This window comes from Brevundimonas sp. KH_058 (assembly GCF_057838505.1).
The window spans coordinates 1,958,975-2,014,788 of record NZ_CM174469.1; the positions used below are offsets into that span (position 1 = coordinate 1,958,975).

A 55,814-nucleotide genomic window follows, 5' to 3' on the forward strand; every position below is an offset into this window, starting at 1 on the left:
TCTGTTCCGACTGCGGCGCCGAGACCAGCGGCAACTTCTGCGCCAACTGCGGCCAGCCGACCCATGTCCACCGCACCCTGCTGCATTTGGGCGAAGAGCTGCTGCACGGCGTGATGCATTTCGACGCCCGCATCTGGCGCACCCTGCCGCTGCTGTGGCTGAACCCCGGGCGGCTGACGCGCGAATGGGTTCAGGGCAAGCGGTCGCGCTATGTCTCGCCGCTGGCGATCTTCCTGTTCACCCTGTTCGTGATGTTCTTCGCGCTCAGCTTCATGCCGCACCCGGAATCCAAGACCGGCGAGGGGGCGGACATGAGCGAGCGGATCGCCGCCCAGCGCGAAAACCTGGCGGAGGCCGAAACGGCCCTGGCCCAGGTGCGCGCCGACAGCGGCGCCCGGCCGGATTCAGCGACGCAGATGGCGCTGAGTGCGGGTCAGAAACTGGTTCAGGATCGGCGCGCGGCGCTGACGCGGCTGGAGGCTGAAGCGCGTGACGGCCGCGCCGACGGGCTGAAGCCCGGCAGCTGGCAGGCCAGCATCAAGGATATGGCGACCGGCCAGGGTGGCGAGACCAAGCTGAAGGTCGTCGGCCAGGATGCGAACAAGGAAGGCCACGGCGTCGGGGCCACGGTGCTGAAGAAGCTGCAGAACCCGGACCTGGCGCTCTACAAGTTGCAGCAGACGATGTACAAGTTCGCCTTCCTGCTGGTGCCGCTGTCGATCCCGTTCGTGGCCCTGCTGTTCCTGTGGAAGCGCGGGTTCACCCTGTATGACCACGGGGTCTATGTCCTGTATTCGCTGACCTTCATGGCCATGCTGTTGATGTTGATGGTGCTGTCGGCGACGCTGGCGGGGTGGCTGGGGCGGATCGTGATCACGGTCGGGGTGCTGGCGGTGCCAGTGCATATGTTCGCCCAGATGAAGGGCGCCTATTCGCTGTCCTGGTTCTCGGCCCTGTGGCGGACGACGGCGTTGCTGGTGTTCTGCAACATCGTTGTGGGCCTGTTCGTCACGGCCATCGTCTATCTGGGCCTGGGACACTGAGACCGGCCTTGCGGCGGCCCCAAATCGGTGAAAGCTAGACGAATGACCAAGCTCTCGATCTCTCGTGTTCACCTTCTCGCCGCCGCAGCCCTCGGGGTGGTCCTGATCGGCGGCGCCGCCGTCGCGCAACAGGCCCAGCCCAACATCATGGAGCGGACCGAGTGGGACAATCGCCGCCTGGACCAGCTGGACCGCAATGTGCGCCGGCTGGAGCGCGCCCTGACCCAGAGGAACGCCGCCGGTCAGCCCGTGCTGGTCGAGCCGGACCCGGAGGTGGTGACCCTGCAAGGACAGTTCGCCCTGATGGATCGTCGGCTGGGCGACCTGGAGGCCACGGTGCGCCGGATCAACGGCGACAACGAACGGCTGACCTTCCAACTGGACGAGGCGACGCGCGACAACCAGGCCCTGCAGACCCGTCTGAGAGACGCCGAGACCCGGATGCAGAAGCTGGAGACGGCGGCCGAGCTGAATGCGCCGATCGAAGCGACCTCGCCGACCGGGGATGCGACCCGGGATCTGGCGGCGGCGGTGGCCCTATTGTCCAGCGACCGGCCGCGTGGCGAGCGGGCGCTGGAGACGGTGATCGCGGCCTGGCCCGATACGCCGCAATCGCGCGAGGCGAACTCTCGCCTGGGCGACCTGCGGGTCGCGGCCAACGACAAGGCGGGGGCGGTGCCCTATTACGCCGCCGCGCTGAAGGATTGGCCGCGTATCGGCTGGGCGGCGGACACGACATTGAAACTGGCCGACGCCCTGTTCGCGACGCAGAGGAAGCCGCAGGGCTGTGCGGCCCTGGGTGAGTTCACGCGCCGCTATGCGCCCGCCGCCTCGGACCCGCAGAAGGCGCGCGCGGCGCAGTTGAAGACCACGGGCGGGTGCGCCTGAAGCCCGACAATGATCTGACGGCGCGGGCGTTCGCGCGGCTGGATGCACGACTGACGCGGGATACGGGGCGGCCGGTGGCGCTGGCCCTGTCGGGGGGAGGAGATTCCATCGCCCTGTTGCGACTGGCGACCGACTGGGCGCGGGCGCGCGGTCGGTCGGTGCTGGCCCTGACCGTGGATCATCGACTGAACCCCGACAGCGGCGGCTGGACTGCGTTCGCCGCCCAGGCTGCGCGGAGGGCGGGGGCGGACTGGTGCGGGCTGAGCTGGGACGGGGACAAGCCGCAGACCGGGCTGACGGCGGCGGCGCGGGCGGCGCGGCATGGGCTGATCGCGCAGGCGGCGCGCGAGGCGGGGGCGCGGGTCGTGCTGTTCGCCCAGACTGCCGACGATATCGCCGAGGCCGACTTGATGCGAAGCGAAGGCTCGACGCTGGGGCGGGTGCGCGAATGGTCGCCATCGCCGGCCTGGCCGCAGGGGCGGGGGCTGATGCTGTTGCGACCCCTGCTGGGCGAGCGGCGGGCGGTGTTGCGGGACTGGCTGGCCGGGCAGGGAGCGGACTGGATCGAGGATCCCGCCAACGCCGATCCGAGGTTTGGGCGCAGCCGGGCGCGACAGGCGCTGGCGGGGGCGGTCCCTGAAACGCCGGATGGGGTGCGGGTCGGCGCGGGCGGACGTCCGACGATGGACCGCGAGGCGATGGCAAGGGTGGACCGCGACATCGGGGCGCGGGCGCTGGCGGCGGTGTTGGTCTGCGTCGGCGGAGGGGCGACGCCGCCGCGTGGGGCGCGGTTGCAGGCTCTGACGGCGCGGCTGAGGGCGGGCGAAAATTTCGCCGCGACCCTGTGCGGCGCGCGGATCGAGGCGGCCGGCGACGCGGTGCGGGTCATGCGCGAGGCGGGCGAGCTGGGAAGGCGAGAGACCGCGCCGCTGGTGCTGACGTCGGGCGTCGAGGCGGTGTGGGACGGGCGGTTCACCTTTCGCGCCGAATACCCCGGCTGGTCGGTCGAGGCGGCGCGGGGGCGGTTGGCGAGCCTGTCGGACGCCGACAGGGCCGAGATCAATCGGCTGCCGGCGGCGACGCGCGGGGCCTGGCCTGTGTTGATCAGGGACGGGGGGTTGGCGCCGGTTCTTGCAGGCGAAGGGGTCGAACGGCGCGCGCTTGTCGCGGAACGGCTCAGGCTGGCGCTGGACGAAACGACGCACGAAGACGACCTGATTTCCGCCACCCGATAGCGTAACGCTGATTAAGCTCCTATTTTCCCAGACAGACAAATCCAGACCGTCGACCCACCCGGGTTCGCGGACGACCGAGGACCTCAATGAACCTGCGTAATCTGGCGATCACCGGCGTGATCATCCTGGCGCTTCTGGCGGGCTATGCGGCCCTGTCCCAGGGCGGGGCCATGAACGGCGTGGCGGGCCAGCCCGCCGGCGGCAAACCCGAAGTCATGAGCTATTCCACATTGGTGCAGCGGGTGAACGCCGGCGACGTCAAACAGGTCACCATTCGCCTGGACAAGGTGACCGGCGAACTGAAGAGCGGCGAACGCTTCACCTCCACCACCGTCTATCCCAACGAGCAGCTGGTGGCCCAGATGCTGGCGGCCAACGTCGAGATCGACGCCAAGTCGGGCGGCCAGTCGATCTGGATGAGCCTGCTGCTGGGCATCCTGCCCATCGCCCTGCTGATCGGGGTGTGGATCTTCTTCATGCGCCAGATGCAGGGCGGGGCGAAGGGCGCCATGGGCTTCGGCAAGTCCAAGGCCAAGCTGCTGACCGAGCACAAGGGTAGGAAGACCTTTGACGACGTCGCCGGCGTTGACGAGGCCAAGGACGAACTGCAGGAGGTCGTCGACTTCCTGAAGGATCCGGGCAAGTTCCAGCGTCTGGGCGGCAAGATCCCCAAGGGCGCGCTTCTGGTGGGCCCTCCCGGCACCGGCAAGACGCTGCTGGCCCGCGCGGTCGCAGGCGAGGCCGGCGTGCCCTTCTTCTCGATCTCGGGCTCGGACTTCGTCGAGATGTTCGTGGGCGTCGGCGCCAGCCGCGTGCGCGACATGTTCGAACAGGCCAAGAAAAACGCGCCCTGCATCATCTTCATCGATGAAATCGACGCCGTGGGTCGCCATCGCGGCGCCGGCCTGGGCGGCGGCAATGACGAGCGCGAACAGACGCTGAACCAGCTGCTGGTCGAGATGGACGGCTTTGAAGCGTCCGAAAACATCATCCTGATCGCCGCCACCAACCGTCCCGACGTGCTGGACCCGGCTCTGCTGCGTCCCGGCCGTTTCGACCGCCAGGTGGTGGTGCCGAACCCCGATGTCTCAGGCCGCGAACGCATCCTGCGCGTCCACATGAAGGATGTGCCGCTCGCCGCCGACGTCAACACCAAGACCATTGCGCGCGGCACGCCCGGTTTCTCGGGCGCCGACCTGGCCAATCTGGTCAACGAAGCGGCCCTGACGGCGGCCCGCAAGGACCGTCGCATGGTCACGCAGCGCGACTTCGAGGACGCCAAGGACAAGGTGCTGATGGGCGCCGAGCGTCGCTCCATGGCCATGAACGAGGAAGAAAAGCGCCTGACCGCCTATCACGAGGCCGGTCACGCCATCGTCGCCATGAACGTCAAGATGACCGACCCCGTCCACAAGGCGACCATCGTCCCGCGCGGCCGGGCGCTGGGCATGGTGATGCAGTTGCCGGAAGGCGACCGCTATTCGATGAAATACCAGCAGATGATCGACCGGATCGCCATCATGGCCGGCGGCCGCGTCGCCGAGGAGCTGATCTTCGGCAAGGAGAACATCACCTCGGGCGCCTCGTCGGACATCGAACAGGCGACCAAGCTGGCGCGCGCCATGGTCACGCGCTGGGGCTTCTCCGAGAAGCTGGGCACGGTGGCCTACGGCGAGAACCAGGAAGAGGTCTTCCTGGGCCACTCGGTCGCGCGCAGCCAGAACGTCTCGGAAGAGACCGCCCGCACCATCGACGAGGAAGTGCGTCGCCTGGTGTCCGCAGGTTGGGACGATGCGCGTCACATCCTGACCACCAAGTCCGAGGACCACGAGAAGCTGTCCCAGGCCCTGCTGGAATACGAGACCCTGTCGGGCGAGGAGATCAAGGACCTGCTGGAGAAGGGCGTCGCGCCGAACCGCGACGAGAACAACTTCCCCAACGCCGGACCTTCGGTCTCGGTGCCGGTGACGCCGGTGTCGGACGGAACCGACATCGAGGTCCCGGTCGCCGCGCCGGCCGCGACGAGCGTGCCGACGGTTCACTGAGCCGAAGCCTGATCTGAAGATGGACCCGCCGGGAGAGCGATCTCCCGGCGGGTTTTTCGTTGGGGTGGAGAGCCGGTGCGTGGCGGCGACGTCGGGACGAGGCTCTGCTCCCCACGCCGTCATCCTAGGCCTTGTGCCTAGGATCCAGAGACTCAGGCGGTGGTGATGACTGCACGTCGCCGCCCCTGCCTCACTTCACGCACCGGGAGTCTGGATCCTAGGCACAAGGCCTAGGATGAGGGCTGTGTGGTGATGTAGCGAACAAGTTTGCATTACAGACTAGTCTATGAGATATGGCGGCTTTCATAGTGGGAGGGGTCGTCATGTCGGCATTTGAAACGGGGCAATCCGAGCGCCTGCACGGGCTCGATGCGCTGAGGGGTGGGGCGCTGCTGCTGGGGGTGGTGCTGCATGGCGCCCTGTCGTTCTTTCCGACGCAGATCTGGATCGTCGCGGACGACCAGAGGTCCGTCTGGGCCAGTGGTCTGTTTTTCGCCATCCACCTGTTTCGGATGACGACCTTCTTCGTGATCGCGGGCCTGTTCGCGCACATGATGGTGGGGCGAATGGGCGTCTGGGGCTTCGTCAGGAACCGCATGATCCGCATCGCCGGGCCGCTGAGCGTCTTCTGGGGCGTGACCCTGGCCGCCATCATCGCCGTGGTGATCTGGAATGCGTCGCTGAACGGTCTGACGGCCGCCGATGCGCCGCCGCCGCCCAAATATGACTGGACCAACATGCCGCTGACCCACCTGTGGTTCCTGTGGATGCTGCTGATCCTCTATGCCGGCATGCTGATCCTGCGCGCGTCGTTCAAGGCGCTGGATCGGGCGACGGCGGGCCTGATCGGGCCGTTGGGACCGTTCGTTCTGGGCGCGCCCCTGGCCGTGGCGCTGTGGCTGCATCCGAAGTGGCTCGCCTTCTTCGGCGTGCCGACGCCGGATGCGGGGCTGGTTCCCAATCCGGCGGCCCTGGTCGCGTTCGGCCTGGCGTTCGGGCTCGGCGCCCTGCTGGATCGTCGGCGCGATCTGCTGGAGCGGATCAAGCGCCTGTGGGCGCTCCATCTGGGGCTTGCGGTCGCAGCCGGGGTTGCGGCCCTGATGCTAGCGGGCGGGCCGAACCCGGTGCTGACGCCGATGACCGATCCCACGACCAAGGCCCTGACGGCGGCGGCGTTCGGCGTGGCGACATTCGCCTCGGCCCTTGCGGCGATGGGGCTGGCCCTGCGGTTCTGCTCGGGTCACAGCGCGGCGCGGCGCTATGTCGCCGACGCCTCCTACTGGATCTACATCGTCCACCTGCCGCTGGTGATGGTCGGGCAGGTTATGGTGCAGGACTGGACCCTGCCATGGGTGGTCAAGCTGGTGGTCGTGGTCGGGGGCGCGCTGGCCGTATCCGTCGCCAGCTATGAACTGCTGATCCGCCACAGTTTCATGGGGCGCTGGCTGAACGGGCGACGCGTGCCGTGGCGCAGAAAGCCGACGCCCGCCCTGGTCCCCGCCGAATAGCTTGCCAACCCCGACGGCGGCGTTCATCCGAGAACGTGCGCCGGTCGCACAGGAATCACCCGATGTCCGACAACTCTCGCAGCACGCCCGAAGCCGACCTGGCCTTCCTGAAGGCCATCGTCCAGGGCGGGAACAATCCCAAGGCGACCCTGACGCTGGGTGTGGCCTATTTGGCCGGCGGCCTGCTGTATGGGCTTCAGTGCCTGTTCCATGTCGGCCAGATGTGGGGCGTCGTGCGCTGGCCCGACCTGGCCAACCTGGCCTTCATCATCGCGATCACCGTGGTCTTCTTCATCGTGCTGATGTGGGCCGTGCGCGAGGACCGCAAGGCGGGCACGGCGGGGCCGATCGTGACGCGGACGCTGAACGCGGCCTTCAGCGGCGCGGGCATGGCCAATCTGGCCATCGTCATCGTCTTCGGCTTCGGCGCGCGGCGGGACGGGGACTTCGCCATCTGGCTCTATTATCCCGCCATGATCTTCGCCCTGCAGTCGGCGGCCTGGTTCGTGGCCTGGAACCTGAAGAAGAAGCCCTGGATGCTGGCGGCGTCGATCGGCGGCTGGATCACGGCGGTGGCGCTGGGTCTGCTGGTGCGGCATGGCGAAATCTACCTCTATGTCTGCACCGCCGCCCTGTTCCTGCTCTTCGCCGGGCCGGGCTGGATCATGACGCGCGCGGCCTTGCAGACGCGCGCCGTCGATGCGGACGCCGGCTGATCCATGGGGCTGAACGATCTCGGCAAGATCGACGAGGTCATCCACGGCCGCATGCGGCTGGGGATCATGGTCTATCTGGCCGACGCCGAGGCCGCCGACTTCACCGAGCTGAAGACGGTGCTGGAGGCGACGCAGGGCAATCTGTCGGTCCATATCAAGAAGCTGGAGGAGGCGGGCTATGTCGCCGTGGCCAAGAGCTTCGTGAACAACAAGCCCCTGACCCGCGTGTCGATCACGGCTGCGGGGCGCAAGGCCTTCGCGGCTTATCTGGAGGCGCTGGGCGGACTGATCGGGAGGCCGAGATGACGGTTCAGGTGATGGGCATCGTCAATGTGACGCCCGACAGTTTCTCGGACGGCGGGCGGTGGGCCTCGACGCAAGGCGCGGTGGATCGGGCGATGCGGCTGGTCGCCGAGGGGGCGGACGTGCTGGACATCGGCGGCGAGAGCACGCGGCCGGGCGCCGAGCCGGTGGGCGAGGGCGAGGAGATCGACCGGGTCGCGCCGGTCATCGCCGGCGTTCGCGCGCGGTGGGATGGGATGATCAGCGTCGACACGATGAAGCCGGCCGTGGCCCGCGCCGCCGTCGCGGCCGGGGCGACGATGTGGAACGATGTGACGGCTCTGAGCCATGCGCCCGACAGTGCGGCGGTCGCGGCCGAACTGGGCTGCGACGTGGTGCTGATGCACATGAAGGGCGAGCCGCGGACGATGCAGGCGGACCCGCGATACGACGACGTGGTGGGCGAGGTGCAGGATTATCTGCGCGCGCGGGCTGAGGCGGCGATGGCGGCGGGGGTGGCGCGCGAGCGGATCTGGCTCGATCCCGGCATCGGGTTCGGCAAGACCCTGGCGCACAATATGGCGTTGACGGCGCGGTTGGGGGCGCTGGTCGATCTGGGGTTTCCGGTGCTGTATGCGGCCAGCCGCAAGCGCACGATCCAGGCCATAGATCCGACGGCGGTCGAGGCGACCGATCGGCTGGGCGGGTCGCTGGCGCTCGCGCTGGAAGGCGCGCGGCGCGGGGCGCGGATGGTGCGGGTCCATGACGTGCGCGAGACGGTGCAGGCGTTGAAGGTTCAGGCGGCGGTCAGGGCGGCGGGTTGAAGCCCCGCGACGGACGGTCGCAGCCGGTGTAGAGGCGACGACAGCAACAATCTCGGTCTGCCGCCATGAACCTCGGTTCCTATATCGCCCCCGTCGTCATGCTGGCCCTGTCGAACGTCTTCATGACCTTCGCCTGGTACGGGCATCTGAAGTTCGAGCACAAGCCGCTGTGGCTGCTGGTCATGGCCAGCTGGGGGATCGCCTTCTTCGAATACTGGCTGGCGGTGCCGGCCAACCGGATCGGCATCCAGGTCTATTCGCCGGCCGAGCTGAAGACGATGCAGGAGGTGATCACCCTGCTGGTCTTCGCCGGGTTCTCGGTGCTGTATCTGGGCGAGAAGCTGACGGTGAACCATCTGGTCGGGTTCGCCTTCATCGGCCTGGGCGCCTTCTTCATCTTTAAGGGGCCGTTGGGCGGTTGATTGCAGGCGCGGCCTGTTCCATCTGGTCGCCATGTCCTGGGTGATGTCGATCAATCCATGGGCGACGCTGGTCGTCGCCGGTCTGCTGGAGGTCCTGTGGGCCTCGGGTCTCAAGAACGTGGGCGTCAGCCGGCCGTGGACCTCGCTGGGGGTGTTGGTCGCGCTGGCGGGCAGCATGGTCCTGTTGTGGGTCGCCACGCAGAAGCTGCCGATCGGCACGGCCTATGCGGTCTGGACCGGCATCGGCGCAGTGGGCGCGGCCGTGGTGGGCATCCTGGTCTATGGCGAGCCGGCGACGGCGGTGCGGGCGGTGTGCATCCTGCTGATCGTGGCGGGTATCGTCGGGCTGAAACTGTATTCGGGAGCGGCGGCATGAGTGCGCTTCATCAGGGACGCGTCTTGATCCTGGCCGGGTCAGACTCGGGCGGCGGCGCGGGCATCCAGGCCGACATCAAGGCCGTGACGATGATGGGCGGTTTCGCCGCCACCGCCATCACCGCGATCACGGTGCAGAACACATTGGGGGTCCACGGGGTCTATCCGTTGCCGCTGGACCTGATCGCGGCCCAGGCGCGGGCGGTGCTGGAGGACATCGGGACCGACGCCTTCAAGACCGGCATGCTGGGCTCGGTCGAGGTGGTCGAGACTGTCGCCGCCCTGCTGGACGAGGCCGACGCCCCGGCGGTGGTCGATCCCGTCATGGTGGCCAAGGGCGGTCATCCCCTGCTGCCCGATGCGGCGGTGTCGGCGGTCAAGGCGCTGATGATCCCGCGCGCGGCCCTGCTCACGCCCAATGCGCCCGAGGCCGAGGCCCTGACCGGGTTTTCCGTACACGATCTGGACGGCCAGAGGCGGGCGGGCGAGGCCCTGCTGGCCATGGGCGCGCGGGCGGTGCTGATGAAGGGCGGCCATGTGTCGGGGCCGACGGTGATCGACCTGTTGATGACGGTCGATGGCGAGACGGTGCTTGAGGCCGAACGGGTGGACACCCGCCACACCCACGGCACCGGCTGCACCCTGGCCAGCGCCTGCGCGGCCGGGCTGGCGCTGGGCCGGCCGCTGGAGGTCGCCGTGGCGGAGGCCTGGGCCTATGTCGGCGAGGCGATCCGCCGCGCGCCGGGCCTGGGCGGCGGACACGGCCCGCTGGACCACGGCTGGCCGGTGCGGGGATGAGCGTTCTGGAGGGGCGGCTGGCCGACATCATCCGCGCCGACGCCGGGCTGATGCATGTGCTGACGACGGTGCGGGCGCTGGACCTGCCGGATTGGCGGCTGGTGTCGGGGGCGGTGTATCAGGCGGTTTGGAATGTGAAGACGGGGCGGTCGGCGGGGTACGGGATCAAGGACTACGACCTGGCCTATTTCGACGGATCGGACCTGTCCTACGACGCCGAGGACGTCGTCATCAAACGGGTCGCCGCCGCCTTCGACGAACCGTTCCGCAGCCAGGTCGAGGTGCGCAACCAGGCGCGGGTGCACCTGTGGTTCCAGGATCGGTTCGGCGAACCCTATGAGGCGCTGGAATCGACGGATGAGGCCTTGGGGCGGTTCGTGGCGCCGACCTTCGCGGTCGGGGTGCGGCTGGAAGGGGACGATACGATCAGCGTCGCCGCGCCGTTCGGGCTGGACGACGTTTTTTCGATGACCATCCGGCCCAATCCGAACAGGCCGCTGGCCAAGGGGTGGGCGAAGACCGTCAAGAATGCCCGAGGGCGCTGGCCCGAGCTGACGGTGATCGAACCCTAGAAGGGGCCGTGCTTGCCGTTCGAGGAGAACTCGGGCGGGGCGGCCTTGTGGATGTATTGTTCGGCGACCAGCCAGGCCTTGAAGGGGCGCAGGCAGCCCAGGCACATGGCGATCAGGATCGGCAGGGTGACGACCAGATGCACCCAGATGGGCGGGTGGACGGTGAAGTCGAACACCATCAGCAGGATCATGCCCACGATCCCCACCGCCGACATGACGAAGAAGGCCGGGCCGTCCGCCGGATCGGCGAAGGCGTAGCTGAGACCGCACGTGGGGCAGTCGGTCTGGAGCGTCAGATAGCCCTTGAACAGCGGACCCTTGCCGCAGCGGGGGCAACGACAGGCCAGGCCGGTCTTGAGAGTGCTGAGGCGAGGGTAATCGGTCATGGGGTCAATATGGGCGTTTGAGATGACGTTGTCGCGTGGACCGGTTGTCCTATTGAACCAGGGTTTCCTTTTCTTTCGTCATCCTCCGGCGAGCGCAGCGAGACCGGGGGAGCCAGCGGCGCGCGGGAGCGCGAAGTTGTCGCGGTGCGATCTTTCAAAAGTGCGGCGGACGCATCGCCTTCGGCGCCGCTGGCTCCCCCGGTCTGCGCCGCGAAGACGCGGCTTGCCGGAGGATGACGAAAGGAAAAAAGCGGTCAGATCCGTAGAACTACGGTGAACGGCGGTTAACCGCGATTAAAGGCCTTGTGGGGCATGGGTCGGGAGATATGTCCGGGGCCTCGCCGACCAAGCGCATGCTGAAGACGACTGTGGCCGCCGCCACGGCGGGCGCCGTCGTGTTCGCGCCCATGGCGCCGCTGGCCCAGGAAGTCGGGCGGTCGCGCGATCCGCTGTCGATCAGCATCGGCCAGAACGAAACCTTCACCCGCGTCGAATTCGGCGGCGTCATCGGGGTGCGCTCGCGCGTCAGCCGCGAGGGCGACAGGGTCGTGGTGCGGATGGGCACGACCGCCGCGCCCGACGTGTCGCGCCTGAGGGTCGATCCGCCCGCCGGGGTGAAGTCGGTCGAAACGCGCATGGCGCGGGCGGGCGGCACGGACCTGATCCTGACGCTGGAGGAGGGGGCGGACGCCCGTTCCGGCGTCGCGGACGGGGCGGTTTGGCTGAACCTCTATGCGCCGGGCAAGGCGCCGCAGGGGCCGGATGCGGCCAAGCCCGAAACCACCAAGGCCGTGGTGCCGGTGCGGGCCGAGTCCGGCGAACAGAAGACCGTCCTGACCTTCGACTGGGGCGCGCCCGTGGGGGCCGCCGTCTTCCGCCGGGGCGATGCGGTATGGATCGTGTTCGACACGGCCGCGCGAATGGACATGGCCGGGGCCAAGGCCCTGGGGCCGGCCAAGGACGCGCACTGGGCGGCGGGGCCGGGCTATACCGCCATGCGGATCGCGGCGCCGGAAGGTCTGGGCGTTTCGGCCCAGGGCCAGGGCGGGACCTGGACCGTGACCATCGGCGGGGTCCAGGCGGCGGTCGAGGGCGTCGATGTCGGCCGATCCGACGACGGCGCGCCGGTGCTGGTGGCGCAGATGGCCGGGGCGACCAAGGCGATCTGGCTGACCGATCCTCTGGTCGGGGACCGATTCGCGGCGGTGACGGCGCTGGCGCCCGGCAAGGGGTATGCCGGGGGACGCCGCACGGTCGATCTGACGTTGATCCCGACGGCCCAGGGTCTGGCGGTCGAAACGGGCGCCGACGATCTGAAGATCGAGGCGGCGGGCGATCTGGTGACGCTGAGCCGGCCCAAGGGGCTGACGCTGTCGGCGCCGACAGCGGGGCTGGAGACCGGCGACCATGCGGCCGACGCGCCCAAGCGGGCGGCCCATCCGGCCCTGATCGACGAGACCTGGGCGACGACGGGCGAGGCGGGGTTCTCGGATCGCTATCGCCGGCTGCAGGACGCGGCGGGGCTGGAGACGATCGCGGCGAGCGACAATCCGCGCGCGCCGATCGAGGCGCGGATGGCGCTGGCGCGGTTCCTGGTCGGGTCGGGCCTGAACTATGAGGCCATCGGGGTTCTGAACGCCCTGATCGCCAAGGCGCCGAACCTTCAGGGCGAGCCCGAGGTGCGGGGCCTGCGCGGCGTGGCGCGCGTCGGCATCGGGCGGCTGGAAGAGGCCCAGGTCGATTTCTCGGGCGCCGCCCTGACCAACGACCCGGCGACCAAGGTCTGGCTGGGCTATATCGCCTCGGAGATGGGCGACTGGGAGGGCGCGCGCAGGAACTTCGCCGCCGGGGCCTCGGTCATCGACGACTTCCCCAAAGAATGGCGCGCGCGTTTCGGCGCCGCCCACGCCATGGCGGCGATCCAGTTGAACGACCTGCCCGCCGCCCAACAGTTGCTGGCCTATGTGTTCAGCCAGGATGCGCCGGCCGTCGATCAGTTGACGGCGCGGCTGGTGCAGGCGCGGATGTTCGACCTGAACGGCGACAAGGACCGGGCGCTGGCGATCTACAAGGCCGTGGCGCGCGCGCCGCTGGACGGGATCGCCACGCCGGCCAAACTGGGCGCCATCAGCCTGGAGCTGGACAAGGGCGCGATCACGCCGGATCAGGCGACGGCGCAGCTGGAACAGTTGAAGTGGCGCTGGCGCGGGGATGCGACCGAGATGGCGGTCGTGCGCAAGCTATCGGGCATCTATCTGCAACAGGGCCGATACCGCGAGGCGCTGGATGCGTTGCGCGGGGCGGGCAAGCGGATGGCGGGCGTGCCGGGCGCGGCCGAGGTCCAGGCCGACCAATCCAACGCCTTCCGCGCCCTGTTTCTGGAAGGGGCGGCGGACGGGTTGCAGCCGGTGCAGGCGCTGGCCCTGTTCTATGATTTCCGCGAACTGACGCCCATCGGGGCCGACGGCGACGAGATGGTGCGCCGCCTGTCGCGCCGCCTGATCGACGTCGACCTGCTGGGCCAGGCCGCCGAACTGCTGAAACACCAGGTGGACGAGCGGTTGGACGGGGTGGCCAAGGCCCAGGTCGCCACCAACCTGGCTACCGTCTATCTGATGGACCGTCAGCCCGAGAAGGCGTTGCAGGCCATCTGGGGCTCGCGCACGACCTTGTTGCCCGCCGCGATGAACAGCGAGCGCCGTGCGCTGGAGGCGCGCGCCCTGATGGACCTGGGCCGGTTCGATCATGCGCTGGAGGTGCTGGACCGCGACCAGTCGAACCCGGCGCGCGAGGTGCGGGCCGACATCTTCTGGAAGCAGCAGAAGTGGGCCGACGCGGCGCCGGTCTATGAGGCGCGACTGGGCGAACGCTACAAGACGGCGGGGGCTCTGACGCCGGCCGAGGAAAGCTGGCTGATCCGGGCGGGCGTGGGCTATTCGTTGAGCGGCGACCGGGCGGCCCTGCAAAGGCTGAACGCGCGCTATGGGCCCTTTGTCGCCGGAGCGCGGTCGGCCGCGGCGCTTCGCGTGGCCCTGGACGACAATCTGTCTGGCGTGGCGGGTGCGGGCGATTTCGCCAACCTGTCCAGTCAGGCGGACACCTTCGTCGGCTGGGTCAACAGCGCCAAACAGGCGTTCCGCAAGGAAGCCGACGCCAAGGCCGCCGCCTGAAATTGAAACGGGCGGAGATCGCATCGCGACCCCCGCCCGTCTTGCATCGCCGATCCCGCCTGGCGGGACCGAAAAGGCTTAGCCGTTGACGGCGTCCTTCAGCGGCTTGGAGACGCGGAAGCGCACGGCCTTGGAGGCGGCGATCTTGATGGTCGCGCCGGTGGCCGGGTTGCGGCCTTCGCGCTCGGCGCGGGCGGCGGTGTCGAAGACGCCCAGGTTCGAGATGCGGATGTCGCCGCCCGACTTCAGGGTCGAGTGGATGTTTTCGACGATGGCGGTCAGCACCTTGCCGGCGTCGGCCTGCGAGACACCGGCGTCTTTGGCGACGGCGGCGATCAGTTCGGCTTGAGTGGTCATAAGAAGCGTTTCCAGTGTTAGTCGCCCGATTCAGGGCGAGGACCGGGGGATCAACACGGATTTTGATTAGCTTTGCAAGCGCCTATGACGCGGAAAGCCATATGGGGCGGGGGATTATCCGGTACCGGACGCCCGCTGGAAGCTCTCGACCAGGCTTCCGGCGACCAGTCGCCAGCCGTCCACCAGCACGAAGAAGATCAACTTGAACGGTAGGGAGACCACCACCGGAGGCAGCATCATCATGCCCATGGACATCAGCACGCTGGCCACCACCAGATCGATCACAAGGAACGGAACGAAAAGAAGAAATCCGATTTCGAACGCCTTCTTCAGCTCGCTGATCATGAAGGCCGGCGTGACCACGCGCAGCGGCAGTTCCTGAACGTTCTGGGGCGGCTCGATCTTGCTGAGGCGGGTGAACAGGGCGAGGTCGCCGCGGTCCACCTGGGCCAGCATGAAGGTTTTCACAGGTTCGGACGCCTGATCGAAGGCCTGGGGCAGTTCGATCTGCTGATCCAGCAGCGGACGGATGCCCGAATCATAGGCGTCCTGCCAGGTCGGGGCCATGACGATGGCGCTGAGAAACAGCGACAGGGACACCAGGACGGCGTTCGGCGGCGACTGCTGAAGGCCGAGCGCCGTGCGCAGCAGCGACAGGACCACGATGATCCGCACGAAGCTGGTGGTCATTATGACGATGGACGGGGCCAGCGACAGTACGGTCATCAGGCCGACCAGCTGGACCACGCGCTGGGTCAGGCCGGCGCCGGTGCCCAGGTCGATGTTGAGCGCCGAACCGGACTGGGCCGCCTGCTGGGCCAGGGCCGCGACGGGCCAGGCAAGGCAGACCAGGGTGGTGAACAGCGACAGCAGGGCCGCGCGTTTCAGCTCGGCGCCGGTGGGGGTGTTGAAGATGCTCTCCCTCCCCCGACGGGGGAGGGTGGCCGAGCGGAGCGAGGTCGGGTGGGGGCGGCAGGGCGACGCCCCACCGACCTGTCCGGCATCTGGCAGTGCGGCCTTGCCAGGCCGCCCCCACCCCGTCGCTGCGCGACGACCCTCCCCGGAGCGGGGAGGGAGAGGGGTGTTGCGGCGGCTCATTTTTCTGACCCCTGCTGGCGCGGCTCGATCAACTCGCGGCCTTCGCCCAGCAGGATCAGCCGTTCCTCGTCATCGACGCGGACCAGGACCAGGCGGCGGGCGGGGTCCAGCACCAGGGTCTCGACGACCTGAAGCCGGCGGGCGCCGCGTTCGGCGCTGAGCTTGGCCATGAGCTGGGGCGCATAGCGGCGCGCGGCCCAGGCCACGATCCCGATCAGGCCGAGGGTGAAGGCCAGGCCGAAGACCGCCCGGACGAGATCGAGGAAATTCATGACGCTTTGAGGCCCCGCGCAGTCGGCGCTTAGGCGGCGAATGTTAACCACCACGGTTAACGAGGCGTTGAGATAAGGGGTTATTAACCATGGAGGCGGCATTTTCTGCCCATCGCACGCATCCGCGTCGCACGGGAGATCGCTATGGGCGTCGCCGACATTTCCCTGATCAGCCAGATCAAGGGCCGGCTGAACTGGCTGGACGAGCGCCAGCGGGTGATCGCCGAGAACGTGGCCAACGCCGACACGCCCGGCTTCGTCGGCCGCGACCTGAAGCAGCCGACCGACTTCGCCGCCGCCATGCGGTCGGGCGGGGGGCTGCAGATGGTTCGCACCAACGCCGCCCACATCGCGCCCGCGGGGTCGCCGGTGCGATTCGATCCGACCAAGTCGCCCGATTCGGAAACCACGCTGGACGGCAACTCGGTCGTGGTCGAAGAGCAGATGCTGAAGATGGCCGAAAGCCGCTCGTCCTATGACGCCGCCATCGGCTTCTACCAGAAATCCATGTCCATGATCCGCATGGCCGCCAAGCGGCCCGGCGGCTGAGGAGGATTGATCAATGCCCGATCGCGTCGTTTCACCGAACGCCGGCGCCATGGCCGTCGCCGCCTCGGCCCTGAAGGCCCAGCAGTCGCGGATGCGCGTCATCGCCGAGAACATCGCCAACGCCCAGTCGACGGCTCGCACGCCCGGCGGCGAGCCTTATCGCCGCCAGATTCCGGTATTCCAGGCACGCGATATCGACGGCGCGACCGGCGTGGCCCTGGCCGAGGTGCGGCCCGACCAGGGCGACTTCAAAATGGACTACGACCCGTCGCATCCTGCGGCCAACGCCCAGGGCTACGTCATGCGGCCCAATGTCGACACCCTGGTCGAGGCCATGGACATGCGCGAGGCCCAGCGCGCCTACGAGGCCAATCTGAACGTCATCGAGACGGCGGGGGTGATGGAGAGCCGCACTCTCGACATCATCAAGCGCTGAGGATTAGGCCATGAACCCGATGATGGCCGCCAAGGCCTATGCCGCCGTCCAGGGCGGCGCCATGCCGACAGCCGCGCAGGCGCCCGGCGCCGGAGACGGCGGCTTCGCCGACCTGGTCAAGAACGCCATGACCGACATGACCCAGCAGTCGCGCGCGGCCGAGACCCAGATGACGAAGTCGGTCCAGGGCCAGGGCAATCTGATCGACGTGGTGACGGCCCTGAGCTCGGCCGAGGCGTCGTTGGAGACGGTGATCTCGGTCCGGGACCAGGTGATTTCCGCCTACAAGGAAATCATGGCGATGCCGATCTGAGGGCGGCTTCTTCCAGTCCGTCATCCTAGGCCTTGTGCCCAGGTCCATAGACTCAGACATGGACGTGGACAGACGAACGGCGCCGTCCGTGTTCCATAACCACCGACCGGGATTCTGGATCCTTAGGCACAAGGCCTAGGATGACGGCTATTGGGGGAAAGGCGCGCGCAACACCCTCAGAAATATCGCTCCCCGATCCGCAGGGTGTCGCCGGGCGAGACGCGGGTGTCGGCGGTCAGGGGCTGGGGCTCTTCGGTCTGCGAGCCTGCGCGGCGCACGAAGATGCGGCGGGTGTTGGCGCGGTAGGTGAAGCCCTGGGCCGTGGCCACGGCGTTCAGCGCCGTCAGGTCGGGGACGTAGGGGTATTCGCCCGGCCGATTGACCTCGCCCAGGATGTAGATGGGCCGATAGGTCAGGACCTGGGCCCTCACGCGCGGCTGGTTCAGATAGCCCTGGCGCAAAGACTGGGCGACGGCGTCCTGAAGCTGGGCGACCGTCAGGCCGGCGGCTTGGACGTCGCCGATCAGGGGCAGGGCGATCCGGCCGTTGGCGTCGATCACGAACTCGCCGCCCAGTGCCGCCTCGCCGAACACATCGATCCGCACCTTGTCGGCGGAGGCTAGGCGATGGTCCGACACGCTCTGAGGCGCAAAGGCCGTCAGACCCAGCGACAGGATCGCGACCAGCAGGCCGATGCCTCTTCTTGCCCCCATGTCATCGCCCCTGAATCTTTCCCAGTGTGGAGGCTAAACGCGTCGGTTGTTCGGGTCTAGGGCCGGTCCACGAGGATGCGTGCGGCCAGGTCGCGGGCCTGGCCGCGCAGGTCGGGCACGGCGGTCATCTCCCAAAAGGCGCCGCGCGTCAGGGGGCCGATGGCGTGAAGGCCACGCGCCGGGGCGCCTGCGCCGTCCAGCAGACCGCCCTCGTCATCGACCTGCAGGCCAAGGCCCAAGGGATCGGGGCGGCCGTAACCCTTGTCCAGGATGTCGCGGATCATCGGCTCGGTGCTCTTTGAGATCACGCCCAGTGGCCCGGTGCAGTTCACGACCAGGTCGAACCGCTCCTTGATGGCGCGCTTTTTTCCGCGCGGACGCCAGGAGACCTCGATCACGTCGGTGGTCTTCAACTCGGTCAGCTTGCCCGCCAGAATGGTCAGTTCGCCGCCGGCCAGCATGGAGTGGATGTCGCGCGCCGGGCCGGGCGACAGCCGGTGGCGATGGACGTCCCACAGGGGTCGAAGGTGTCGCAGGAAGCGGCTGCGTTCCACTTGTGACCACCCGCGCCAGATATCGCGGGCCGAGTGGCGCAGCGTATCGAAGACGGCGCGCCAGTCGGCCTGCGCCGTCGCGGCGCGGACCTGTTTCAGGATTTGGGCGGGGCTGCCGGCAAAGGTCCCGGCATAGGCGCCGGGCGGGACGCTGGCGTGGGCGCGGGGCAAGAGGCCGTGACGCGACAGGGCGGTCAGCCGTCGTCCCGGCCGGCGCAGCGTCAGGGCCGCATCCACCATCGTCAGGCCCGAACCGATCAACAGGACGTTGCGCGCGTCACCGGCCGACTGGGGGTCGAATCGCCAAGGGTTCTCGACATAGGCGGCAGAGTTCCGAACCTCGGCCTCGACGCCGGGGGGCGAGGCGGGTTCCAGATTACCCAGGGCCAGCACGACCTGATCGGCCGTGACCTCGCCGTCGGTGGTGAGGATATGCCAGCCGTCGTCCTGGCGGTCGATGGAGCGGGCCTCGCCGCCGATGAGGGTCAGCCGGTCGGGTGCGTCGTCCAGCGCCTCGTCCAGCAGGTATCGGAGGTATTCGCCATAGACGCCGCGCGTGATGAAGCCGTCCTGGGCGCGCCATGACGGCTGTTCCGCCAGCCAGTCGGCGAGGTGGCCCGGCTGGTCCGGAAAGGCGCTCATATTGTCCAGACGGACGTTCAGCAGGTGGTTGGGATTGCCGGTGTCATAGGCGGTGCCGGGACCGAAGACGCCGCGCCGTTCGATCAGGGTGACGCGCACGTCTGGCGAGGCCTTCAGCAGATTGACGGCGGTCAGCAGGCCGCTGAATCCAGCGCCGACGATGGCGACGTGCGGTCCATTCTGCTGTGCCACTCACGTCCCCGTTTCCGTTTCCGTCCGTGTCGATAACACACGACGAGCGGGGCGGATCATGGCGATAAATAACTATCTGGCCAGTAGGAATAACGTGATCAGGCGGACGGAGACCGGCGGCGTCGGGCGTCGCGGATGTCACGCAAAGCCAGGGGCAGCAGGGTCCAGGGCTCGACGCAGTAGCGGACGAACAGGCGTTTCGGATCGTGAACCAGACGATAGGCCCATTCGATTCCGGCCCGCCCCATCCAGCGCGGGGCCGCGCTCTGAACGCCCGCCTCATAGTCGAAGGCGGCGCCGACCGACAGGATGACGCAATCGGGCAGGGCGTCGAAGTTGGCGTCGATCCACAGCTCCTGGCGCGGCATGCCCATGCCGACGAACAGGATGTGGGGCTGGAAGGCGGTGATCTGAGCGAGGACGGCCGCGTTCTCGGGCCCATCGCGATGGGCGTCGAAGAAGCCGTGATGGATGGCGATGTCGGCGCCGGGATAGCGGGCCTTCAGCCTGCGGGCCGCCTCGTCGCCGACGCCGGGCGCGCCGCCGATGGACATGACGCGCCAGCCCTCGCGGTTCGCCACGCTCCAGAAATGGTCGCGCCAGTCCAGATAGGTGCAGCGGTGAAAGCCCCGGCTGTGCAGGCCCAGGGCGCGCGAGAACCACAGCAGGGGGGTGGAATCGACCTCGACCAGGTCGGCGCGGTCATAGAAGGCCGCCAGCTCGGGGCGTTTCTGAATCAGATACAGGCTGTGCAGATTGTGATTGGCGATCAGGCTCTTTGCGCCCTGCAGCACCGCCTGCTGCACATGGTGCAGAACCTCTTCCGGCTTTACCAGATCGACCGGCTGGCCGAGCATGGACACGCGTTCGTGGGCGCGGCGACGCTGACGGAACGGCGCGCGCGGCTTGAGGCGGCGTTCGGGCGTGTGGGGGCTGAAGGAGGGGTCCGCCATGGCGCGCTTCTAGGCGGTCGGCTCTCAAGACGGGGTTAGAAAAGAGGCTTAGCGCACGTTAAGTCCCAGCCGAACGCGGGTCCGAAAGGCCGTGCGGCAAGGCTTGAAGCGCCGCTTGCGGAATAAAACGACATGGGCGAGAAAAATCCTTGTTGACCCCGCCCGGAGCCTCCCTTAGAGGTCCGCGCCTTCCCGATGGAAACGCCGCAAGGCGCTGCCGACGGGGCCCAGATGGCGGAATTGGTAGACGCGCTGGCTTCAGGTGCCAGTGGCTTAACGGCCGTGGAGGTTCGAGTCCTCTTCTGGGCACCATATTATTGAAAGCGTCGCGCCGAACGGTGCGGCGCTTTCATTCTTTTGGCCTATCGCATCGCGCACGGCGGCATTTTTTGTGGCCTATCGTCTCGCGCGCGGCGCTCGACTGCTTGAGGCCGTTCTGTGAAGGCGTGAAGCGTGTTGCGCTGTAAGGCTGTAGCCCGTTTCGCGCGCCGCGTTCGCCGTGTAAGAGCCAGAGCATGACCGTTTACCTGCACGAGGGCGACCTGCCAGACGACCTGGACCTGGGGTCCGAGGTCGCCATCGATTCCGAGACCATGGGCCTGCGCTTTCGCCGCGATCCGCTGTGCGTGGTGCAACTGTCGTCCGGCGACGGCGACGCCCATGTCGTGCGGCTGAACCGGCCCGCCTACGACTGTCCGAACCTGAAGCGGGTGCTGACCGATCCGGCGGTGACCAAGATCTTCCACTTCGGCCGGTTCGATATCGGCATGTTCCTGCTGCACCTGGGGGTCGAGACGCGGCCTGTCTATTGCACCAAGATCGCCTCCAAGCTGGCGCGGACCTATACCGACCGGCACGGCCTGAAGGACGTGGTGCGCGAGACGGTGGGCGTGGACCTGTCCAAGGCCCAGCAGTCGTCGGACTGGGGCGCCGAGACCTTGACCCAGGCGCAGCTGGATTACGCCGCGTCGGACGTTCTCTATCTTCACGCGGCCAAGGCCAAGCTGGACCTGATGCTGGCGCGCGAGGGGCGCGCCGAACTGGCCGCCAGATGTTTCGACTTCCTGCCGACGCGGTCGGCGCTCGATCTCGCCGGCTGGGACGAGATCGACATCTTCGCCCATAGCTGAGGCGCGCTTGACCGAACCCGGCGAACAGTCCCGCATCGAGGCCGACGAGGCCAGGGTCGCCCTGGCCGGCGCCCGCTGGCGTGCGCGCTCGCGGCGGGTCAAGCTGCTGCGTCGGGTGCTGCCGATCGTCATTCTGGTGCTGGCGGGCGGCGCCCTGACCTGGACCGTGTTCCGCACCGTCATGTCGGGGGTGGAGCGCAAGGCCAGCCAGAGCCAGGAGGTCCGTCTGGACAGCCCCCTGTTCCACGGCCAGGACGCGCAGGGCCGCGCCTTCACCGTCGGCGCCCAGGGGGCGGTGCGCGATCCGGCTACTGGCCATTTCCGTCTGATCGGCCCGGCGCTGAAGCTGAACCTGGGCGGACGCAAGGTAACGGAGCTGACCGCCGATGGCGGCACCTACAACGAGCAGGCCAAGACGGTGACCATCGGCCCCAACGTGCGGATCTCGGACGGCGGCACCGGCTTTGTTCTGACCACGCCCGAGGCGGTGGTCGACACCTCGACCGGAAACATCACCGGTTCAAAGGGCGTTCAGGGTTCCGGCCCTATTGGAACCATCAACGCATCGTCCTATGCGATCTATGATCAGGGACAGCGGGTCGTCTTCGACGGCGCGGGCGACAACAAGGTGAAGGGCGTGCTGACGCCCAAGGGGTCTGGCGGATGATCGTGACGAAGATTTCAAAGGCGCTGGCGACGGTTGCGGCCATGACCGTCGTGGCCCTGCCCGCCGTCGGCGACGCGCAATCCCAGTCCGGGGCCCAGTCCGGGGCCCAGTCCGGGCCCCAGTCCGGGCCCCAGTCCGGGGTCCAAACGACCAATCAGCCCGTGGCCTATGGCGCGGACTCGGTCGAATATGGCCCCAACCGCATCATCCTGAGAGGCCGCGCCGAGGCGACGCAGGGCGCCAACCGCTTTCGCGCCGACACCCTGACTCTGGTCAGCGGCTCGGGCGGCGACCTGCAACGGGCCGAGGCGGCCGGGACCGTCTATTTCGTGACCCCGGACCAGTCGATGCGCGGCGACCGCGCCGTCTATAATCTGGGCAATGGCGAGATCGTTGTGACGGGCAATGTGGTTCTGACCCAGGGCAAGAACGTCCTGACCGGCTCGCGCCTGGTCTACAACATCAACACCGAGTCCGCTCGCATGGAAGGCGCGCCCCGCGGCGCCGCCGCAAGCCGCGTGCAGGGCGTCTTCTACCCCAACGCTAACTGAGGCCGTCGGCCTTTACGGACCTGAGCATTTGGCGCGCAAGGAACTGTCAGCCCTGAACCTGGACGATCGGCCCCAGCTGGCGCCCGTCGTTTCGCCTGCGGAAAAGGGTCTGCGGGTGCTGAATCTCGCCCGCTCATTCGGGCCGCGTCAGGTGGTGCGCGACGTGTCCCTGACGGTGCAGCGGGGCGAGGTCGCCGGCCTGTTGGGCCCCAACGGCGCCGGCAAGACCACCTGTTTCTATATGATCACCGGCCTGATCCCGCCGGACTCGGGCACGATCTGGCTGGACGGCGAGGACATCACCGGCCAGCCGATGTACCAGCGCAGCCGCATGGGGCTGGGCTATCTGGCGCAGGAAGCCTCGATCTTCCGTGGCATGACCGTCGAGCAGAACGTCAAGGCGGTGGTCGAGCTGAACTATCCGCGCGACCAGATCCGCGCCGAGACCGACCGGCTGCTGAACGAACTGCATATCGACCATCTGCGGCACGCGCCCGCCACCGGCCTGTCGGGCGGCGAGCGGCGTCGGGTCGAGATCGCGCGCGCGCTGGCGGGCCGGCCGTCCTTCATGCTGCTGGACGAACCGTTCGCCGGCATCGATCCCTTGGCCATCGCCGACATCCGCACCGTGATCCGCTACCTGGCCAGCCAGGGCATCGGCGTGCTGATCACCGACCACAATGTGCGCGAGACCCTGGACATCACCGACCGCGTCTCGATCATTTCGAACGGCGCCGTGCTGTTCGAAGGCACGTCGGACGAGGCGGTCCACGACGCCGAAGTGCGCAGGGTGTATCTGGGCGAAAACTACGTTTGATCTACGTCGTCTCCTCCCTGCGAAGCGGGGAGGGGGACCACGAAGTGGTGGAGGGGCTCTTGAAGTCCCACGGGCACCTGTGATGCGGTGAAGAACCCCTCCGTCACGGCGCGAAGAGCGCCGCGCCACCTCCCCATCGCTACGCGACAGGGAGGAGACGATGTGACGTTCGTCTCACGTTAACCGGTTAGGCGACATTCTGCTCCAGCAAGTTCCGGGCCACTCGGCGGACGGGCGGGAAGATTTCGAACGTGATCGGGCAAAGGTTAGAGGTCAGGCAGGGGCAGGGGCTGGTCATCACGCCCCAGCTGCAGCAGGCGATCAAGCTGCTGCAACTGTCGAACCTTGAGCTGGACGACTTCGTCGAGGCCGAGCTGGAACGCAATCCGCTGCTGCAACGCGAGGAGCCGGAGGGCGAGACGCCCGAGCCGGTCGAGCGCGTCGAGGCGACGGCGGACGGCGAGATGTCTTTCGGCGACGGGGTCGGGCATGAGTCCGTCGCCTCGATGGATGCCGGCTCGGACGATGTCTATGGCGACGCCGCTCCGGGCGAGCGCACCAGCGACCGGATGACCGACGAGGCCCAGCCGGGCCTGTCGGACTGGTCCAGCGCCGGCAAGGGCGGTCAGTTGTTCGAGGGCGACGGCGAACGGCCCGACGCGCACGAGCCGACCCTGTGGGAACATCTGCAAGCCCAGGCCTCCTCGGCCGGGTTCAGTTTCGCCGACCACGGCGTCGCCATGACCCTGATCGATGCGACGGACGAGGGCGGCTATCTGCGCGGCGAGTTGACCGAATTCGCCGACCGGCTGGGCGTGTCGCTGGAGCGGATCGAGGCGGTGCTGATGGTCTGCCACGGATTCGAGCCGACGGGGATCATGGCGAGGTCGGTGCCGGAATGTCTGAAGCTGCAGCTGATCGAGCGCAATCGCTTCGATCCGGCCATGGCGGCCTTGCTGGACAATCTGGACCTGTTGGCAAGGCGCGACCTGGCGGGGCTGAAGAAGGTCTGCGACGTCGACGGCGAGGACCTGACCGACATGATCGCCGAGTTGAAGGCGCTGACGCCGCGCCCGGGCGCGGGGTTCGGCGGCGAGCCGGCCCAGACGGTGGTGCCCGACGTTCATGTGCGGCCCGACCCGGCCGGGGGATGGCGGGTCGAGTTGAACGCCGACACCCTGCCGCGCCTGCTGGTGGACAAGCGCTATCACGGCCTGGTCCAGGCGGGCGCGCGGTCCGATACGGAAAAGACCTTCGTCGCCGACTGCGCCGCCCAGGCCAACTGGCTGGTCAAGTCGCTGGACCAGCGGGCCAAGACCATCCTGAAGGTGTCGTCCGAAATCGTGCGCCAGCAGGACGCCTTCCTGGCCTTCGGCGTCGAGTTTCTGAGGCCGCTCAATCTGAAGACCGTCGCCGACGCCATCGGCATGCACGAATCGACGGTCAGCCGGGTCACCTCGAACAAATATATCGCCACCCCGCGCGGCGTGTTCGAGCTGAAATTCTTCTTCACCGCCGCCATCCAGTCGGTGGACGGCGCATCGACCCACTCGGCCGAAGCCGTCCGTCACCGGATCAAGATCATGATCGACGGCGAGGAACTGGGGGGCGACGTTTTGTCCGACGACCGAATCGTCGAGATTCTGAAGGAAACGGGCATCGACATCGCCCGCCGAACCGTGGCCAAGTACAGGGAAGCCTTGAGGATTCCATCGTCCGTCGAGCGTCGCAGGATGATGAAGACCGCCTGACAAGCGTGACCACAAAACGGTGATCCCGATTGACACCAAATCCGGTCGGGAGCGTTCTATCCGTATGCAAGTCCAAGTGAGCGGCAAGCAAGTGGATGTCGGCGAAGCGTTAGGCTCGCGCATCTCCCAGGAACTCGAAGACGGGGTCGGAAAATACTTCGCCCGAGGCGGTGAAGACGCCGAGGTCGTGGTGTCCAAGGACGGCCACAACTTCAAGGTGGATTGTTGGGTCCGCCTCGCGTCGGGCCAGACCCTGGTGACGACCGGCATGGGCGGCGACGCTCATTCCGCCTTCACCGAGGCGCTGGATCGGCTCGAAAAGCGGGTCCGTCGCTACAAGCGTCGGCTCAAGGATCACCACATCGGACCCAAGGGTCTGTCGCCCGAGAAGACCGAGAACGCCGCACGCGAAGTCGCACGCAGCATCGTGCTGCGTGATCCCGACAGCGTGGAGGACGACGTCTTCGGCGACACCGGCGAGAACGACGGCCCGCCGCCGGTGGGCATGGTCATCGCCGAGACCGAGCACGAAATCCGCACCATCACGGTCGGGCGGGCTGTGCTGGAATTGGACATGACGGGCTATCCCGTCGTGCTGTTCCGCAACGCCGCGCACGGCGGACTGGCGGTCGTCTATCGTCGCCCGGACGGCAATGTCGGCTGGATCGACCCTGAAATCGCCAGCGCCGCCAACGGCAAGGCCAAGACCAACGGCTCAGTGAACTAACGGCCAAGTTTGACTTCGGCGCGGGAGCCTCTAAACGGGCGCCCGCGCCGTGTCTCTGCGTGTATCGAGGTTGTCTGATGGACATCGGTGATCTGCTCGCGCCCAAGGGCGTGGTGCTGCGCGGCGGCGCGTCGTCAAAACGACAGGCGTTGCATGCGCTGGCCGAGGCGACGTCTCACGCCCTGGGCATCAACGAATCACGTGTTTTCGACGCCCTGATGGAGCGCGAGGCGCTGGGATCGACCGGACTGGGATCCGGCGTGGCCGTGCCGCATGCCCGTCTGGACGAAGTCAGCCAGGTGACGGCGGTCTTCGTGCGGCTGGATACGCCCGTGGCCTATGACGCCGTGGATGATCGTCCGGTGGACCTGATCTTCGGGCTGTACGCCCCGTCCAAGGCGGGTGCGGAGCATCTGCGGGCGCTGGCGGCGGTGTCGCGCGCCATGCGGTCGCCCGAACTGCGCGAACAGCTGCGTCAGGCGCGCACGACAGATGCGATCCGGGCGCTGTTCGTCAAGGATACGGCCGCCACGGCAGCCTGAAACAGGCGGCGTGTTCGGCGCCGCCCGTCATTGAAATCAGTGAACCGAAACCGGCTCCAGCTCGTGCGCCACGGCGGCGGCGAAGGCGGTGTCGCGGTCGATCATGACGGCCAGACGCTCGCCGTCGGCGCTGTGGACGGCATAGAGGGACTGGCCGGGGTTCAGGTCCACGTCCTTGATCTCGACAGCCTCTTCAAGCAGGTCCGAGGCCTTGATCTCCCGCACATAGACGAGGTCGGGGGCGCCCAGTCCTGCAAAATCTTCCTTGGTCATCGTCATCGGCGTCATTAGGACCGCCTCCTTCATTTTTACAACGCCCGGATCGCCGGGCGGTTCGAAAGGCCGCGCTTTTCAGCCGGCCGTGATTGGAATGCGCCGCACCTGGCGTTCGGCCTCGGGGCGGACCAGGTCGACGTGCAGCAGGCCATGCTCCAGCCGGGCGCCCTCGACTTCCAGGCCGTCGGCCAACACGAAGTTGCGCACGAAGCCGCGCGCCGCGATGCCCCGGTGCAGGAAGGCCTGCTCGCCCTTGCCCGCGTCTTCGCGCTTGCCGGCGATGGTCAGTTGGCGACCGTCCAGCGTGATGGCCAGTTCGTCGGGCGCGAAGCCGGCGACGGCCAGGCTGATGCGGACGCCTGCCTCGCCGATCTGTTCGACATTATAGGGCGGATAGCTTTCGGCTGCGGCCTTGGCGGCGCGATCGATCAGGGCGCGGGTGTGGTCGAAGCCCAGCAGAAACGGGCTGTCGAACAGGATGGTGCGCGTCGTCGTCATCTGGGGTCCTTGCATAAAGCGACCGAGCGGCCGGTCTCCCGCAATCGGCAAGACCTTCCGTCACAGATGAAGATGGGGGCGGATGGGGGCGGGATCAACCGCCCCCGTCCGGCGCCCTGTGGGCCGGTTAGTGGATGGCCTCGCCATGCTGGGTATAGTCCAGCCCCTCGACCTCTTCGTCCTTGGTCACGCGCAGGCCCGTGGTGAACTTGCAGATCATCAGGACGACGAAGGTGCCGGCCGCGCTCCAGACGATGACGCCGCCTAGGCCGATGGCCTGTTTCCACACCGTGGCCCCGTCCGACAGGGCGTTGACGGTCGTGGTGGCGAAGACGCCGGTCAGCAGGGCGCCGACGATGCCGCCGACCCCGTGAACGCCGAACGCATCCAGGCTGTCGTCGTATTTCAGTGCATGCTTCAGCCAGACCGCGCCCGCATAGCAGGCCGGGCCGGCGATCAGGCCGATGAAGAAGGCGCCCTTGGGATCGACGAAGCCGGCGGCGGGGGTGATGGCGACCAGGCCGCCGACGACGCCGGACAGAAGACCCAGCAGGGTCGGGCGCTTGCGGTCGAACCATTCGATGGTCATCCAGCCCAGCGCCGCCGCGCCGGCGGCCAGGATGGTGTTGAAGGCGGCCGTGGCGGCCAGAGCGTCGGCTGCGCCCGCCGAACCGGCGTTGAAGCCCAGCCAGCCGACCAGCAGCAGGCCGGTGCCGATGGCGCTATAGACCAGGTTGGCGGGGGCCATGTTGTCGCGCCCGAAGCCGTGACGCGGGCCCAGCACCAGGGCGCAGACCAGGCCGGCGACGCCTGCATTGACATGGACCACGGCCCCGCCCGCGAAGTCGAGCACGCCCAACCCGCCCAGATAGCCGCCGCCCCAGACCTGGTGACAGATCGGCGCATAGACGATCAGGTGCCAAAGGGCGAAGAACAGCAGGCTGGCCGAGAACTTCATCCGCTCGGCGAAGGCGCCGGCTATCAAGGCCGGTGTGATGATGGCGAAGGTCATCTGGAAGCTGACGAACAGCAGCTCCGGCAGGCCGGGCAGCAGGCTGTGGGCGGTCTGGGCCGTCACCCCGTTCAGGAAGGCCGCCTGGACCCCGCCGATGAAGCCGTTGATCGCATCCGGTCCCTTGCCGAACGACAGGCTGTAGCCGACCAGGAACCACAGCACCGAGACGATGGCGAAGGCGGCCGCCGACTGGGCGATGACGCTGATGATGTTCTTCTTGCGCACCATGCCGCCGTAGAACAGCGCCAGGCCCGGCAGGGTCATCAGCAGCACGAGCGCCGTCGAGGTCAGGATCCAGGCCGTCGCCGCATTGTCGATGACCAGCGGCGTCTGATGCGCCAGCAGGGCCGGCGTGGCGAGAACGGGAGACGCGAAGGCCGCCGCCCCGGCGACGAGTGTGACGGCAAGGGCGGCGTATCGGGTCATGGCGTCTTTCTGGAGCGGACGGTGGCGATCAAGCGGAGGTCTTGAGGCGTTCCGTGCGGGCGACGATGTCGGTCAGGGGCACGATGCGGACGAAGCGGTTCAGGCTGTTGTCCCAATCCGCCAGCAGACGCCGCGCCAGGGGCGATGCGGTCGCGGACAGATGCGCCTCGATCAGTTCGCGCAGCCGTTCGGCCGCCGCCGCGTCGATGTCGGACACGCCCGCCAGGTCGCCGTTCAGCGCCCGTTCTGCAAAGCCAGGCTGGTCCAGCACGAACAGCTCGCCGCCGCTCATGCCCGCCGCCAGGTTCCAGCCGACCGAGCCCAGCACGACCACCCGGCCGCCGGTCATATATTCGCAGCCGTGCGCGCCCAGGCCCTCGACCACGGCCTCGGCGCCCGAGTTGCGCACCGCGAACCGCTCGCCCGCCGCGCCGGCGACGAACAGCCGGCCGGAGGTGGCGCCATACAGGGTGGTGTTGCCGCAGATCAGCTGATCCTCGCGCCATTCGGGCGTGCGGACTGAGATCTCGGCGCCCGACAGACCCTTGCCGACATAGTCGTTGGCCTCGCCCGTCAGATGCAGTTCCAGACCCTTGGCGGCGAAGGCGCCGAAGCTCTGGCCCGCGATGCCTTCCAGACGCAGCTTCAGGCGACCGGCCGGACCTTGCGGGCCGAAGCGCCGCACGATGGCGGAAGAGACGGCGGCGCCGACCGTGCGCTGGGTGTTGTTCAGCGGATAGGACAGTTCCAGCGTCTGGCCGCGATCCAGGAAGCGGACCGCGTCCTGCAGCACCCGGGCATCCAGGCTGTCGGCGATGGGCTTGCGGGTCGTCTTGTCGGCCCATTTGCCGGCCGCGCCCTCGTCCACCTGAACCAGCAGGGGGTTCAGGTCCAGGTCGTCCAGGTGCGAGCCGCCACGGCGCACCTGACGCAACAGGTCGGTGCGGCCGATGATCTCGTCCATCGTCCGGGCGCCGATGGAGGCCAGGATTTCGCGGGTCTCCTCGGCGATGAAGGTGAACAGATTGACCACCTTGTCCGGGGTGCCGGTGAACTTCTCGCGCAGGCGCTCGTCCTGGGAGCAGACGCCGACGGGGCAGGTGTTCGAATGGCACTGGCGCACCATCAGACAGCCCATGGCGATCAGGGCGGCGGTGCCGACGCCGTATTCTTCCGCCCCCAGCATGGCGGCGATGACCACGTCGCGGCCGGTGCGGACCCCGCCGTCGGTGCGCAGGGTGACCGAGCCGCGCAGATTGTTCAGCGTCAGCACCTGGTGGGCTTCGGCGAGGCCGATCTCCCAAGGCAGGCCGGCGTGCTTGATCGAGGTCTGGGGCGAGGCGCCGGTGCCGCCGTTGTGGCCGGCGATCAGGATGGCGTCGGCATTGGCCTTGGCCACCCCGGAGGCGATGGCGCCGATGCCCGAGGCGGACACCAGTTTCACCGTCACCCGCGCATCGGGGTTGATGGCCTTCAGGTCGTAGATGAGCTGGGCCAGGTCCTCGATCGAATAGATGTCGTGGTGCGGCGGCGGCGAGATCAGGGTGGTGCCGGGCACGGCGTGGCGCATCCGGGCGATGAACTCGGTGACCTTGAAGCCGGGCAGTTGCCCGCCCTCGCCGGGCTTGGCGCCCTGGGCCACCTTGATCTCGATCTCGCGGCATTGGTTCAGATATTCGGCGGTCACGCCGAACCGGCCCGAGGCCACTTGCTTGACCGCCGAGTTGGCGTCGTCGCCGTTGGCGCGCGGGTGATAGCGTTCGGGATCCTCGCCGCCCTCGCCCGAGACCGAGCGGGCGCCGATGCGGTTCATGGCGATGTTCAGCGTCTCGTGCGCCTCGGGGCCCAGCGCGCCCAGCGACATGGCCTGGGTCAGGAAGCGGCGACGGATGTCCGACACGCTCTCGACCTGATCCAGCGGAATGGCGACGCCTTCGCGGAAGTCCAAGAGGTCGCGCAGGCTGAGGTCCGCCTGGGCGCGGACGACTTCCGAGAACTGCTTGAAGCGGCGGTAGTCGCCCCGGTTGCAGGCGTCCTGCAGCAGGTGGATGGTCTTGGCTTCATGCGCGTGGGCCTCGCCGCCCGAGCGGATCTTGAAGAAGCCGCCGATGGCGGGCGAGGGCAGGGCTTCGCCCCAGGCGACCTTGTGCCGCTTCATCGCCGCCTGCTCCAGACCGGCCAAACCGATGCCGGAGATGCGTGACGGGGCGCCGGGGAAGAACTCTGCCGTCAGGGCGCGCGACAGGCCCAGCACCTCGAACTCGCAGCCGCCGCGATAGGCGGAGATGACGCTGATCCCCTTGCGGGCCAGGGTCTTCAACAGGCCCGCCTCGATGCCGGCCTTGTAGTTCAGACAGGCGTCGCGCAGCGTCAGGCCGGGATACAGGCCCCGGTCCAGACGCTCCTGGAACAGGTCCTGGGCCAGCCAGGCGTTGACGGTGGTGGCGCCCACCCCGACCAGGACGGCGAAACCGTGCGGGTCCAGGGTCTCGGCGGTGCGCACCACGATGGAGCAGTAGGAGCGCAGCCCTGCCTTGGTCAGGCGGCCGTGAACCCCGGCGGTGGCCAGGATCATCGGCGCGGCCAGACGATCCACCGCCCCCGCCTGATCCGTCAGCACGATCAGGGCCGCGCCGTCGCGGGCGGCGGCCTCGGCCTCGTCCATGATCCGGTCCAGCGCTGCACGCAGGCCGGCGCCCGAGCGGGCGTCTTCGCCCGGCACATCATAGCTGCAGTCGATGACCACGGTCGAACCGGCGCCGATCGTCTCGACCATCCGCTCGTACATGCCGTTGGTCAGGACGGGGCTGTCCAGAACGAAGACGTCGGTCTGGGCCGCTTCCTCAGCCAGGATGTTGCCCAGGTTCTTGAACCGGGTCTTCAGGCTCATGGCGCCCGCTTCGCGCAGCGGGTCGATGGGCGGGTTGGTGACCTGGCTGAAGTTCTGGCGGAAATAGTGCGACAGGGGACGCGGCAGGGCCGACAGGACGGCGGGAGGGGCGTCGTCGCCCATCGAGCCGACCGCCTCCTTGCCGTCGCGCACCAGGGCGTCCAGCAGCAGGTCCAGGTCTTCGCGGCTGTAGCCGGCGGCGATCTGACGACGGGTCAGGGCCTCGCCCGAGGCCGAGCGCGGCTCGGGTCCGGGGCCGATGATCGGCTCCAGATCGACCATATTGTCCAGCCACTCGGTATAGGGGTGGGCGGCGGACAGGGCGTCGATGGCCTCATGCTCGTCGTACAGGCGGCCGTGCTTCATATCGACGGCGATCAGCTTGCCGGGGCCGATGTGCAGGCGACGCTTCACCCGGCTCTCGGGGATCGGCACCAGGCCGGCTTCGGAGCCCGCCATCAGCAAACCATCGACGGTCTCGACGGCGCGCAGGGGACGCAGGCCGTTGCGGTCCTTGCCCGCCACGATCCAGCGGCCGTCGGCGGCGCAGATGGCGGCCGGGCCGTCCCACGGCTCCATGACCGCGTTGCAATAGGCGTAGAAGGCGCGGTGCGCCTCGGGCATGACCACATCGTCCTTGGACCAGGCCTCGGGGATCAGCAGGGCCTTGGCCATCGGCGCGGGGCGACCGGCGTGGACCAGCACCTCCATGACATTGTCCAGTGCGGCCGAGTCCGATCCGCCCGGCTGGACCACCGGCTTCACCTCACGGTCGCGGTCGCCGAAGGCCTGGGCGGCCATGCGGATCTCGTGCGACTTCATCCAGTTGAGGTTGCCCTTCAGCGTGTTGATCTCGCCGTTGTGGGCCATCATGCGGAAGGGCTGGGCCAGCTTCCATTCGGGGAAGGTGTTGGTCGAATAGCGCTGGTGGAAGACGGCGTAGGCCGAGACGAAACGCGGATCTTCCAGGTCGGGATACAGGTCGCCCAGCAGCTCGGCCCGGACCATCCCCTTGTAGGCGATGGAGCGCGCGGACAGGGTGCAGATATAGACGGCGGCCAGGTTCTCGGTCTTGACCGTCTTTTCGATGCGGCGGCGGCACAGGTACAGCTCGCGCTCCAGCGCCTCGCCGTCCAGAGGTTCGCCTGCGTCGTCCAGCGGCGGGGCCAGCATGATCTGTTCGATCTCGGGCCGGGTCGCGCCGGCCTTGGTGCCCACGACCGACAGGTCGATGGGCGTCTGGCGCCAGCCATAGATCCAGAAGCCGGCGCGCAGGGCCTCGGTCTCGACGATGGCGCGGGCGCGGTCCTGGGCGCCCAGGTCCGTGCGGGGCAGGAAGACCTGGCCGACGCATATGGGGCCGGGACGCAGGGATTGACCGATGGAGGCCACCTGTTCGGCGAAGAAGCCCTGGGGCAGTTCGGCCATGATGCCGGCGCCGTCACCCGACAGGCCGTCGGGATCGACCGCGCCGCGGTGGGCCACGGCTTTCAGGCTGCGGATCGCATATTCGACCACGTCGCGGCGGGGCGTGCCGTCGATGGAACAGATCAGGCCCACGCCGCAGGCGTCGCGCTCCGAGCTGCGATCATAGGCGTTGCCGGCTTCCAGTCGGTCGCGGGTTTCTTCGTACTTGGTCAGCCAGTCACCCTCTTGGGGCGCTATCGGCCCTTGGCCTGCATGAGCGCTCATGCTGCGACCTCCTCGGTGCGGGTCTTGAAGTAGCGGTCGATGTCGGCGGCGGCGTCCTGGCCTTCGCGGACGGCCCAGACGACGAGGGAGGCGCCGCGCACCGCGTCGCCGGCGGCGAAGACGCCGGGCAGGCTGGTGGCGAAGCTGATGGAACCGACCTTGATGGTGCCGTCGTCGCGCAGGCGCAGATCGGGCTCGTGCGCCGCGAACGGCTCGGGCGAAAAGCCCAGGGCCTCGATGACGATGTCGGCCGGAATGTCGAAGTCGGCGCCGGGGACAGGCACGATGTCGCGACGCTGGCCGGGGGCGGCTTCGGTCAGCTGCATGCGCGCGGCGCGGACGCCGGTGACCTTGTCGCCTTGGGACAGCAGGGCCTTGGGCGCGCCCAGCCATTCGAAGACGACGCCTTCCTCCTCGGCGTTGACGACCTCGCGGGCCGAGCCGGGCATGTTCTCGCGGTCGCGACGATAGAGGCAGGTGACGGAAGCCGCGCCCTGACGGACGGCCGTGCGGACGCAGTCCATGGCCGTGTCGCCGCCGCCGATCACGACCACCCGCTTGCCGCGCGCCTCGTGCCAGCCGTCCTGTTCGGCGTCGCCCAGGTCGCGCCGGTTCTGATGCGTCAGATAGGACAGGGCCTCGACGGTCGAGTCCGCGCCGCGACCGGGCGCCGACAGGATGCGCGGCTGATAGACGCCCATGGCCAGCAGGACGACGTCATGACGGTCGCGCAGTTCGGTCAGGGTCACGTCCTTGCCGACCTCGCAGCCCAGCGCGAACTGGACGCCGCCGTCGATCAGCCGGTCCACGCGGCGCTGGACGACGTGCTTCTCCAGCTTGAAGCCGGGAATGCCGTAGATCAGCAGGCCGCCGGCGCGGTCGTGCCGGTCATAGACGGTGACCTGATAGCCCTCGGTGCGCAGACGGTCGGCGGCCGCCAGGCCAGCCGGGCCGGCGCCGACGATGCCGACGCTCTCGCCGCGTTCGGCCGCCGGGCGGATCGGTTCGACCCAGCCGTTGGCGAAGGCCTGATCGCCCAGCCAGGCCTCGACCGAGCCGATGGTGACGGCGTCCCAGCCGGACTGGTTTAATGTGCACGAGCCTTCGCACAGCCGGTCCTGCGGACAGATGCGACCGCAGATTTCGGGCATGGTCGAGGTCAGGGCGGCGACGCGCCAGGCCTCGCGCGGCTCGTTTTCCGCTGACAGGCGCAGCCAGTCGGGGATGTTGTTCTGGAGCGGGCAGGCGTTCTGGCAGAACGGCACGCCGCAGTCGGTGCAGCGCGACGCCTGTTTCTCGGCCGTCTCGGTGGACGGCGGAATCGTGATCTCGCCGAAACCGCGCGCGCGCAGTTCGGCCGAGGCCTTCGAGAGGCGGCGTGGTTCGACGACGAAAGTCCCGCCTTGCTTCAGGGTCTTATGCATACCGCGCATATGCCGCAAACGCTCGGTTCAAGGCAAATATTATTGCCGCGAGCGGTTCTCAGCCGTTGAAAAAGAAAAAATCATCCAATTGCGGATGTTTCGTCGTCAAAAGTTGCTCTGTGGAGGCGTGTGCGGCGCAACGGCCTTTTGTTCCGGGGTGCGACAATTAGGAACCCACGCGGCGCCCAAGCGTTGCCGAGGCTCAATCTGCAGCCAGAGAGTGCGATCATGCCGCGATGGACAACCCCGACCGGACTGGGAGGGTGGCTGACGCTGCTTCTCGGTCTCTTGCTGGCCGTGATCGGTCTGGTCCTGACCGTCGGGGGCGTGCAACTCGCGGCGCTGGGCGGCTCCTGGTACTATCTGATCGCGGGCCTGGCGCTGATCGCAGCAGGCCTTTTGCTTGTCTACCGCGACGTTCGCGGGGCGTGGGTCTATGGGGCGGTCTTCGTCGCCACGGTGATCTGGGCGCTGTGGGAAAAGGGCCTGAACGGCTGGGCCATGGTGCCGCGCCTGGTCGGCCCTCTGGTGCTGATGTTCCTGGTGCTGGCTACCCTGCCGGTGCTGCGGTCGCGCGGCGGGGGCAAGACCGCTGGCGTCGGCGCCCTGGGCCTGGCGGTCCTGACGGTGGTGTTCGGCCTGGTCGTCGGCCAGGTGAACAAGGCCCAGGTCGACAGCCCGGTGCCGGGCGCGCGGGGACCGTTCGGCGATCCCGCCCTGATCAAGGCCGGCATGGACTGGCCCGCCTATGGCGGTTCGGACGCCGCCCAGCGCTATTCGCCGCTGAACCAGATCAACAAGGACAATGTCGGCCAGCTGGAGCGGGCCTGGACCTTCCGTACGGGCGACCTGCCCGGCGAGCGGTTCGGCGCCGAGACCACGCCGCTGAAGATCGCCGACACCGTCTATCTGTGTTCGGCCCGCAACCGGATGTCCGCCCTGGACGCCAACACCGGCAAGCAGAAGTGGACCTATGATCCCAAGGTGCCGGACGAGCAGATCCCCTATACGGCGGCTTGCCGGGGCGTGACCTATTACGCCGTGCCGAACGTCGATCAGGCCCAGCCCTGCGCGACCCGCATCATCGAAGGCACGCTGGACGGCCGCATCATTTCGCTGGACGCCAAGACCGGCGTGCCTTGCCCGGCCTTCGGCACAAACGGCGCCGTCAGCATCAAGGAAGGGATGGGGAACCCCTATCCCGGCATGGTCTCGATCACCTCGCCGCCCGTCATCGTGCGCGGCGTCATCGTGACGGGCCACCAGGTGCTGGACGGTCAGAAACGCTGGAACGCCTCGGGCGTGATCCAGGGCTATGACGTCATCACCGGCCAACTGCGCTTCGCCTGGGACATGATGCGTCCCGAAACCACCACCACGCCGCCGGCGGGCCAAACCTATACCCCCGGCACGCCCAATATGTGGACCACGGCGACTGGCGACGAGGCCCTGGGCCTGGTCTATCTGCCGATGGGCAACTCGGCCGCCGACTATTATTCGTCGCTGCGCCGGCCTCAGGAAGACCAGTATTCCAGCGCGCTGGTCGCGCTGGACGTCACGACCGGAAAGCCGCGCTGGCATTACCAGACCGTGCGTCGCGACGTGTGGGACTATGACCTGGGCTCGCAGGTGACCCTGGTCGACATGCCGACCGCAGGGGGCGTGGTTCCGGCCGTGATCCTGCCGTCCAAGCGCGGCGAGATCTTCGTGCTGGATCGCCGCACAGGCCAGCCTCTGCACGGGGTTCAGGATCGTCCGGCCCCGCGCGGCGGCGTCGAACCGGCCCAGCGCGCGGCGACCCAGCCCTATTCGCTGTTCAACTCGCTGGCCAAGCCCGACCTGCGCGAGGCGGACATGTGGGGCATGTCGCCCATCGACCAGATGGTCTGCCGCATCCAGTTCAAGAAGGCCTCCTATCAGGGTCAGTTCACGGCCCCGACCGCCGACCGTCGCTTCATCGAATATCCGGGCTACAACGGGGGTTCGGACTGGGGCAGCGTGGCGCTGGATCCGCGTCGCGGCGTGATCATCGCCAACTATAACGACATGCCCAACTACAACCGTCTGGTGCCCCGGGCCGAGGCCGACAAGCGGGGCTGGTTCCCGCGCGACGACCCTCGCTATCAGGAAGAAAAGACCGGCGAGGGCGCCAAGGCCGAGGGCGCCGGCGACCCGCAAATGGGCGTGCCCTACGCCATCGACGTCAATGCGGGCTGGCGGCTGCCCTTCACCGGCCTGCTGTGCAAGGAGCCGCCCTATGGCGGGATCCGCGCCATCGACGTGCAGAGCGGCAAGACCCTGTGGGACCGTCCGTTCGGCACGGCCCGCAAGAACGGCCCGTTCGGCATCCCTTCGATGCTGCCGCTGGAGATCGGCACGCCGAACAACGGAGGGTCGGTGGTCACGGCGGGCGGTCTGATCTTCATCGCCGCAGCGACCGACGACCTGATCCGCGCCATCGATATCGAGACGGGCAAGACCGTCTGGTCCGATGTCCTGCCCGCCGGCGGTCAGGCCAACCCGATGATCTATGAGCAGAACGGCCGCCAGTATCTGGTGATCGTCGCCGCCGGCCATCACTTCATGGAGACGCCGGAAGGCGACTATGTGATCGCCTATGCTCTGCCGCGACGCGGCTGAGTTGACGCACTAATCTCCCTCCCCCTCGGGGGAGGGTGGTCGCGCCAGCGACCGGGTGGGGGCGGCTCGGAAACGAGCCGCCTCTTTTCGTTCAGGGATGCATTGCTGGGCCGCCCCCACCCGGCTTCGCCCCCCTCCCCGAACGGGGAGGGAGAAGATCAGAGCTTGGCGTAGGCTTTGCGGTCAGTTTCGCTGTGCCACTCGTCAAAGACGGCGAAGGGTTCCGGAGGCCGCTCTACCTTGGTGAGCACGACGTGGTCGTCTTGCAGGCCGTACTGCAGTTCGTCGCCGTCTCGCAAATTTAGAGGCGGGCGTACGGGGTGCGGGATGGTGGTCTTGCCTTTGGATGTCAGGCGGCTGGTGATCATGCGTCGAAGTTGAGGGGAAAGCCGCCTGCATGCAAATTCACGCCCTGATCTGGCCCTGGCCGCGCACGACGTATTTGTAGGTGGTCAGCTGCTCCGCCCCGACCGGACCACGCGCGTGCAGGCGGTTGGTGGAGATGCCGATTTCGCCGCCGAAGCCGAACTCGCCGCCGTCGGCGAACTGGGTCGAGGCGTTGATCAGGACGATGGCGCTGTCGACACGCGCCGCGAACCGTTCGGCGGCGGCCGTGTCGGTGGTGACGATGGCCTCGGTGTGGCCCGAGCCGTAGCGGGCGATGTGATCGGTCGCGGCGTCCAGGTCGTCCACGATGTGGACGGACAGGATCGGGGCCAGATATTCGGTGGTCCAGTCGGCCTCGGTCGCGGGCTTCATGGCGGGAACCAGGGCCCGGGCGGCGTCGTCGCCGCGCAGTTCGCAGCCGGCGGCGATCAGGTCGGCGGCGACGGGCGGCAGCAGGCGTTCGGCCCCGGCCCGGTCCACCAACAGGGTCTCGGTCGCGCCGCAGACCGAGACGCGGCGCATCTTGGCGTTCAGGACGATGGCGCGAGCGGCTTCGAGGTCGGCGGACTGGTGCAGATAGGTGTGGTTCAGACCTTCCAGGTGGCTGAGCACCGCCGTCCTGGCCTCGGCCTGAACACGGGCGACCAGGCTCTTGCCGCCGCGCGGGATGATCACGTCGATGGCGCCGTTCAGGCCGGTCAGCATCAGGCCCACGGCCTCGCGGTCGGGGGTGTCGACCAGCTGGATCGCGTCGGCGGGCAGGCCGGCCTCGGCCAAGGCTTCGGCGATCAGGGCGGCGATGGCGAGGGAGGATTGCAGGCAGTCCGAGCCGCAGCGCAGGATGGCCGCATTGCCCGAGCGGATGCACAGGGCGGCGGCGTCGGCGGTGACGTTGGGCCGGCTCTCGTAGATCACGCCCAGCACGCCGATGGGGGTGCGGACGCGGGCGATGTCCAGGCCGTTGGCGGGGGTCCAGCGTTCGGTCTCGACGCCCAGGGGGTCGGGCACTGCGGCGATGGTCGCCACCGCCTCGGCCATGCCGGCGATGCGGGCGGGGCTCAGCGACAGCCGGTCGATCAGGGCCTCGGTCATGCCATTGGTGCGAGCGGCGTCAACGTCGCTGGCGTTGGCGGCCAGCAGGGCGGGTTCGGCCGCCGCCAGCTTTGCGGACAAGAGCTCCAGCGCGTGGGTGCGGGCGGCGGCGGGGGCTTCGCGCAAGGCGGCTGCGGCGGCGCGGGCGCGCTGGCCCGCTTCTAGCATTTTGGGGGCAAGCATTCGGGTCTTCAGATCGGTCATCGGTCGTCCAGCACCATGTCGTCGCGGTGGATCAGCACCGAGGCCCCGCGATAGCCCAGCAGGGTCTCGATCTCGTCCGAGCGTCGGCCGCGAAGGCGCGCGGCCTCGTCGGCGGCGTAGGCGGCCAGGCCCACTCCGACCGAGCGGCCGTCCGGGTCGATCAGGCGCACGCAGTCGCCCTTTTCGAAGCCGCCCGAGACGCCTGTGACCCCGGCGGGCAGCAGGCTCTTGCCCGCCTTCAGCGCCGTGACCGCGCCGGCGTCCAGCGTCAGGGTGCCGGCCGGCGACAGGCTGCCGGCGATCCACTGTTTGTAGGCGGCCATCGGCCCATCGGGCGCGGCGATCAGGGTGGCGCGGGCGCCGTCGCGAATGGCGGTGAGCGGCGCCAGGGTCTGGCCCGAGGCGATGAGGGTGGCGCAGCCGGCCGAGCGGGCGATCTGGGCCGCCGCCAGCTTGGTCGCCATGCCGCCGGTGCCCACGCCCGCCTCGGCGTTGGCGCCCCCGCCCATGGCCAGGATGTCGGGGCTCAGGGTCTCGATCAGCGGCAGGTGGGCGGCGTTCGGATCGCGGCGCGGATCGGCGGTGTAGAGGCCGTCCACGTCCGACAGCAGGACCAGCAGATCGGCCCGCGCCAGTTGGGCCGTGCGCGCCGCCAGCCGGTCGTTGTCGCCGTAACGGATTTCCTCGGTCGCCACCGTGTCGTTCTCGTTGACGATGGGGATGACGCCGTGGGTCAGCAGGGCCTGGATCGTCGCGCGGGCGTTCAGCCAGCGACGGCGGCGTTCGGTGTCGTCGCGCGTCAGCAGCACCTGGCCGGCGATCAGGCCATGCGGGGCCAGGGCCTCGGACCAGGCGGCCATCAGCAGGGATTGTCCGACCGAGGCCGCCGCCTGCTTGTCCTCCAGCCGGGCGCCCAGGCCGGGAAGACGCCCGCGCCCCAGAGCGATGGAGCCGGAGGAGACGACGATGACCTCGCGGCCCTCGGCCTTCAACGCCGCCAGATCGGAGGCGACGGCGGCCAGCCAGTCGTGCGTCGGCTGACGCGTTGCGGCGTCGATCAGCAGGGACGAACCGATCTTGACCACGACGCGCCGGGCGGCGCTCAGCGCCGATGCAGCGTCCGGGCTTGCGGGGAGGGCGGCCTGGGACATGAAGCTTTCTCTAACGCGGCGGTTCGGGCTTGTCTCTTGCCGCGTCGCGCCGCAATGCAGGCGGATGATGGAATCTCTTTCCCCCATTGCCGCAGGCGGTCTCGGCAGCCTCGCGGCGGGCATGATGACGGCGGTCGGCGCCGTGCCTCTGCTGTTCTTCCGCAAGGCGGGGGTGCAGACCCAGAGCGCCCTGCTGGGCTTCGCCGCCGGGGTCATGCTGGCGGCGTCCTTCTTCTCGCTGATCATTCCCGGCGTGGACGTGCTGCAGGCCGGCGGGTCCAGCCAGGCGGCGGCGGCCGGCGTCATGGGGGCGGCGGTGCTGATCGGGGCGACGGTGATCGGCCTGATGAACCGGTTCGCGCCGGTGGACATGCTGGCCATCGGCCCGGCGGGGTCGCGCGACCTGTCGCGGCGCATCTGGCTGTTCATCATCGCCATCACCCTTCACAATTTCCCCGAGGGCGCGGCGGTGGGCGTCAGCTTCGGCGGCGGCGACATGCATCAGGGCCTGTCCACCGCCATCGGCATCGGCATCCAGAACATGCCCGAGGGGCTGGCGGTGTCGGCGGCGATGGCGACCCTGGGCTATGGGCGTTGGCCCGCCTTCCTGGCCGCCGTGGCCTCAGGCTTGGTCGAGCCGGTCGGCGGCCTGATCGGGGCCAGCGTGGTCGATCTGCTGCCCGGCGCCCTGCCCTGGGGCCTGGGTTTGGCGGCCGGGGCCATGATCTATGTCGTCACCGCCGAGATCATTCCCGAGACCCGCGAGAAGTCCAAGGGCGAGGGGTCGATGATCGGCCTGATGATCGGCCTGGTGGGGATGATGTTCCTGGACATCGCCCTGGGATGAACCTCGTGCATGAAACGCGGCGTGACCGCGCACCGAGGCGTTACATCGATTTACATGGCCGGCGGGGGTTGAAGCCGTCGGGCGCGAGAGGCTAGGCCTGCGTTCTCGCTGCTCGATTAGTCCCCCGCAAGGAGCGCCAGCTTAAATGACGCGACCTCTCAAGCCTGCGGCTTCCCGTAGAAATTTCTTGTCTGGCCTGGGGCTTTTGGCCCTGATGGGCGCCGGAGTGTTCCCCATGCCTGTATCCGCTCAAGCGTCCCGCACCGTCGCGCGTCACCGCCAGAAGATCGAAGATCTGATCGCGGCCATGACGGTCGAGGAAAAGGCGGGCCAGCTGAACCTGCTGGCCGATCCGTTCCGCTGGATGCCCACGGCGGTGAACCCGCTGGACGGCACGGGGGACCCCGCGCGCGTCACCGCCCTGATCCGCGAAGGCAAGGTCGGCAGCCTGTTCAATGGCATCGGCGCCGAGACGGGCCGCCAGATCCAGCAGGTGGCGATGGAAGAAAGCCGGCTGAAGATCCCGCTGCTGTTCGCGGCGGACGTGATCCACGGCCTGTCCACCATCTTCCCCGTGCCGCTGGCGGAAGCTGCGGCCTTCGACACCGAACTTGCGCGGCGCACCGCGCGGGCGGCGGCGGTCGAGACGGCCGCCTCGGCCGTGCATCAGACCTATGCCCCCATGGTGGACGTGGCGCGGGACCAGCGCTGGGGCCGCAACGTCGAGGGCGCCGGCGAGGACGTGCTGCTGAACAACCTGTTGGCCGCCGCCCGCGTGCAAGGCTTCCAGGGCGACAAGGGGCTGGACGACCGTGACGCCGTCCTGGCCACCGCCAAACACATGGCCGCCTATTCCGCCGCCGTCGGCGGGATGGAATACAACACCACCGACATGAGCGAGCAGACGCTGCGCGGGGTCTTCCTGCCGCCGTTCAAGGCGTCGGTGGACGCCGGCGCCCTGTCGATCATGAGCGCCTTCAACGACGTCAACGGCGTGCCCGCCTCGGGCAGCCGCAAGCTGTTGACCGACATCCTGCGCGGGGAGTGGGGCTTCGAGGGCTTCGTGGTCTCCGACTACACCTCCGAGCAGGAACTGGTGGCCCACGGCTTCGCCGAGGACGGTCGCGACGCCGCTCGCCTGGCGTTCAACGCCGGGGTCGATGTGTCGATGGTGTCGGGTCTTTATCTGGAGCATCTGCCCGGCCTGGTGGCCAGTGGCGAGGTGTCGATGGCGCGTCTGGACGAGGCGGTGCGCCGCGTCCTGAACACCAAGGCGGCGCTGGGCCTGTTCGACGATCCCTATCGCGGCACCGATCCGGTGCGCGAGAAGGCGGTCGTGGGCGCGCGCGAACATATCGAACTGTCGCGCGAGGCGGGCCGCAAGTCGGTCGTGCTTCTGAAGAACGACAACGGCCTGCTGCCGCTGAACAAGAGCCAGAAGATCGCCCTGATCGGCCCGTTCGCCGACGACGTGGACAATGTCTGGGGGCCTTGGACCATCTGGGGCGCGCCCGAGCGTCGCGTCTCGCTGGAGGCGGGGTTCCGTGCGGCCATGAGCGATCCGCAAAAACTGACCATCGCACGCGGTTCGGGCGTCGAGACGCCGCTGGCCGGTGGTATCGACCAGGCCATCGCGGCCGCCCGCGACGCCGACGTCATCGTCCTGGCCATCGGCGAGGCGACCAATATGTCGGGCGAGGCTCAGTCGCGCACCGAGATCGTGGTGCCAGCGCCGCAGATGGCGCTGGTCGACGCCATGACGGCCCTGGGCAAGCCCATGGTCATCCTGCTGCGCAACGGCCGCGCCCTGGCGCTCGAAGGCAATGTGAAGAACGCCCAGGCCATCGTCGTGACCTGGTTCCTGGGCGAACAGATGGGCCATGCCGTCGCCGACGTCCTGTTCGGCGATCACGGCCCGTCGGCGCGCTTACCCGTCAGCTTCCCGCACAAGTCGGGCCAGCAGCCCTATTCCTACGACCGCAAGACGACCGGCCGCCCGGCCAATCCCGATCTGGCCACCGAGGAATACAAGTCCCGCTATCGCGAGACGCCCAATACGGCGCTTTATCCGTTCGGCTATGGCCTGACCTATGGCGCGATCAGCTATGGGCCGATCGAGATGCAGAGCGACAAGCTCCAGTGGGCCGGTACGCTGGACGTCGCGGTGACCGTGACCAACACCGGATCGCGCGCGGCCGAGGAGCTGGTTCAGCTCTATATCCACGACCGAGTCGCCAGCCTGACCCAGCCGGGGCGGCTGCTGAAGGACTTCAAGCGGGTGTCGCTGCGTCCGGGCCAGAGCGAGAAGGTCACCTTCACCCTGAACCCTCGCCAACTGGGCTTCATCGGGGCGGACGAGACCTGGCGCATCGAGCCGGGCCTGTTCGACGTTTGGCTGGCGCCCCACGCCCAGGGCGGGGCGACGGCGACTTTCCAGCTGATCGGACCGGCTTCGATCACCGATGGTCGTTGACCCGGACACGTTGACGGAATGGGCGGCAGGGCTTAACGACGCCGCCGTTTGCCTCCGGCCTTCGTATCGGCCGGATTCGGTTTTAGGAGCGCGCCCATGACGACCAAGCTACTTCCGGGCGCCACGGGCGTCCTCGCGCTCGCCAACGGCACCGTCCTGCAAGGCATCGGCGTCGGCGCGACCGGATCGGCCCTCGGCGAGGTGGTCTTCAACACCGCCATGACCGGCTATCAGGAGATCCTGACCGACCCGTCCTACATGAGCCAGATCCTGGCCTTCACCTTCCCGCATGTCGGCAACACCGGCACGAACGTCGAGGATCTGGAGCAGATCGGCGGGGGTTCGGACACCTCGGCGCGGGGCGCCATCTTCCGCGATGTCCCGACCGATCCAGCCAACTATCGCTCGGACGCCAGCTTCGACGACTGGATGAAGCGGCGTGGCGTGGTGGGTCTGGCCGGCGTCGACACCCGCGCCCTGACCAAGATCATCCGCGACAAGGGCGCGCCCCATGCGGTCATCGCCCACGATCCGAACGGCGAATTCGACCTGGACGCCCTGATCGCCCAGGCCCGCGCCTGGACCGGCCTGGTCGGCCTGGACCTGGCCAAGCCCGCCTCGACGCTGCAGGCGTTCGAATGGGACGAGGGCCTATGGGAATGGCCGGAAGGTCATCCGAAGACCGAAGGCCGCAAGGATGTTGTGGTCATCGACTATGGGGTGAAGCGCAACATCCTGCGCGCCCTGGCCTCGACCGGCGCACGCATCACCGTGGTCCCGGCGACGACGACGGCTGAAGAGGTTCTGGCCCGCAATCCCGACGGCGTGGTCCTGTCGAACGGCCCCGGCGATCCGGCCGCGACCGGTGAATACGCCGTCCCCGAGATTCAAAAGCTGGTCGCCAGCGGAAAACCCCTGATGGGCATCTGCCTGGGTCACCAGATGCTGGCCCTAGCCCTGGGCGCCCGGACCGTGAAGATGGATCAGGGCCACCACGGCGCCAACCATCCGGTCAAGGACCTGACCACCGGCAAGGTCGAGATCGTGTCGATGAACCACGGCTTCACCGTCGATCGCGACAGCCTGCCCGACGCCGTGACTGAAACCCACGTCAGCCTGTTCGACGGCACCAACTGCGGCATCGCGGTCAAGGACAAGCCGATCTTCAGCGTCCAGCACCACCCCGAGGCCTCGCCCGGCCCGGCGGACAGCCTGTATCTGTTCGACCGGTTCGCCGACCTGATGGGGCCGCGCTGACGCCATGAAACAGGGGGCGGTGCGGTCGGACTATCTGGACTGGCTGGCCCAGGCGCTGAAGGTCGGACGCGGGATCGCGCCCCTTCCCGACGGCGACGTAGTGGTCGGTTACGCCACCGGATACGACGCCGCCGACATCGCGCCCTTCGTCGTGTCGCTGAGGGCTGTGTTCGACGGGCCGGTCGCCCTGGTGGTGGACGCCGAGCCGGCCCTGCGCGCCTTCCTGGCCCAGAATGACGTGACTGCCGTTGATGCGCCCGTCTGGCGCGGATGGGCGCCGCATCCGGTGATGCAGCGGTTCGTGGCCTTCGCCGGTCTGCTGGGCGACCAGCCGGGCGCGGCCCTGGCCTGCGACGTGCGCGACGTGATCTTTCAGGCTGCGCCTTTCTCGCCGGCGCCCGAGGGTCTGGAGGCCTTCGTCGAGGCCGAGGCGCCGCTGGCCGATCACGCCTTCAACATGAAATACCTGCGCGCCCTGTTCGGCGAGGGGATCGCGGCGTCGCTGGCCGACAAGGCCTGCCTGTGCATCGGCACCATCCTGGGGCCGCGCGCCGAGGTCTCGCGCCTGTCGCGGCTGATCCTGTCGCTGGCGGCGACGCCGCGTTCGGAGTTCGGCGGGGCGTTCGGCGCCGATCAGGCGAGCTTCAACATGGCGATCCATCAGGAGCTGGTCGGCGCGTCGATCCGACCGAACTACGGCCGCGTGGCGACCTTGGGCCTGACGCCGGGCGATGCTCTGACGTTTGCGGGCGGCAAGGTGGTCAATCCCGACGGAAGCGTCAGCCCCATCGTCCACCAGCACGACCGCCATCCGCATCTGGACGCGCCTGTCCATGCCCTGTGGGGCGGCGGGCTGGAGCACCGCAAGCGCGTGCGGCCCAAGTCGGCGGGCCAGAAGCTGGAGAAGCTGAAGGCCTCTCTGCGGCGCCGGACGCCCGAACTGCGCTGATTAGGGCAGTGGCGCGAAACTGCGCTCTTCGCGCAGGGCGCAGGCCTTCCTGACGGCGATGGGGGCGGCGTGAAGCCAATAGTCGGCGTCGTCCATCCGCTGTTCGCGGCGGCGTTCCAGCCCGCGCATCCGGCGTTGGGCGGCATTGTCCAAAAGGCGCGCGTGCAGGGCGCGGGGCGACAATTCGACGATGGCGGGGGAGCCGGGGACGGCGACGGCGTCGGGGCCTTGGGGCTCCACCGCCGGGCGGGCGATGGCGATGAACATGGGTGTCTCGGTTCAGGAGGGAGAGGCGCTTCTGCGCCGAGCTAACGGTGGGTTAACCACAGTCCCTGTGGATAGTTCCTGAGTGCGTCCGAAAAAAGTCCATGAATCGAAACACTTAATGCCCGGTTCCGAACAAAATAGTTACTGAAATCTTAATCCGGGATCGGAGCGTTCGCTTAACGATGTCGGGGAGGGCGCTGGAAAGGCGCCGCCGGTGGCAGTCCCTAGGGGAGTCGAACCCCTCTTTTCAGGTTGAAAACCTGACGTCCTAACCGATAGACGAAGGGACCGCAGCCGGGGCGGCGCATTTGCCCCGGTTCGGTCCCTCCTGCAAGCGAAAACTTACGCGGCTTCGGCCTTCGCCGGGACCACGGCGTCCAGCGCCGGGAACAGGTCGGCGATCAGATCCTCGACATGCTCCAGCCCGACCGACAGGCGCACCAGGCCGTCGCCGATGCCGGCGACAGCGCGCTGTTCCGGCGTCATGGCGGCGTGGGTCATGGTGGCGGGGTGGGCGATCAGGCTTTCGACCCCGCCCAGCGATTCCGCCAGGGTGAAGATCTCCAGCGCCTCGACCAGGTCGCGCACGGCCTCGGTGCCGCCTTCCAGCTCGAAGCTTAGCATGGCGCCGGGACCGGCCTGCTGGGCGGCGACCAGGGCGTGGTTGGGGTGGGACTTCAGGCCGGGATAGTGGACGGCCTTGACCGCCGGGTGGGCGTCCAGCAGTTCGGCGATCTTGCCCGCCGTGGCCTGTTGCCGCTCGATGCGGGCGAACAGGGTGCGCACCCCGCGCAGGGTCAGATAGGCGTCGAAGGGCGACCCGGTCACGCCGGTGCAGTTGGCCCACCAGGCCAGGGTCTGGTGATCCTCGGCGTCGGCCGAGATGACGGCGCCGCCGACCACGTCCGAATGGCCGTTGATGAATTTGGTGGTCGAATGGACGACGAAGTCGGCGCCCAGCTTGATCGGGTTCTGCAGCGCCGGGGACAGGAAGGTGTTGTCGCAGACGACCTTGGCGCCCGCCGCATGGGCGCGGGTGCAGATGTCGGCGATGTCGACCAGACGCAGCAGGGGGTTGGACGGGGTCTCGACCAGAACCAGCTTGGGCTTCAGAGCAAGCGCCGCCTCGAAGGCGACAGGATCGCCCTGATCGACCAGCAGCAGTTCGAAATGGCCCTTCTTGGCGCGGGCGTTCAGCAGGCGACAGGTGCCGCCGTAACAGTCGTGCGGCGCGATCAGCAGGTCGCCGGGCTCCAGCAGGGTCAGGGGCAGGTCGACAGCCGCCATGCCGGTGGCGGTGATGACGGCGCCGGCGCCGCCTTCCAATTCGGTCAGGGTCTCGGCCAGGACGTCGCGCGTGGGATTGCCCGAGCGGCTGTAGTCGTATTTCCGCTTCTGCTCGAAGCCGGCGAAGGAATAGTTCGACGACAGATACAGGGGCGGCATGACCGCGCCGTGGGCCGTATCCGTATCCACGCCCGTGCGGGCGGCGATGGTGTGCGGGTCGGCGGGACGGCGGGTCATGCTTTGATATCCTTGAAGGCGGCGCGGAGGATGTCGCCGACGAAGGCGTCCTCCTTCAGAAAGGCGTCGTGGCCATAGAGGGAGGGCGCCTCGACGAAGCGCCACAGGGTCGGCAACCGCGCGGCCAGCTCGCGGATGTCGTCGATCGGCACCAGCCGGTCGGAGGTGAAGCCGATCAGGGTGACGGGGGTCTTGATGGCTTCCGGCGTCACGCTGTGGCGGTCCAGCGAGTCGGACATCGACAGCCAGCGGGCCGGGGTGGTGTGGGTCCGGTACGCCTGGCCGCGCGCCGTCAGATAGTCGCAGACGGGATAGGCGCCGCCGACGGCGTCAGGCGCGATGGTCTCGAACCGGTCGTGGAACTCTTCGGCCGTGCGATAGGTGGTCATGGCCAGCTCGCGGGCCAGGGCGACGCCTTCCTCGGGACGGCCGGCGGCGACGGCGAACTGAAGGATGCGGCGCTGGATGCCGCGCCAGGCCGTGGCCTGGGGGTGGGCGCGATGGGCGGCCGAGACGACGATCAACTGCTCGGCCCAGTCGGGGAACAGTTCGGCGAAGGCCAGGCCGACCATGCCGCCGTAGGAACAGCCGACGAAGGCGGAGACGCGCTCGATCTTCAGATGGGTCAGCACCAGGGCCAGCAGGCGGGCCTGATCGTGGGTGGTGATGGTGACGGGGGTTTCCAGAAACTCGGCGCCCGGCGCGAAATCGACGGCCAAGACCTGGAACCGGCTCAGGTCGATGGGGCCGCGCACCGACACGGCGCCCGACCACCAGCCCAGGCCATTGGTCTCGGTGCGGTGGACGAACCGACCGGCCGAGATGCCGCCGGCGACGACGACGACGGGCGCGCCGATCCGGCCGTGCAGGCGGCCGACGATATTGGGCTGGTTCAGCCGTTCGCCCGAGGCCAGGCGGAAGTCGGCGGGAATGGGCACGATGACGTCGCGGGCGCCGCCGCGTTCACGGGCAGGCGTCTTGGCTGACGCGATGCGACAGTCGGGGTCTTCGAACAGGGAGGTTTCAGCCAGGGTCATCGTCGTTCCGCATCGTTCTCGCTCAGCAAGGCTCGATGCGGTGACAGATCGTGGAGCGTCGTCTCGCCGATGCTCCACTCATCTCTCGCGATCCCGAAGAATCTCGCAGGAGTTGGCACCGTTTCGAGCTGTGAGACCCGATGGTTGCCCCAGCGTCAAAGGGCCTAATCCCTCGGCTGGTCTTGATGAGTGACTTTACGTTGATCAAACAGGCGGCGCCGGTCAAGCGGAAAATTCCACCTTTATGGCAGGATAGTCGCTGGCCGAGAGGGTGAAAACCGACCGAAAACGGCCTGTCGTGAAAAAATCGTCCAACGCGACTTGACAGGATGGGGCTGCTCCGATCACCCTAGGCTCAGATTTCAACCGGACCCGCCCTGTGCAACAGCGCTCGATCATCGTCGAACTTTCCACCGTCGCTGGCCTCGCCGCGACGCGTTTCGGCATGATTACCACCGGCACGACCACCACCATCACCATGCCCTTACGGGCGGGACGAGTTTAGCGCGCCGAACCCCGGCGACCGCAGAACCCGAACCCCGCCCGGTCCGCCTGGCGGGGTTTTTCTATTTCACCCCACCCCATCCCGACTTTTTTCGAGAACCCCAATGTCCGCCTCACTCGCCGTCGTAGAACCTTCCGAGAGCCTCGACCCCAGCAGTCAGCTCGCCCCCGAAGTGGTCGTGCTGAAGTTCGGCTCGTCCATCCTGCGCAGCCCGGCCGAGGCGCCGCTGGTGGCCTCGGCCGTCTATGGCCATGTGCGGGCGGGGCGGAAGGTAGTGGCGGTGGTCTCGGCCTTCGGCGGGGCGACGGACCGGCTGCTGGGCGAGGCGCGGGCGCTGGGCCTGGCCCATTCCAACGACCTGCTGCCCGGCTATGTAGCCCTGGGCGAAGAGAAGTCGGCGGCACTGGTGGCCATCGCCTGCGACCGGATCGGCCTGGACGCCTGCGCCCTGTCGGTGCGCGAACTGGGCATCGTCGCGGAAGGCGAGCCCGAGCATTCGCGGCCCAGCGGCCTGCGGCCCGACCATTTGAAACAGGCGCTGGACCGGCACGAGGTGGTGGTGGTTCCCGGCTTCGGCGCGGTGCGGCCGGACGGCAAGGTGGCCCTGTTGGGGCGCGGCGGATCGGACCTGACGGCGGTCTTCCTGGCGGCCGAACTGGGGCTGAAGAAGGTGCGGTTGGTCAAGGATGTGGACGGCCTTTACGACCACGATCCCAACGACAATACGGCCCCGGCGCTGCGGTATCGCCGCGCGTCCTGGGACGTGGCGCGCAAGCTGGGCGGAGCGCTGGTTCAGCACGACGCCATCGACCTGGGCGAAAGCCGGGGGGTCGAGATCGAGGTCGCGGCGCTGGACCGGGCCGACGGCACGGTCATCGGCGACAAGTCGGCGCCTCCGGGCCCGGCGCCCGCCCTGCCGCCGCTGAAGGTGGCGGTCGCGGGCTGCGGCGTGGTCGGCGGCGGGGTGCTGGGCCGGCTGCTGGCCGATCCCCGCTATGACGTGGTCGGGGTGCTGGTGCGCGATCCGAAGAAGGCGCGAGACGTGGCCTGTCCGGCCTCTCTGTTCACCGCGAACGCCGACGATCTGTGGGCCAAGAAGCCCGACATCGTGCTGGAGGCCTTGTCCGAAGGCGAGGCGGGTCATGCGGTGATCCGCGCCGCCCTGGAGGCCGGCTGCGACGTGGCCAGCGCCAACAAGCAGGCGGTCAGCCGCGATCCAGGCGGCCTGCAGGCCCTGGCCCAGGCGCACGGCCGGCGCATCTTCTGGTCGGCCTCGGTCGGGGGCGGTTCGCCGATGATCGAGACGGTGCGGGCCGCCCGCGCGGCCGGCGAGGTGGTCGGGTTCGAGGCGGTGCTGAACGGCACGGTCAACTTCATGCTGGAGCGGCTGGGCGACGGCGCAGCCTTCAACGAGGCCCTGGCCGACGCCCGTGCGGCGGGCTTTGCGGAAGAAGACCCCTCGTCGGACCTGGAAGGCCTGGATGCCGCGGCCAAGGTGCGGCTGCTGTGCCACGAGGCGTTCGGCCGCTCGCCCGACGGCGACGTGCCGCGCGACCACCTGACCGAGGCCACCTCGGCCGAGGGCGGTGTGCGCCAGATCGGCGCCGCCCACCTGAAGGACGGGGTGATCAGCCCTTCGGTGTCGCTGAACGCCGACCACGGCGATCCGCTGTTCTCCAACCTGCGCGGCGAGGGCAATGCGCTGAAGGTTTACGGCGCCGACGGCCGGGTCTGGCGCTGCCGGGGCCGGGGCGCCGGGCGCTGGGCCACGACCGAGAGCATCATGGCGGACCTGGCCGAGATCGTGCGTGCGCGGCGCGCCGATGCGGGCCTGCACTAGGTCATGGCCGTCTTCACCCCCGTTTCCCTGGCCCAAGCCAGGGGGTTCCTGGCCGGCTATGACATCGGCGAGGTGGTCGAACTGACGGCCATCGCCGAGGGGGTGGAGAACACCAACTATCGGCTGGACACGACGAAGGGGCGCTTCGTCCTGACCCTGTTCGAGGGGCGAACGGACGAGGAGTCGCTGCCCTTCTGCCTGGGGCTGACGGCGCATCTGGCGTTGCGCGGCTTCGCCTGTCCCACGCCCATCGAGGATCGCACGGGCGGTTGGCTGGGACGACTGAACGGGCGGGCGGCGGCGGTGATCGAATGGAAGACCGGCGCCTGGCTGCGCTCGCCGTCGGCGGCCGATCAGGCGGCGGCAGGGGCGGTGCTGGCGCGGCTGCATCTGATGGCGGCCGATTTCGAACTGGCACGCGACAACCCGGTCGGACCGGCCATGTGGCGCAGGCTGGCGGATCGGTGTGCGGGGGGCGCGAGGGCGTCAGTCGAGGATCGGGCGCTGCTGGACCGGGTCGAAGCGGCGTTGGCGCGTCTAGGTGATCCGTTTACGGACGATCTGCCGGGCGGGGCGATCCATGCCGATTATTTTCCGGACAATATCCTGTTCGAAGACGGCGCCGTCTCGGCGGTCATCGACTTCTATTTCGGCTGCACCGGCGCCTTCGCCTACGACCTGGCCATCGCCCTGTCGGCCTGGGGTTTCGACGCGGAGGGTCGGGCCGTGCCGGAGGCGCTGGCGGCCTTCCAGCGCGGCTATGAGACCGTGCGGCCGTTGAGTGCGGCCGAGCGGGCGGCCCTGCCTCGGCTCGGCGAGGCGGCGGCGTTGCGGTTCACCGTGACGCGGCTGCACGACCGGATCTTCCACGACCCGGCCAACCTGGTGACTCCCAAGGATCCGGCGGTCTTCCTGCGCCGCATGGACCACTGGCGGGCGGTGGAGCCGGCCTGAGGCGGGCTGAAAAACAGGGTGCAATGTGTGCACTTCGTCTCAATCTGCAGACGGGATGCGCCTTGAGAAAGCGTGCGTGGCGGCGATGTCAAAGACCGGAGGGAGAGTGTCCCACGGTTTTCGGGGCTGTAAGGTCGAATGTCGCTGTCGGCCGGCAAGTGATTGAAATCAAGTCTCCTCGTTTCCCGATATAGGATGGTGCGACGTTCCCTCTCCCTCCCCGTTCGGGGAGGGTGGCCGAGCCGCAGGCGAGGTCGGGTGGGGAGGGCAGGGCGACGCCTGATAGACTTTTGCTTGATCCAACAAGTGCGTCCCTGCCGGGCCGCCCCCACCCGGTCGCTGCGCGACCACCCTCCCCGGACGGGGAGGGAGAGACGAGTTCGTCGCCCTGCGGCTCCCGGTCGCTGGAACCGAAAGCGTAACCGGGCTTTTGATGCAGCAACGGCGAGATCGCCGCTCTCTCCCCAAGGATGACACCATGACCGACGAACAAATCAACGGCGCCGCCTCGCAAGCTCAAGGCAAGGCCCAAAAGGCTTTCGGCAATCTGGTCGGCGATCAGAAGATGCAGGTCGAGGGCGCCTATAACGACGCCAAGGGCCGTTCGCTGGAAACCTTCGGCAAGGCGATGGATTCGGTCGATCGCCTGGTTGACAAGGTGCCCGCCGATTACCGCGACAAGGCCCGCACCGTTGCCGCCGAAGCCCGCAAGCGTCCGCTGGTCACCACCCTGTCGGTCGCCGGCGTCGGCCTGATGCTGCTTGGCATGCTGACCCGCGGCGGTCGTCGCTAAACGACGTTAGTGGCGGCCTGAAAAGGCCGCCACGGCGTTTACCGCCGCTTCCATCGTCCCATCGATCACCGTCAACCGCTCGGGCTTGTCGCCCAGGGCGGCGATGACGTTTGCGGGTTCGGGTTCGAAGCCCAGGACGTCGGAGACGAAGGCGCCGAACTTGGACGGGTGGGCGGTGGACAGGGCGACGACAGGGCCTTTGGAGCGGTCCTGGCGGCGGGCGGCGGCGAGGGCCACGGCCGTGTGCGGGCAGACGACGCGGCCCCAGGCCTCATGGGCGTGGGCGATCTCGGCGCGGGTTTCGGTCTCGTCGATGGAGACGGCGCCGACCTGGGTGCGCAAAGCCGCCAGCAGGGCGGGATCGAAGGCGACGGCGCCGTCGCGGGCGAAGGTCTCGAACACGGTGCGCGTGGCCTCGGCGTCGCGGCCGGTCGCCTCGAACACCAGACGTTCGAAGTTGGACGGCGCCTGGACGTCCATCGAGACGCTGCCGCTCTCGACCGCTGCGCGGCGCGAATAGAGGCCGTCGTTGATGGCGCGAGCCAGGGCGTCGTTCTGGTTCACGGCGGCGACGAAGCCGTTGGACGGCAGGCCCATCTTGGTCGCGGCGATGCCGGCGAAGGCGTCGCCGAAGTTGCCGGTCGGCACGACGAAGGTCGCGGGCTCGCCAAGCTGGGCGGTGGCGGAGACATAGTAGGGAATCTGGCCGGCCAGCCGCGCCCAGTTGATCGAATTGACCGAGGACAGGCGGCCACGTTGGCGCAGGCTTTCGTCCGCCAGGAGGCTCTTCACCAGGCGCTGGCAGTCGTCGAAGTCCCCGCGCACGGCCAGGTTCAGGACGTTGTCGGCCTCGACCGTGGTCATCTGTTTGCGCTGCACCGGCGAGACGCGGTCCAGCGGGTGGAGCACGACCAGATCGACGGATTTCGCGCCGGCGAAGGCGCGCACGGCGGCGGCGCCGGTGTCGCCGGATGTGGCGGTCAGGATGGTCAGGCGCTCGCCCGAGGCGGCCAGGGCCTCGTCCGTCAGGCTGGCGACCAGCTGCATCGCCAGGTCCTTGAAGGCGGCGGTCGGGCCGTGAAACAGCTCCAGCACGAACAGGCCGGGCTCCAGCTCGACCAGGGGCGTGACCAGCGGATGGTCGAAACCGGCGGTCAGCCGGTCCAGGGCGCGGTCCAGGGCGCCGGCGGGCAGGGCGTCGCCGATGAAGGGGGCGATGGCGGCCAGCGCGATGGACTTGTAGTCGGGCGCGCCGGTCCAGACGTCGGGCGACAGGGTCGGCCAGGCGTTCGGCATATAGAGGCCGCCGTCGGGGGCGATGCCGCGCAGCAGGGCGTCGGAGAAATCGGTTTCGGGCGCCAGGTTCGAAACTGGGCCTCTGGTCGAGACGTAGCGGGCGCTGGAGGTGCTCATGATGGTTGAGGTCGTAGCCAGACAGGGCGGCGGCGTCATCCGGTTTCTGCTTGCATCAGGGATGATTTTGTCGGGTTTTCGCATGCTGTGGCGCGTTGGTCGCCGGGCTTCGACTTCTGACAAGCGTTGAGCGCATGTTCTTGCCCAAAGGGCGTTGCGACCATTCCCCCGCTGGCGCCGGTCGTCGCGACGGTCCATGTCTGGGCGATGAGACGACGCGATCTTCTGATCCGGCTGGGGCTGGTCGCCGGCGGTGTGGGCGGGGCCTGGTGGCTGCGCGACCATGTGGTGTGGAAGGGGCCGACGGTGGTCTTTGCGGCGGGCGGATCGACCGGCTGGCTGGCCTATGCCGAGCCTCGGGCGGCGACGCCGACGGTGGAGGTGACGGTCAACGGAAAGCCGGTGCGGGCGCTGATCGATTCCGGCGCGCAATATTCGGTGATCGACCGGTCGCTGGTCGAGACGCTGGGGCTGACGAACGTCTTCAATATTCCCATGGTGGCCTACGGCGTCGGCGGCGATGCGCAGGTGGGGCGTGGGACGACGCTGGACATTGTCATCGGGGGGCCTGTGGGTGCCCTGCGGCTGGACGGGTTGCGGGCGGCGATCCTGGGGCTGGGGCCGTTGGCCGGCGAGCAGGGGCTGGGGGCGGCGCTGATCCTGGGCCAGGACGTTCTGCGCGAGCTGGTGCTGGAGCTGGATACGGCCGGGCATCGGATGCGGTTCCTGCCGCGCCAGGGCTGGACGCCGCCGCCTTCGCTGAAGCCCATTGCGGTGACCCGCGCGGGCAAGGCGTTGCAGGCGGCGATCACGGTCGAGGGAGCGACGGTCAATGCGGTGATCGACACCGGCGCCTCGGCGGTGCTGGCCGTGACGCGCGAGACGGCGCAGGCGGCAGGCCTGCTGGACGGACGCGAACGGACTGCGGGCCAGAGCATCGTCCTGGGCGGCGTGGTGGGGGCGGAGACGGTGATCGTCCGCACCCTGACGATAGGGGACGAACTGTATCGTCAGGCGACGGTCGCCATATATGACGACGTCGCCGTGCCGGGCTTTCCAAAGGCGCTGGTCGGCATGGCGGCGTTCGAGAACCGGCGTCTGGCGCTGGATCTGGGCCGGCCGGGCCTGTTCGTGGAACGGCCGATGGAGATTACGGTCGGAGCCTGACGAAATCGAGACTGGATCGGCGAGGGGGAACGGCCTAGGTCCGCGCCATGATTGAGTTTGCCCCGGAAATCATAGCCCTGTTGTTCGCCGCAGCCGTGGCGGCGGGGTTCGTGGACGCCATCGCCGGGGGCGGCGGCCTGATCACCGTGCCCTTGCTGCTGGCGGTCGGGGTCAATCCGGTGGCGGCCATCGCCACCAACAAGATCCAGGGCAGTTTCGGCACGGCGTCTGCAACCTGGACCTTCTGGCGCAAGGGGCGGATCGACTTCGCCCTGCTGAAATGGCCGCTGATCGCCACGGTAATCGGCGCCGCTCTGGGTGCGGTGGTGCTCAGTTTCGTCGATGCGACCTGGCTGATGGTGCTGTTGCCGCTGCTGCTGGCCGGGATCGCGGTCTATTTCCTGGTCGGACCCAAGGCGAGCGACGAGGATGTCCAGGCGCGGCTGACGCCCTTCGCCTTCGGGGCCGTGGCGGGCGGGATCGGTTTCTATGACGGCTTCTTCGGTCCCGGCGCGGGGTCGTTCTTCGCCCTGGCCCTGGTGACACTGATGGGGATGGGGCTGAC

At 68.3% G+C, this 55,814-nt stretch carries 52 protein-coding genes, 2 tRNA genes and 1 riboswitch (2 of these 55 running past the window's edge); of the genes, 34 read left to right on the plus strand and 20 right to left on the minus strand.

Annotated features, from left to right (window positions below; all coding sequences use genetic code 11):
• The 12 genes from AC3ISA_RS09385 to AC3ISA_RS09440 form a co-directional block, all read left to right on the plus strand.
• A protein-coding gene (locus AC3ISA_RS09385) for a DUF3667 domain-containing protein (protein ID WP_489177676.1) crosses the window boundary here: on the plus strand, positions 1–1,043 show its 3' portion. It extends 100 nt beyond the left edge of the window; the window shows 1,043 of its 1,143 coding nt (coding positions 101–1,143); the start codon falls outside the window, past its left edge; the stop codon is at positions 1,041–1,043.
• 42 nt (positions 1,044–1,085) lie between these two features.
• Positions 1,086–1,931: a tol-pal system protein gene (locus tag AC3ISA_RS09390; RefSeq protein WP_489177677.1), complete on the plus strand. Its 846-nt coding sequence runs from the start codon at positions 1,086–1,088 to the stop codon at positions 1,929–1,931.
• Positions 1,922–3,166 carry a tRNA lysidine(34) synthetase TilS gene (gene tilS / locus AC3ISA_RS09395; RefSeq protein ID WP_489177678.1) on the plus strand — a complete coding sequence of 415 codons (1,245 nt, stop codon included), beginning with the start codon at positions 1,922–1,924 and terminating at the stop codon, positions 3,164–3,166. Before AC3ISA_RS09390 ends, tilS begins: the two co-directional genes overlap by 10 nt.
• Positions 3,167–3,252: 86 nt before the next feature.
• Entirely contained in the window at positions 3,253–5,211 is a 1,959-nt protein-coding gene (gene ftsH, locus AC3ISA_RS09400; RefSeq protein ID WP_489177679.1) for an ATP-dependent zinc metalloprotease FtsH, read from the plus strand.
• A gap of 323 nt (positions 5,212–5,534) precedes the next feature.
• Positions 5,535–6,719 carry an acyltransferase family protein gene (locus tag AC3ISA_RS09405; RefSeq protein WP_489177680.1) on the plus strand — a complete coding sequence of 395 codons (1,185 nt, stop codon included), beginning with the start codon at positions 5,535–5,537 and terminating at the stop codon, positions 6,717–6,719.
• 62 nt (positions 6,720–6,781) lie between these two features.
• Positions 6,782–7,435: a hypothetical protein gene (locus AC3ISA_RS09410; protein ID WP_489177681.1), complete on the plus strand. Its 654-nt coding sequence runs from the start codon at positions 6,782–6,784 to the stop codon at positions 7,433–7,435.
• Positions 7,436–7,438: 3 nt separating this feature from the next.
• Positions 7,439–7,741: a winged helix-turn-helix domain-containing protein gene (locus AC3ISA_RS09415; RefSeq protein ID WP_489177682.1), complete on the plus strand. Its 303-nt coding sequence runs from the start codon at positions 7,439–7,441 to the stop codon at positions 7,739–7,741.
• Positions 7,738–8,541, plus strand: a complete 804-nt coding sequence (gene folP, locus AC3ISA_RS09420) for a dihydropteroate synthase (protein ID WP_489177683.1) — start codon at positions 7,738–7,740, stop codon at positions 8,539–8,541. Before AC3ISA_RS09415 ends, folP begins: the two co-directional genes overlap by 4 nt.
• A gap of 65 nt (positions 8,542–8,606) precedes the next feature.
• Positions 8,607–8,963 carry a DMT family protein gene (locus AC3ISA_RS09425; protein ID WP_489177684.1) on the plus strand — a complete coding sequence of 119 codons (357 nt, stop codon included), beginning with the start codon at positions 8,607–8,609 and terminating at the stop codon, positions 8,961–8,963.
• A 31-nt stretch (positions 8,964–8,994) separates the two neighbouring features.
• Positions 8,995–9,339, plus strand: coding sequence for a DMT family transporter (locus tag AC3ISA_RS09430; protein ID WP_489177685.1), 345 nt, complete (start codon positions 8,995–8,997; stop codon positions 9,337–9,339).
• Complete coding sequence (gene thiD / locus AC3ISA_RS09435; protein ID WP_489177686.1) at positions 9,336–10,136, plus strand: bifunctional hydroxymethylpyrimidine kinase/phosphomethylpyrimidine kinase; 801 nt, start codon at positions 9,336–9,338, stop codon at positions 10,134–10,136. The genes AC3ISA_RS09430 and thiD overlap by 4 nt, the downstream gene beginning before the upstream one ends.
• A complete protein-coding gene (locus AC3ISA_RS09440; RefSeq protein ID WP_489177687.1) occupies positions 10,133–10,708 on the plus strand; it encodes a nucleotidyltransferase family protein in 576 nt (191 codons plus the stop codon). The genes thiD and AC3ISA_RS09440 overlap by 4 nt, the downstream gene beginning before the upstream one ends.
• Here AC3ISA_RS09440 and AC3ISA_RS09445 read toward each other — a convergent pair.
• On the minus strand, positions 10,705–11,094 hold the full coding sequence (locus tag AC3ISA_RS09445) for a DUF983 domain-containing protein (RefSeq protein ID WP_489177688.1): 390 nt from the start codon (positions 11,092–11,094) through the stop codon (positions 10,705–10,707). The two genes, AC3ISA_RS09440 and AC3ISA_RS09445, sit on opposite strands and share 4 nt — an antisense overlap.
• A 326-nt stretch (positions 11,095–11,420) precedes the next feature.
• Here AC3ISA_RS09445 and AC3ISA_RS09450 point away from each other — a divergent pair, with 326 nt between their 5' ends.
• Positions 11,421–14,264 (plus strand): hypothetical protein, encoded by a 2,844-nt coding sequence (locus AC3ISA_RS09450; protein ID WP_489177689.1) that lies wholly within the window; start codon positions 11,421–11,423, stop codon positions 14,262–14,264.
• Positions 14,265–14,342: 78 nt separating this feature from the next.
• Here AC3ISA_RS09450 and AC3ISA_RS09455 read toward each other — a convergent pair whose 3' ends face one another.
• The 3 genes from AC3ISA_RS09455 to AC3ISA_RS09465 all read right to left on the minus strand — a co-directional run bounded on the left by AC3ISA_RS09455 (position 14,343) and on the right by AC3ISA_RS09465 (position 15,991).
• Positions 14,343–14,621: an HU family DNA-binding protein gene (locus tag AC3ISA_RS09455; RefSeq protein WP_087120554.1), complete on the minus strand. Its 279-nt coding sequence runs from the start codon at positions 14,619–14,621 to the stop codon at positions 14,343–14,345.
• Between the two features lie 114 nt (positions 14,622–14,735).
• Positions 14,736–15,719 carry a flagellar type III secretion system pore protein FliP gene (gene fliP, locus AC3ISA_RS09460; protein ID WP_372692661.1) on the minus strand — a complete coding sequence of 328 codons (984 nt, stop codon included), beginning with the start codon at positions 15,717–15,719 and terminating at the stop codon, positions 14,736–14,738.
• Positions 15,716–15,991, minus strand: coding sequence for a FliO/MopB family protein (locus AC3ISA_RS09465; protein ID WP_372692660.1), 276 nt, complete (start codon positions 15,989–15,991; stop codon positions 15,716–15,718). Before AC3ISA_RS09465 ends, fliP begins: the two co-directional genes overlap by 4 nt.
• A gap of 144 nt (positions 15,992–16,135) precedes the next feature.
• Here AC3ISA_RS09465 and flgB point away from each other — a divergent pair, with 144 nt between their 5' ends.
• From flgB to fliE, 3 genes are read left to right on the plus strand one after another with little or no spacing between them, the layout of a single operon-like run.
• Positions 16,136–16,540: a flagellar basal body rod protein FlgB gene (gene flgB / locus AC3ISA_RS09470; RefSeq protein WP_372692659.1), complete on the plus strand. Its 405-nt coding sequence runs from the start codon at positions 16,136–16,138 to the stop codon at positions 16,538–16,540.
• A 13-nt stretch (positions 16,541–16,553) separates the two neighbouring features.
• Complete coding sequence (gene flgC, locus AC3ISA_RS09475) at positions 16,554–16,976, plus strand: flagellar basal body rod protein FlgC (RefSeq protein ID WP_372692658.1); 423 nt, start codon at positions 16,554–16,556, stop codon at positions 16,974–16,976.
• A gap of 10 nt (positions 16,977–16,986) precedes the next feature.
• The gene (fliE, locus tag AC3ISA_RS09480; RefSeq protein WP_159846359.1) at positions 16,987–17,289 is read left to right on the plus strand and encodes a flagellar hook-basal body complex protein FliE; all 303 of its coding nucleotides are present in this window, start codon (positions 16,987–16,989) and stop codon (positions 17,287–17,289) included.
• A gap of 176 nt (positions 17,290–17,465) precedes the next feature.
• Here fliE and AC3ISA_RS09485 read toward each other — a convergent pair whose 3' ends face one another.
• The 3 genes from AC3ISA_RS09485 to AC3ISA_RS09495 form a co-directional block, all read right to left on the minus strand.
• A complete protein-coding gene (locus tag AC3ISA_RS09485; protein WP_489177690.1) occupies positions 17,466–18,002 on the minus strand; it encodes a polysaccharide biosynthesis/export family protein in 537 nt (178 codons plus the stop codon).
• 56 nt (positions 18,003–18,058) lie between these two features.
• The gene (locus AC3ISA_RS09490) at positions 18,059–19,390 is read right to left on the minus strand and encodes an FAD/NAD(P)-binding protein (RefSeq protein WP_489177691.1); all 1,332 of its coding nucleotides are present in this window, start codon (positions 19,388–19,390) and stop codon (positions 18,059–18,061) included.
• 98 nt (positions 19,391–19,488) lie between these two features.
• Complete coding sequence (locus AC3ISA_RS09495) at positions 19,489–20,343, minus strand: WecB/TagA/CpsF family glycosyltransferase (protein WP_489177692.1); 855 nt, start codon at positions 20,341–20,343, stop codon at positions 19,489–19,491.
• Positions 20,344–20,568: 225 nt separating this feature from the next.
• On the opposite strand from AC3ISA_RS09495, the gene AC3ISA_RS09500 reads away from it, so the two are divergent.
• From AC3ISA_RS09500 to ptsN, 8 genes are all read left to right on the plus strand, one after another.
• Positions 20,569–20,655 (plus strand) — tRNA-Leu (locus AC3ISA_RS09500).
• Between the two features lie 203 nt (positions 20,656–20,858).
• The gene (locus AC3ISA_RS09505) at positions 20,859–21,473 is read left to right on the plus strand and encodes a ribonuclease D (protein WP_372692654.1); all 615 of its coding nucleotides are present in this window, start codon (positions 20,859–20,861) and stop codon (positions 21,471–21,473) included.
• A 7-nt stretch (positions 21,474–21,480) separates the two neighbouring features.
• Complete coding sequence (gene lptC / locus AC3ISA_RS09510) at positions 21,481–22,140, plus strand: LPS export ABC transporter periplasmic protein LptC (RefSeq protein WP_489177693.1); 660 nt, start codon at positions 21,481–21,483, stop codon at positions 22,138–22,140.
• Positions 22,137–22,691, plus strand: a complete 555-nt coding sequence (locus tag AC3ISA_RS09515) for an LptA/OstA family protein (protein ID WP_489177694.1) — start codon at positions 22,137–22,139, stop codon at positions 22,689–22,691. The genes lptC and AC3ISA_RS09515 overlap by 4 nt, the downstream gene beginning before the upstream one ends.
• A gap of 28 nt (positions 22,692–22,719) precedes the next feature.
• Positions 22,720–23,508 carry an LPS export ABC transporter ATP-binding protein gene (gene lptB, locus AC3ISA_RS09520; RefSeq protein ID WP_372692651.1) on the plus strand — a complete coding sequence of 263 codons (789 nt, stop codon included), beginning with the start codon at positions 22,720–22,722 and terminating at the stop codon, positions 23,506–23,508.
• A 251-nt stretch (positions 23,509–23,759) separates the two neighbouring features.
• Entirely contained in the window at positions 23,760–25,259 is a 1,500-nt protein-coding gene (gene rpoN / locus AC3ISA_RS09525; protein ID WP_489177695.1) for an RNA polymerase factor sigma-54, read from the plus strand.
• 64 nt (positions 25,260–25,323) lie between these two features.
• Positions 25,324–25,986, plus strand: a complete 663-nt coding sequence (hpf, locus tag AC3ISA_RS09530) for a ribosome hibernation-promoting factor, HPF/YfiA family (protein ID WP_489177696.1) — start codon at positions 25,324–25,326, stop codon at positions 25,984–25,986.
• A gap of 77 nt (positions 25,987–26,063) precedes the next feature.
• Complete coding sequence (gene ptsN, locus AC3ISA_RS09535; protein ID WP_489177697.1) at positions 26,064–26,528, plus strand: PTS IIA-like nitrogen regulatory protein PtsN; 465 nt, start codon at positions 26,064–26,066, stop codon at positions 26,526–26,528.
• 36 nt (positions 26,529–26,564) lie between these two features.
• Here the strand turns inward: ptsN and AC3ISA_RS09540 are convergent, their stop codons facing one another.
• The 5 genes from AC3ISA_RS09540 to AC3ISA_RS09560 form a co-directional block, all read right to left on the minus strand.
• Positions 26,565–26,816 carry a DUF1150 family protein gene (locus AC3ISA_RS09540; RefSeq protein WP_159846327.1) on the minus strand — a complete coding sequence of 84 codons (252 nt, stop codon included), beginning with the start codon at positions 26,814–26,816 and terminating at the stop codon, positions 26,565–26,567.
• A gap of 63 nt (positions 26,817–26,879) precedes the next feature.
• Entirely contained in the window at positions 26,880–27,302 is a 423-nt protein-coding gene (locus tag AC3ISA_RS09545) for an Hsp20 family protein (protein ID WP_489177698.1), read from the minus strand.
• Positions 27,303–27,429: 127 nt separating this feature from the next.
• On the minus strand, positions 27,430–28,743 hold the full coding sequence (locus AC3ISA_RS09550; protein WP_489177699.1) for an ammonium transporter: 1,314 nt from the start codon (positions 28,741–28,743) through the stop codon (positions 27,430–27,432).
• Positions 28,744–28,771: 28 nt separating this feature from the next.
• On the minus strand, positions 28,772–33,325 hold the full coding sequence (gene gltB, locus AC3ISA_RS09555) for a glutamate synthase large subunit (protein WP_489177700.1): 4,554 nt from the start codon (positions 33,323–33,325) through the stop codon (positions 28,772–28,774).
• A complete protein-coding gene (locus AC3ISA_RS09560; protein ID WP_489180088.1) occupies positions 33,322–34,749 on the minus strand; it encodes an NAD(P)-dependent oxidoreductase in 1,428 nt (475 codons plus the stop codon). The genes gltB and AC3ISA_RS09560 overlap by 4 nt, the downstream gene beginning before the upstream one ends.
• 228 nt (positions 34,750–34,977) lie before the next feature.
• Between AC3ISA_RS09560 and AC3ISA_RS09565 the strand changes: the two genes are divergently transcribed.
• Positions 34,978–37,389, plus strand: a complete 2,412-nt coding sequence (locus tag AC3ISA_RS09565; protein ID WP_489177701.1) for a membrane-bound PQQ-dependent dehydrogenase, glucose/quinate/shikimate family — start codon at positions 34,978–34,980, stop codon at positions 37,387–37,389.
• A gap of 158 nt (positions 37,390–37,547) precedes the next feature.
• Here AC3ISA_RS09565 and AC3ISA_RS09570 read toward each other — a convergent pair whose 3' ends face one another.
• The 3 genes from AC3ISA_RS09570 to proB are packed head-to-tail and all read right to left on the minus strand — an operon-like array spanning position 37,548 to position 40,223.
• The gene (locus AC3ISA_RS09570; protein ID WP_489177702.1) at positions 37,548–37,757 is read right to left on the minus strand and encodes an AbrB/MazE/SpoVT family DNA-binding domain-containing protein; all 210 of its coding nucleotides are present in this window, start codon (positions 37,755–37,757) and stop codon (positions 37,548–37,550) included.
• A gap of 37 nt (positions 37,758–37,794) precedes the next feature.
• Positions 37,795–39,072 carry a glutamate-5-semialdehyde dehydrogenase gene (locus tag AC3ISA_RS09575; protein WP_489177703.1) on the minus strand — a complete coding sequence of 426 codons (1,278 nt, stop codon included), beginning with the start codon at positions 39,070–39,072 and terminating at the stop codon, positions 37,795–37,797.
• Positions 39,069–40,223: a glutamate 5-kinase gene (gene proB, locus AC3ISA_RS09580; protein WP_489177704.1), complete on the minus strand. Its 1,155-nt coding sequence runs from the start codon at positions 40,221–40,223 to the stop codon at positions 39,069–39,071. Before proB ends, AC3ISA_RS09575 begins: the two co-directional genes overlap by 4 nt.
• A gap of 64 nt (positions 40,224–40,287) precedes the next feature.
• On the opposite strand from proB, the gene AC3ISA_RS09585 reads away from it, so the two are divergent.
• From AC3ISA_RS09585 to AC3ISA_RS09600, 4 genes are all read left to right on the plus strand, one after another.
• Positions 40,288–41,070, plus strand: a complete 783-nt coding sequence (locus AC3ISA_RS09585; RefSeq protein WP_489177705.1) for a ZIP family metal transporter — start codon at positions 40,288–40,290, stop codon at positions 41,068–41,070.
• A 235-nt stretch (positions 41,071–41,305) separates the two neighbouring features.
• The gene (locus AC3ISA_RS09590) at positions 41,306–43,543 is read left to right on the plus strand and encodes a glycoside hydrolase family 3 N-terminal domain-containing protein (RefSeq protein ID WP_489177706.1); all 2,238 of its coding nucleotides are present in this window, start codon (positions 41,306–41,308) and stop codon (positions 43,541–43,543) included.
• 96 nt (positions 43,544–43,639) lie between these two features.
• A complete protein-coding gene (carA, locus tag AC3ISA_RS09595; protein ID WP_489177707.1) occupies positions 43,640–44,800 on the plus strand; it encodes a glutamine-hydrolyzing carbamoyl-phosphate synthase small subunit in 1,161 nt (386 codons plus the stop codon).
• 4 nt (positions 44,801–44,804) lie between these two features.
• Positions 44,805–45,749, plus strand: coding sequence for a hypothetical protein (locus tag AC3ISA_RS09600; protein ID WP_489177708.1), 945 nt, complete (start codon positions 44,805–44,807; stop codon positions 45,747–45,749).
• Here AC3ISA_RS09600 and AC3ISA_RS09605 read toward each other — a convergent pair whose 3' ends face one another.
• The 4 genes from AC3ISA_RS09605 to metX all read right to left on the minus strand — a co-directional run bounded on the left by AC3ISA_RS09605 (position 45,750) and on the right by metX (position 48,577).
• The gene (locus tag AC3ISA_RS09605; RefSeq protein WP_489177709.1) at positions 45,750–46,016 is read right to left on the minus strand and encodes a hypothetical protein; all 267 of its coding nucleotides are present in this window, start codon (positions 46,014–46,016) and stop codon (positions 45,750–45,752) included.
• Between the two features lie 215 nt (positions 46,017–46,231).
• Positions 46,232–46,306: transfer RNA gene (locus AC3ISA_RS09610), tRNA-Glu, on the minus strand.
• A gap of 52 nt (positions 46,307–46,358) precedes the next feature.
• Positions 46,359–47,540, minus strand: coding sequence for a cystathionine gamma-synthase (metB, locus tag AC3ISA_RS09615; RefSeq protein ID WP_489177710.1), 1,182 nt, complete (start codon positions 47,538–47,540; stop codon positions 46,359–46,361).
• A complete protein-coding gene (gene metX, locus AC3ISA_RS09620; RefSeq protein WP_489177711.1) occupies positions 47,537–48,577 on the minus strand; it encodes a homoserine O-succinyltransferase MetX in 1,041 nt (346 codons plus the stop codon). Before metX ends, metB begins: the two co-directional genes overlap by 4 nt.
• A 75-nt stretch (positions 48,578–48,652) precedes the next feature.
• Positions 48,653–48,769: riboswitch (SAM riboswitch) on the minus strand.
• Positions 48,770–49,185: 416 nt separating this feature from the next.
• Here metX and AC3ISA_RS09625 point away from each other — a divergent pair.
• From AC3ISA_RS09625 to AC3ISA_RS09635, 3 genes are all read left to right on the plus strand, one after another.
• Positions 49,186–50,922: an amino acid kinase family protein gene (locus AC3ISA_RS09625; RefSeq protein WP_489177712.1), complete on the plus strand. Its 1,737-nt coding sequence runs from the start codon at positions 49,186–49,188 to the stop codon at positions 50,920–50,922.
• A gap of 3 nt (positions 50,923–50,925) precedes the next feature.
• Entirely contained in the window at positions 50,926–51,876 is a 951-nt protein-coding gene (thrB, locus tag AC3ISA_RS09630) for a homoserine kinase (protein ID WP_489177713.1), read from the plus strand.
• Positions 51,877–52,354: 478 nt separating this feature from the next.
• Positions 52,355–52,669, plus strand: coding sequence for a CsbD family protein (locus AC3ISA_RS09635; protein WP_135194776.1), 315 nt, complete (start codon positions 52,355–52,357; stop codon positions 52,667–52,669).
• 6 nt (positions 52,670–52,675) lie between these two features.
• Here the strand turns inward: AC3ISA_RS09635 and thrC are convergent, their stop codons facing one another.
• Positions 52,676–54,082: a threonine synthase gene (gene thrC / locus AC3ISA_RS09640; RefSeq protein ID WP_489177714.1), complete on the minus strand. Its 1,407-nt coding sequence runs from the start codon at positions 54,080–54,082 to the stop codon at positions 52,676–52,678.
• A gap of 126 nt (positions 54,083–54,208) precedes the next feature.
• Here thrC and AC3ISA_RS09645 point away from each other — a divergent pair, with 126 nt between their 5' ends.
• Together AC3ISA_RS09645 and AC3ISA_RS09650 are read left to right on the plus strand one after the other, a co-directional pair.
• Complete coding sequence (locus AC3ISA_RS09645) at positions 54,209–55,249, plus strand: retropepsin-like aspartic protease (RefSeq protein ID WP_489177715.1); 1,041 nt, start codon at positions 54,209–54,211, stop codon at positions 55,247–55,249.
• Between the two features lie 47 nt (positions 55,250–55,296).
• On the plus strand, positions 55,297–55,814 hold the 5' portion of the coding sequence (locus AC3ISA_RS09650; protein ID WP_489177716.1) for a TSUP family transporter. Its footprint extends 271 nt past the window's final position; only the first 518 of its 789 coding nucleotides appear in the window; it begins with the start codon at positions 55,297–55,299; the stop codon falls past the right edge of the window.

Excerpts from the sequence above, each read along its gene's own strand:
- AC3ISA_RS09570 (WP_489177702.1), bottom strand. The coding sequence starts at position 37,757 with ATGATCACCAGCCGCCTGACATCCAAAGGCAAGACCACCATCCCGCAC.
- proB (WP_489177704.1), bottom strand. The coding sequence starts at position 40,223 with ATGTCCCAGGCCGCCCTCCCCGCAAGCCCGGACGCTGCATCGGCGCTG.
- flgB (WP_372692659.1), top strand. The coding sequence starts at position 16,136 with ATGGGCGTCGCCGACATTTCCCTGATCAGCCAGATCAAGGGCCGGCTG.
- fliE (WP_159846359.1), top strand. The coding sequence starts at position 16,987 with ATGAACCCGATGATGGCCGCCAAGGCCTATGCCGCCGTCCAGGGCGGC.
- AC3ISA_RS09560 (WP_489180088.1), bottom strand. The coding sequence starts at position 34,749 with ATGCATAAGACCCTGAAGCAAGGCGGGACTTTCGTCGTCGAACCACGC.
- AC3ISA_RS09495 (WP_489177692.1), bottom strand. The coding sequence starts at position 20,343 with ATGGCGGACCCCTCCTTCAGCCCCCACACGCCCGAACGCCGCCTCAAG.
- folP (WP_489177683.1), top strand. The coding sequence starts at position 7,738 with ATGACGGTTCAGGTGATGGGCATCGTCAATGTGACGCCCGACAGTTTC.
- AC3ISA_RS09390 (WP_489177677.1), top strand. The coding sequence starts at position 1,086 with ATGACCAAGCTCTCGATCTCTCGTGTTCACCTTCTCGCCGCCGCAGCC.
- AC3ISA_RS09410 (WP_489177681.1), top strand. The coding sequence starts at position 6,782 with ATGTCCGACAACTCTCGCAGCACGCCCGAAGCCGACCTGGCCTTCCTG.
- thrB (WP_489177713.1), top strand. The coding sequence starts at position 50,926 with ATGGCCGTCTTCACCCCCGTTTCCCTGGCCCAAGCCAGGGGGTTCCTG.
- flgC (WP_372692658.1), top strand. The coding sequence starts at position 16,554 with ATGCCCGATCGCGTCGTTTCACCGAACGCCGGCGCCATGGCCGTCGCC.
- AC3ISA_RS09515 (WP_489177694.1), top strand. The coding sequence starts at position 22,137 with ATGATCGTGACGAAGATTTCAAAGGCGCTGGCGACGGTTGCGGCCATG.
- AC3ISA_RS09430 (WP_489177685.1), top strand. The coding sequence starts at position 8,995 with ATGTCCTGGGTGATGTCGATCAATCCATGGGCGACGCTGGTCGTCGCC.
- AC3ISA_RS09540 (WP_159846327.1), bottom strand. The coding sequence starts at position 26,816 with ATGACGCCGATGACGATGACCAAGGAAGATTTTGCAGGACTGGGCGCC.
- AC3ISA_RS09465 (WP_372692660.1), bottom strand. The coding sequence starts at position 15,991 with ATGAATTTCCTCGATCTCGTCCGGGCGGTCTTCGGCCTGGCCTTCACC.
- AC3ISA_RS09585 (WP_489177705.1), top strand. The coding sequence starts at position 40,288 with ATGATGGAATCTCTTTCCCCCATTGCCGCAGGCGGTCTCGGCAGCCTC.
- fliP (WP_372692661.1), bottom strand. The coding sequence starts at position 15,719 with ATGAGCCGCCGCAACACCCCTCTCCCTCCCCGCTCCGGGGAGGGTCGT.
- AC3ISA_RS09425 (WP_489177684.1), top strand. The coding sequence starts at position 8,607 with ATGAACCTCGGTTCCTATATCGCCCCCGTCGTCATGCTGGCCCTGTCG.
- AC3ISA_RS09565 (WP_489177701.1), top strand. The coding sequence starts at position 34,978 with ATGCCGCGATGGACAACCCCGACCGGACTGGGAGGGTGGCTGACGCTG.
- AC3ISA_RS09575 (WP_489177703.1), bottom strand. The coding sequence starts at position 39,072 with ATGACCGATCTGAAGACCCGAATGCTTGCCCCCAAAATGCTAGAAGCG.
- AC3ISA_RS09440 (WP_489177687.1), top strand. The coding sequence starts at position 10,133 with ATGAGCGTTCTGGAGGGGCGGCTGGCCGACATCATCCGCGCCGACGCC.
- ftsH (WP_489177679.1), top strand. The coding sequence starts at position 3,253 with ATGAACCTGCGTAATCTGGCGATCACCGGCGTGATCATCCTGGCGCTT.
- AC3ISA_RS09635 (WP_135194776.1), top strand. The coding sequence starts at position 52,355 with ATGACCGACGAACAAATCAACGGCGCCGCCTCGCAAGCTCAAGGCAAG.
- AC3ISA_RS09505 (WP_372692654.1), top strand. The coding sequence starts at position 20,859 with ATGACCGTTTACCTGCACGAGGGCGACCTGCCAGACGACCTGGACCTG.
- AC3ISA_RS09405 (WP_489177680.1), top strand. The coding sequence starts at position 5,535 with ATGTCGGCATTTGAAACGGGGCAATCCGAGCGCCTGCACGGGCTCGAT.
- hpf (WP_489177696.1), top strand. The coding sequence starts at position 25,324 with ATGCAAGTCCAAGTGAGCGGCAAGCAAGTGGATGTCGGCGAAGCGTTA.
- AC3ISA_RS09605 (WP_489177709.1), bottom strand. The coding sequence starts at position 46,016 with ATGTTCATCGCCATCGCCCGCCCGGCGGTGGAGCCCCAAGGCCCCGAC.
- AC3ISA_RS09550 (WP_489177699.1), bottom strand. The coding sequence starts at position 28,743 with ATGACCCGATACGCCGCCCTTGCCGTCACACTCGTCGCCGGGGCGGCG.
- carA (WP_489177707.1), top strand. The coding sequence starts at position 43,640 with ATGACGACCAAGCTACTTCCGGGCGCCACGGGCGTCCTCGCGCTCGCC.
- AC3ISA_RS09625 (WP_489177712.1), top strand. The coding sequence starts at position 49,186 with ATGTCCGCCTCACTCGCCGTCGTAGAACCTTCCGAGAGCCTCGACCCC.
- metB (WP_489177710.1), bottom strand. The coding sequence starts at position 47,540 with ATGACCCGCCGTCCCGCCGACCCGCACACCATCGCCGCCCGCACGGGC.
- thrC (WP_489177714.1), bottom strand. The coding sequence starts at position 54,082 with ATGAGCACCTCCAGCGCCCGCTACGTCTCGACCAGAGGCCCAGTTTCG.
- gltB (WP_489177700.1), bottom strand. The coding sequence starts at position 33,325 with ATGAGCGCTCATGCAGGCCAAGGGCCGATAGCGCCCCAAGAGGGTGAC.
- metX (WP_489177711.1), bottom strand. The coding sequence starts at position 48,577 with ATGACCCTGGCTGAAACCTCCCTGTTCGAAGACCCCGACTGTCGCATC.
- thiD (WP_489177686.1), top strand. The coding sequence starts at position 9,336 with ATGAGTGCGCTTCATCAGGGACGCGTCTTGATCCTGGCCGGGTCAGAC.
- AC3ISA_RS09600 (WP_489177708.1), top strand. The coding sequence starts at position 44,805 with ATGAAACAGGGGGCGGTGCGGTCGGACTATCTGGACTGGCTGGCCCAG.
- ptsN (WP_489177697.1), top strand. The coding sequence starts at position 26,064 with ATGGACATCGGTGATCTGCTCGCGCCCAAGGGCGTGGTGCTGCGCGGC.
- AC3ISA_RS09455 (WP_087120554.1), bottom strand. The coding sequence starts at position 14,621 with ATGACCACTCAAGCCGAACTGATCGCCGCCGTCGCCAAAGACGCCGGT.
- AC3ISA_RS09450 (WP_489177689.1), top strand. The coding sequence starts at position 11,421 with ATGTCCGGGGCCTCGCCGACCAAGCGCATGCTGAAGACGACTGTGGCC.
- AC3ISA_RS09545 (WP_489177698.1), bottom strand. The coding sequence starts at position 27,302 with ATGACGACGACGCGCACCATCCTGTTCGACAGCCCGTTTCTGCTGGGC.
- AC3ISA_RS09445 (WP_489177688.1), bottom strand. The coding sequence starts at position 11,094 with ATGACCGATTACCCTCGCCTCAGCACTCTCAAGACCGGCCTGGCCTGT.
- AC3ISA_RS09590 (WP_489177706.1), top strand. The coding sequence starts at position 41,306 with ATGCCTGTATCCGCTCAAGCGTCCCGCACCGTCGCGCGTCACCGCCAG.
- AC3ISA_RS09415 (WP_489177682.1), top strand. The coding sequence starts at position 7,439 with ATGGGGCTGAACGATCTCGGCAAGATCGACGAGGTCATCCACGGCCGC.
- AC3ISA_RS09485 (WP_489177690.1), bottom strand. The coding sequence starts at position 18,002 with ATGGGGGCAAGAAGAGGCATCGGCCTGCTGGTCGCGATCCTGTCGCTG.